At 71.5% G+C, this 55909-nt stretch carries 50 protein-coding genes, 7 tRNA genes and 3 pseudogenes (2 of these 60 running past the window's edge); 36 read left to right on the forward strand and 24 right to left on the reverse strand.

What is annotated here, in order from left to right:
- The 5 genes and pseudogenes from ACFY4A_RS05900 to ACFY4A_RS05920 form a co-directional block, all read right to left on the reverse strand.
- A protein-coding gene (locus tag ACFY4A_RS05900; protein WP_390828156.1) for an FAD:protein FMN transferase crosses the window boundary here: on the reverse strand, nucleotides 1-302 show its 5' portion. 436 nt of this gene lie to the left of the window's left edge; 302 of the gene's 738 nt are visible here — the first part of the coding sequence; its start codon is at nucleotides 300-302; its stop codon lies off the left edge, out of view.
- Between the two features lie 55 nt (nucleotides 303-357).
- Nucleotides 358-1161: an FMN-binding protein gene (locus ACFY4A_RS05905; RefSeq protein WP_390828157.1), complete on the reverse strand. Its 804-nt coding sequence runs from the start codon at nucleotides 1159-1161 to the stop codon at nucleotides 358-360.
- Nucleotides 1162-1235: 74 nt separating this feature from the next.
- Nucleotides 1236-2618 carry a ferric reductase-like transmembrane domain-containing protein gene (locus tag ACFY4A_RS05910; protein ID WP_390828158.1) on the reverse strand — a complete coding sequence of 461 codons (1383 nt, stop codon included), beginning with the start codon at nucleotides 2616-2618 and terminating at the stop codon, nucleotides 1236-1238.
- A 94-nt stretch (nucleotides 2619-2712) separates the two neighbouring features.
- Nucleotides 2713-3099, reverse strand: a complete 387-nt coding sequence (locus tag ACFY4A_RS05915; RefSeq protein WP_390828271.1) for an FMN-binding protein — start codon at nucleotides 3097-3099, stop codon at nucleotides 2713-2715.
- Nucleotides 3006-3197, reverse strand: a pseudogene (locus ACFY4A_RS05920) (ferric reductase); the annotation flags it as partial. The gene ACFY4A_RS05915 and the pseudogene ACFY4A_RS05920, both read right to left, overlap by 94 nt.
- A gap of 197 nt (nucleotides 3198-3394) precedes the next feature.
- On the opposite strand from ACFY4A_RS05920, the gene ACFY4A_RS05925 reads away from it, so the two are divergent.
- Together ACFY4A_RS05925 and ACFY4A_RS05930 are read left to right on the forward strand one after the other, a co-directional pair.
- Nucleotides 3395-4144, forward strand: a complete 750-nt coding sequence (locus ACFY4A_RS05925; protein ID WP_390828159.1) for a response regulator transcription factor — start codon at nucleotides 3395-3397, stop codon at nucleotides 4142-4144.
- Nucleotides 4145-4167: 23 nt separating this feature from the next.
- Nucleotides 4168-5700, forward strand: coding sequence for a sensor histidine kinase (locus tag ACFY4A_RS05930; protein WP_390828272.1), 1533 nt, complete (start codon nucleotides 4168-4170; stop codon nucleotides 5698-5700).
- On the opposite strand, the gene ACFY4A_RS05935 is transcribed toward ACFY4A_RS05930, so the two are convergent.
- Nucleotides 5687-6385, reverse strand: coding sequence for a L,D-transpeptidase (locus ACFY4A_RS05935; protein WP_390828160.1), 699 nt, complete (start codon nucleotides 6383-6385; stop codon nucleotides 5687-5689). The genes ACFY4A_RS05930 and ACFY4A_RS05935 overlap by 14 nt on opposite strands.
- Nucleotides 6386-6388: 3 nt before the next feature.
- Entirely contained in the window at nucleotides 6389-6976 is a 588-nt protein-coding gene (locus ACFY4A_RS05940; protein WP_390828161.1) for a pyridoxamine 5'-phosphate oxidase family protein, read from the reverse strand.
- 352 nt (nucleotides 6977-7328) lie between these two features.
- On the opposite strand from ACFY4A_RS05940, the gene ACFY4A_RS05945 reads away from it, so the two are divergent.
- The 5 genes from ACFY4A_RS05945 (at nucleotide 7329) to ACFY4A_RS05965 (ending at nucleotide 13298) form a co-directional block, all read left to right on the forward strand.
- Nucleotides 7329-8522 carry an argininosuccinate synthase gene (locus ACFY4A_RS05945; RefSeq protein ID WP_384175445.1) on the forward strand — a complete coding sequence of 398 codons (1194 nt, stop codon included), beginning with the start codon at nucleotides 7329-7331 and terminating at the stop codon, nucleotides 8520-8522.
- Nucleotides 8523-8660: 138 nt separating this feature from the next.
- On the forward strand, nucleotides 8661-10088 hold the full coding sequence (argH, locus tag ACFY4A_RS05950; protein WP_390828162.1) for an argininosuccinate lyase: 1428 nt from the start codon (nucleotides 8661-8663) through the stop codon (nucleotides 10086-10088).
- A 72-nt stretch (nucleotides 10089-10160) separates the two neighbouring features.
- Nucleotides 10161-11132 (forward strand): aldo/keto reductase, encoded by a 972-nt coding sequence (locus ACFY4A_RS05955; protein WP_390828163.1) that lies wholly within the window; start codon nucleotides 10161-10163, stop codon nucleotides 11130-11132.
- Between the two features lie 91 nt (nucleotides 11133-11223).
- Nucleotides 11224-11790 (forward strand): TetR/AcrR family transcriptional regulator, encoded by a 567-nt coding sequence (locus ACFY4A_RS05960; RefSeq protein ID WP_390828164.1) that lies wholly within the window; start codon nucleotides 11224-11226, stop codon nucleotides 11788-11790.
- On the forward strand, nucleotides 11787-13298 hold the full coding sequence (locus ACFY4A_RS05965) for an MFS transporter (protein WP_390828165.1): 1512 nt from the start codon (nucleotides 11787-11789) through the stop codon (nucleotides 13296-13298). The genes ACFY4A_RS05960 and ACFY4A_RS05965 overlap by 4 nt, the downstream gene beginning before the upstream one ends.
- A gap of 111 nt (nucleotides 13299-13409) precedes the next feature.
- Here ACFY4A_RS05965 and ACFY4A_RS05970 read toward each other — a convergent pair whose 3' ends face one another.
- Nucleotides 13410-14081 carry a lysophospholipid acyltransferase family protein gene (locus tag ACFY4A_RS05970; protein WP_390828166.1) on the reverse strand — a complete coding sequence of 224 codons (672 nt, stop codon included), beginning with the start codon at nucleotides 14079-14081 and terminating at the stop codon, nucleotides 13410-13412.
- Between the two features lie 213 nt (nucleotides 14082-14294).
- Between ACFY4A_RS05970 and ACFY4A_RS05975 the strand changes: the two genes are divergently transcribed.
- From ACFY4A_RS05975 to ACFY4A_RS05990, 4 genes and pseudogenes are all read left to right on the forward strand, one after another.
- Entirely contained in the window at nucleotides 14295-14510 is a 216-nt protein-coding gene (locus ACFY4A_RS05975; RefSeq protein WP_390828167.1) for a hypothetical protein, read from the forward strand.
- Nucleotides 14511-14698: 188 nt separating this feature from the next.
- Nucleotides 14699-15889, forward strand: a complete 1191-nt coding sequence (locus ACFY4A_RS05980; protein ID WP_390828168.1) for a glycerophosphodiester phosphodiesterase — start codon at nucleotides 14699-14701, stop codon at nucleotides 15887-15889.
- Between the two features lie 88 nt (nucleotides 15890-15977).
- A pseudogene (locus tag ACFY4A_RS05985) lies at nucleotides 15978-16118 on the forward strand (sigma-70 family RNA polymerase sigma factor); the annotation flags it as partial.
- A gap of 45 nt (nucleotides 16119-16163) precedes the next feature.
- A complete protein-coding gene (locus ACFY4A_RS05990) occupies nucleotides 16164-16661 on the forward strand; it encodes a GNAT family N-acetyltransferase (RefSeq protein WP_390828169.1) in 498 nt (165 codons plus the stop codon).
- Nucleotides 16662-16678: 17 nt separating this feature from the next.
- Here ACFY4A_RS05990 and ACFY4A_RS05995 read toward each other — a convergent pair whose 3' ends face one another.
- Both ACFY4A_RS05995 and ACFY4A_RS06000 read right to left on the reverse strand, forming a co-directional pair.
- Nucleotides 16679-17110 (reverse strand): hypothetical protein, encoded by a 432-nt coding sequence (locus ACFY4A_RS05995; RefSeq protein WP_390828273.1) that lies wholly within the window; start codon nucleotides 17108-17110, stop codon nucleotides 16679-16681.
- Between the two features lies 1 nt (nucleotide 17111).
- Complete coding sequence (locus tag ACFY4A_RS06000) at nucleotides 17112-17471, reverse strand: hypothetical protein (RefSeq protein ID WP_390828170.1); 360 nt, start codon at nucleotides 17469-17471, stop codon at nucleotides 17112-17114.
- Between the two features lie 596 nt (nucleotides 17472-18067).
- Between ACFY4A_RS06000 and ACFY4A_RS06005 the strand changes: the two genes are divergently transcribed.
- The 8 genes from ACFY4A_RS06005 (at nucleotide 18068) to ACFY4A_RS06040 (ending at nucleotide 29801) form a co-directional block, all read left to right on the forward strand.
- Nucleotides 18068-19114 (forward strand): methionine ABC transporter ATP-binding protein, encoded by a 1047-nt coding sequence (locus ACFY4A_RS06005; protein ID WP_390828171.1) that lies wholly within the window; start codon nucleotides 18068-18070, stop codon nucleotides 19112-19114.
- Entirely contained in the window at nucleotides 19111-19848 is a 738-nt protein-coding gene (locus ACFY4A_RS06010; protein ID WP_390828172.1) for a methionine ABC transporter permease, read from the forward strand. The genes ACFY4A_RS06005 and ACFY4A_RS06010 overlap by 4 nt, the downstream gene beginning before the upstream one ends.
- Nucleotides 19849-19908: 60 nt before the next feature.
- Complete coding sequence (locus ACFY4A_RS06015; protein WP_390828173.1) at nucleotides 19909-20751, forward strand: MetQ/NlpA family ABC transporter substrate-binding protein; 843 nt, start codon at nucleotides 19909-19911, stop codon at nucleotides 20749-20751.
- 175 nt (nucleotides 20752-20926) lie between these two features.
- The gene (locus ACFY4A_RS06020; protein WP_390828174.1) at nucleotides 20927-21565 is read left to right on the forward strand and encodes a GNAT family N-acetyltransferase; all 639 of its coding nucleotides are present in this window, start codon (nucleotides 20927-20929) and stop codon (nucleotides 21563-21565) included.
- Nucleotides 21566-21694: 129 nt separating this feature from the next.
- Nucleotides 21695-22903 carry a precorrin-6y C5,15-methyltransferase (decarboxylating) subunit CbiE gene (gene cbiE, locus ACFY4A_RS06025; RefSeq protein WP_390828175.1) on the forward strand — a complete coding sequence of 403 codons (1209 nt, stop codon included), beginning with the start codon at nucleotides 21695-21697 and terminating at the stop codon, nucleotides 22901-22903.
- Between the two features lie 346 nt (nucleotides 22904-23249).
- Nucleotides 23250-27416 carry a nicotinate-nucleotide--dimethylbenzimidazole phosphoribosyltransferase gene (gene cobT, locus ACFY4A_RS06030; RefSeq protein WP_390828176.1) on the forward strand — a complete coding sequence of 1389 codons (4167 nt, stop codon included), beginning with the start codon at nucleotides 23250-23252 and terminating at the stop codon, nucleotides 27414-27416.
- A 208-nt stretch (nucleotides 27417-27624) separates the two neighbouring features.
- Complete coding sequence (cobA, locus tag ACFY4A_RS06035; RefSeq protein ID WP_390828177.1) at nucleotides 27625-28857, forward strand: uroporphyrinogen-III C-methyltransferase; 1233 nt, start codon at nucleotides 27625-27627, stop codon at nucleotides 28855-28857.
- A 53-nt stretch (nucleotides 28858-28910) separates the two neighbouring features.
- On the forward strand, nucleotides 28911-29801 hold the full coding sequence (locus tag ACFY4A_RS06040) for a TrmH family RNA methyltransferase (protein WP_390828178.1): 891 nt from the start codon (nucleotides 28911-28913) through the stop codon (nucleotides 29799-29801).
- Between the two features lie 23 nt (nucleotides 29802-29824).
- On the opposite strand, the gene ACFY4A_RS06045 is transcribed toward ACFY4A_RS06040, so the two are convergent.
- On the reverse strand, nucleotides 29825-30466 hold the full coding sequence (locus tag ACFY4A_RS06045) for a hypothetical protein (protein ID WP_390828179.1): 642 nt from the start codon (nucleotides 30464-30466) through the stop codon (nucleotides 29825-29827).
- A 452-nt stretch (nucleotides 30467-30918) separates the two neighbouring features.
- Here ACFY4A_RS06045 and ACFY4A_RS06050 point away from each other — a divergent pair, with 452 nt between their 5' ends.
- The gene (locus tag ACFY4A_RS06050; protein ID WP_390828180.1) at nucleotides 30919-34269 is read left to right on the forward strand and encodes a DNRLRE domain-containing protein; all 3351 of its coding nucleotides are present in this window, start codon (nucleotides 30919-30921) and stop codon (nucleotides 34267-34269) included.
- Nucleotides 34270-34335: 66 nt separating this feature from the next.
- On the opposite strand, the gene ACFY4A_RS06055 is transcribed toward ACFY4A_RS06050, so the two are convergent.
- Nucleotides 34336-35073: a hypothetical protein gene (locus ACFY4A_RS06055; protein WP_390828181.1), complete on the reverse strand. Its 738-nt coding sequence runs from the start codon at nucleotides 35071-35073 to the stop codon at nucleotides 34336-34338.
- 287 nt (nucleotides 35074-35360) lie between these two features.
- On the opposite strand from ACFY4A_RS06055, the pseudogene ACFY4A_RS06060 reads away from it, so the two are divergent.
- Nucleotides 35361-35577: pseudogene (locus ACFY4A_RS06060) on the forward strand (rRNA methyltransferase); the annotation flags it as partial.
- A 46-nt stretch (nucleotides 35578-35623) separates the two neighbouring features.
- On the opposite strand, the gene ACFY4A_RS06065 reads toward ACFY4A_RS06060, so the two are convergent.
- Nucleotides 35624-37003: a protein kinase gene (locus ACFY4A_RS06065; RefSeq protein WP_390828182.1), complete on the reverse strand. Its 1380-nt coding sequence runs from the start codon at nucleotides 37001-37003 to the stop codon at nucleotides 35624-35626.
- Nucleotides 37004-37572: 569 nt separating this feature from the next.
- Here ACFY4A_RS06065 and ACFY4A_RS06070 point away from each other — a divergent pair.
- Entirely contained in the window at nucleotides 37573-37767 is a 195-nt protein-coding gene (locus tag ACFY4A_RS06070) for a hypothetical protein (RefSeq protein ID WP_390828183.1), read from the forward strand.
- A gap of 203 nt (nucleotides 37768-37970) precedes the next feature.
- Here ACFY4A_RS06070 and ACFY4A_RS06075 read toward each other — a convergent pair.
- From ACFY4A_RS06075 to ACFY4A_RS06095, 5 genes are all read right to left on the reverse strand, one after another.
- Nucleotides 37971-38042, reverse strand: a tRNA-Val gene (locus tag ACFY4A_RS06075).
- 39 nt (nucleotides 38043-38081) lie between these two features.
- Nucleotides 38082-38153: transfer RNA gene (locus ACFY4A_RS06080), tRNA-Val, on the reverse strand.
- Nucleotides 38154-38178: 25 nt separating this feature from the next.
- Nucleotides 38179-38250, reverse strand: a tRNA-Val gene (locus ACFY4A_RS06085).
- A 1-nt stretch (nucleotide 38251) separates the two neighbouring features.
- Nucleotides 38252-38325: transfer RNA gene (locus tag ACFY4A_RS06090), tRNA-Cys, on the reverse strand.
- 37 nt (nucleotides 38326-38362) lie between these two features.
- Nucleotides 38363-38435 (reverse strand) — tRNA-Gly (locus ACFY4A_RS06095).
- Nucleotides 38436-38613: 178 nt separating this feature from the next.
- Here ACFY4A_RS06095 and ACFY4A_RS06100 point away from each other — a divergent pair.
- The 3 genes from ACFY4A_RS06100 (at nucleotide 38614) to ACFY4A_RS06110 (ending at nucleotide 41410) form a co-directional block, all read left to right on the forward strand.
- Nucleotides 38614-39669 (forward strand): chorismate-binding protein, encoded by a 1056-nt coding sequence (locus ACFY4A_RS06100; RefSeq protein WP_390828184.1) that lies wholly within the window; start codon nucleotides 38614-38616, stop codon nucleotides 39667-39669.
- Nucleotides 39666-40487: an aminotransferase class IV gene (locus ACFY4A_RS06105; protein ID WP_390828185.1), complete on the forward strand. Its 822-nt coding sequence runs from the start codon at nucleotides 39666-39668 to the stop codon at nucleotides 40485-40487. The genes ACFY4A_RS06100 and ACFY4A_RS06105 overlap by 4 nt, the downstream gene beginning before the upstream one ends.
- Nucleotides 40488-40585: 98 nt before the next feature.
- Nucleotides 40586-41410, forward strand: coding sequence for a GNAT family N-acetyltransferase (locus ACFY4A_RS06110; protein ID WP_390828186.1), 825 nt, complete (start codon nucleotides 40586-40588; stop codon nucleotides 41408-41410).
- Nucleotides 41411-41488: 78 nt separating this feature from the next.
- On the opposite strand, the gene ACFY4A_RS06115 is transcribed toward ACFY4A_RS06110, so the two are convergent.
- On the reverse strand, nucleotides 41489-42019 hold the full coding sequence (locus tag ACFY4A_RS06115) for a DsbA family protein (RefSeq protein WP_390828187.1): 531 nt from the start codon (nucleotides 42017-42019) through the stop codon (nucleotides 41489-41491).
- Nucleotides 42020-42210: 191 nt separating this feature from the next.
- On the opposite strand from ACFY4A_RS06115, the gene ACFY4A_RS06120 reads away from it, so the two are divergent.
- Nucleotides 42211-42657: a hypothetical protein gene (locus ACFY4A_RS06120; protein WP_390828188.1), complete on the forward strand. Its 447-nt coding sequence runs from the start codon at nucleotides 42211-42213 to the stop codon at nucleotides 42655-42657.
- Between the two features lie 138 nt (nucleotides 42658-42795).
- On the forward strand, nucleotides 42796-42948 hold the full coding sequence (locus ACFY4A_RS06125) for a hypothetical protein (protein WP_172633024.1): 153 nt from the start codon (nucleotides 42796-42798) through the stop codon (nucleotides 42946-42948).
- 102 nt (nucleotides 42949-43050) lie between these two features.
- Here the strand turns inward: ACFY4A_RS06125 and ACFY4A_RS06130 are convergent, their stop codons facing one another.
- Together ACFY4A_RS06130 and ACFY4A_RS06135 are read right to left on the reverse strand one after the other, a co-directional pair.
- The gene (locus ACFY4A_RS06130; RefSeq protein ID WP_390828189.1) at nucleotides 43051-43611 is read right to left on the reverse strand and encodes a CGNR zinc finger domain-containing protein; all 561 of its coding nucleotides are present in this window, start codon (nucleotides 43609-43611) and stop codon (nucleotides 43051-43053) included.
- A 229-nt stretch (nucleotides 43612-43840) separates the two neighbouring features.
- The gene (locus tag ACFY4A_RS06135) at nucleotides 43841-44254 is read right to left on the reverse strand and encodes an SsgA family sporulation/cell division regulator (RefSeq protein WP_004002642.1); all 414 of its coding nucleotides are present in this window, start codon (nucleotides 44252-44254) and stop codon (nucleotides 43841-43843) included.
- A 191-nt stretch (nucleotides 44255-44445) separates the two neighbouring features.
- On the opposite strand from ACFY4A_RS06135, the gene ACFY4A_RS06140 reads away from it, so the two are divergent.
- The 4 genes from ACFY4A_RS06140 (at nucleotide 44446) to ACFY4A_RS06155 (ending at nucleotide 45947) form a co-directional block, all read left to right on the forward strand.
- A complete protein-coding gene (locus tag ACFY4A_RS06140; protein WP_390828190.1) occupies nucleotides 44446-44910 on the forward strand; it encodes a TIGR02611 family protein in 465 nt (154 codons plus the stop codon).
- An 81-nt stretch (nucleotides 44911-44991) separates the two neighbouring features.
- Nucleotides 44992-45063 (forward strand) — tRNA-Val (locus ACFY4A_RS06145).
- A 326-nt stretch (nucleotides 45064-45389) separates the two neighbouring features.
- Complete coding sequence (locus ACFY4A_RS06150; protein WP_390828191.1) at nucleotides 45390-45836, forward strand: SRPBCC family protein; 447 nt, start codon at nucleotides 45390-45392, stop codon at nucleotides 45834-45836.
- A 39-nt stretch (nucleotides 45837-45875) separates the two neighbouring features.
- Nucleotides 45876-45947 (forward strand) — tRNA-Val (locus ACFY4A_RS06155).
- A gap of 45 nt (nucleotides 45948-45992) precedes the next feature.
- Here ACFY4A_RS06155 and ACFY4A_RS06160 read toward each other — a convergent pair.
- Entirely contained in the window at nucleotides 45993-46721 is a 729-nt protein-coding gene (locus tag ACFY4A_RS06160; protein ID WP_390828192.1) for a 3'-5' exonuclease, read from the reverse strand.
- 181 nt (nucleotides 46722-46902) lie between these two features.
- On the opposite strand from ACFY4A_RS06160, the gene ACFY4A_RS06165 reads away from it, so the two are divergent.
- From ACFY4A_RS06165 to ACFY4A_RS06180, 4 genes are all read left to right on the forward strand, one after another.
- Nucleotides 46903-47469 carry a DUF4365 domain-containing protein gene (locus ACFY4A_RS06165; protein WP_390828193.1) on the forward strand — a complete coding sequence of 189 codons (567 nt, stop codon included), beginning with the start codon at nucleotides 46903-46905 and terminating at the stop codon, nucleotides 47467-47469.
- Entirely contained in the window at nucleotides 47466-48692 is a 1227-nt protein-coding gene (locus ACFY4A_RS06170; RefSeq protein WP_390828194.1) for a hypothetical protein, read from the forward strand. The genes ACFY4A_RS06165 and ACFY4A_RS06170 overlap by 4 nt, the downstream gene beginning before the upstream one ends.
- A gap of 131 nt (nucleotides 48693-48823) precedes the next feature.
- Nucleotides 48824-50800, forward strand: a complete 1977-nt coding sequence (thrS, locus tag ACFY4A_RS06175; protein WP_390828195.1) for a threonine--tRNA ligase — start codon at nucleotides 48824-48826, stop codon at nucleotides 50798-50800.
- A gap of 90 nt (nucleotides 50801-50890) precedes the next feature.
- A complete protein-coding gene (locus ACFY4A_RS06180) occupies nucleotides 50891-51436 on the forward strand; it encodes an HIT family protein (protein ID WP_390828196.1) in 546 nt (181 codons plus the stop codon).
- A gap of 21 nt (nucleotides 51437-51457) precedes the next feature.
- Here the strand turns inward: ACFY4A_RS06180 and ACFY4A_RS06185 are convergent, their stop codons facing one another.
- Nucleotides 51458-53125, reverse strand: a complete 1668-nt coding sequence (locus ACFY4A_RS06185; RefSeq protein ID WP_390828197.1) for a hypothetical protein — start codon at nucleotides 53123-53125, stop codon at nucleotides 51458-51460.
- 169 nt (nucleotides 53126-53294) lie between these two features.
- Nucleotides 53295-55493 (reverse strand): elongation factor G-like protein EF-G2, encoded by a 2199-nt coding sequence (locus ACFY4A_RS06190; protein ID WP_390828198.1) that lies wholly within the window; start codon nucleotides 55491-55493, stop codon nucleotides 53295-53297.
- A 227-nt stretch (nucleotides 55494-55720) separates the two neighbouring features.
- Here ACFY4A_RS06190 and pgsA point away from each other — a divergent pair, with 227 nt between their 5' ends.
- Nucleotides 55721-55909: the start of a phosphatidylinositol phosphate synthase gene (gene pgsA, locus ACFY4A_RS06195; RefSeq protein WP_390828199.1), read on the forward strand. It continues 540 nt past the right edge of the window; only the first 189 of its 729 coding nucleotides appear in the window; the start codon lies at nucleotides 55721-55723; the stop codon falls past the right edge of the window.

Here is a 55909-nt window from a genome sequence, read left to right on the forward strand (position 1 = left end):
GCCCGTTCGGCGGCCCAGCCCTTGACGATCCCGGTCGGATCCAGGCTCCCCTGATAGCGCAGGCTGAACCAGCCCTCGCTGACCCGTTCGGCCTCGGCGCCCAGCTCGAGCACCTCGGCGACCTCGGGGTCGCACTGCGCCACGGTGAGCTCACCGCGCGCCAGGCGGGAGAGCTGGCTGTCGTCGCGGTAGGTGCTGAACACCTGGTCGACCCGGTGCAGTTCGGCGACCGCCTCGTCCAGTGCCGCCGCCACCGCCTCGGACCGACCGCCGCGGACGTCGAAGGAGAAGACGGTCCCCATGACCTCCTCCGCGTGACGCACCGCGGCGGGACCCCGCGCCGACCCGGACACGGCCTCAGCCACCGGCCTCGTCCAGCGCCGACTGGAGTGACTTCTTGTAGCCGCCGCTGGTGTACGTCGCTCCCGACACGGCGTCGATGTCCGCGCTCTGCGCCGCCACGGCCTCCTGGTTGAGCCGGGGCACGGCCAGGTCGCTCTTCTGGCCGCTGAGCCCGCCCTGCGGCGCCCGTACGGCCTCCGCCGCGGTGATCCTGCCGCCGCTGACCGTGACCCGGACCTGCACCGGACCGTACTGGGTCTGGGAGACCTCGCCCGTGACGGTACGGGTCCGCGCGGCTCCCGATCCGGTCCCCGAGGAGGAGGAACCGGAGGCCGGCCCCGACGGCGCACCGCTCGCCTTCGCCTTCGCCTCGTCCAGCGCCGACTGGAGTGACTTCTTGTAGCCGCCGCTGGTGTACGTCGCTCCCGACACGGCGTCGATGTCCGCGCTCTGCGCCGCCACGGCCTCCTGGTTGAGCCGGGGCACGGCCAGGTCGCTCTTCTGGCCGCTGAGCCCGCCCTGCGGCGCCCGTACGGCCTCCGCCGCGGTGATCCTGCCGCCGCTGACGGTCAGCCGGACCTGCACGTCGCCGTACTGGGTCCGGGCCACGTCGCCGGTGACGGACCGTGTGCCCGTCCGCCGCGCACCGCTGCCGCCCTGCGGCGACTCCTGCGCCGCCGCCGTCCGCTGCGGCGCCGCGCCGGCCGCCGAGGCGGAGGCGGGGTCGGAGGCCGGCTTCAGCGACAGCAGCAGCACGATGCCGGACACGGTCGCGGCGCCGGCCAGCACGGCACGTCGTATGGGGTGGCTCTTCCTCATCGCCGATGAGCTCCTGAATTCCCGTGAGTCCCGTAAGTCATGTGGTTTCCGCGGACGTTCCGCGTTCCCTTCGCTCACATCTCGAACGACTCGTGATGAATGCGGCGGGCGGGGACTCCCGCGCCGCGCAGTGCCTCGTACACCGACTGCGCGAAACCGGACGGGCCGCACATGAAGACGTCGTGGCGGTCGATGTCGGTGATCTTGCGGCGCAGTGACTCGGCGGAGATGTCGGGGCGGTCCCCGTCCGGGCTGTTCACCGCGTACATCAGCCGGGCGCCGCGCTCGTCGGCGATCTCCGTCAGTTCGTCCCACAGGGCCAGGTCCTGCGTGCTGTTGGCCCGGTACAGCAGCGTGATGTCACCGGCCGCGCCGGGCAGCGTCTCGAACAGCGCCCGCATCGGCGTGATGCCCACCCCACCCGCCACCAGCAGCACCTTGCCGCGGCTGCGCCGGGACGCGGTCAGCGCGCCGTACGGCCCCTCCGCCCACACCCGGGTGCCGGGGGTGAGTTCGCGCAGCCGGGCGCTGTGGTCGCCGATCGCCTTGACGGTGATGCGCAGCAGGTCCGGGCGGGGCGCCGCCGACAGCGAGTACGGGTGGGAGGAGAAGCGCATGCCCGGTGCCAGGAACCGCCAGCGGAAGAACTGCCCGGCCTCCGCGCCCATCTGGTGCAGCCTGCTGCCGCCGATCAGCACCGACACGATGCCCGGCGTCTCCTCGATCACCGCCTCCACCCGCATGCGGTGGCGCAGGTTCAGCCGGATCGGGGTGAGGATCCGGTACCAGATCACCAGCGCGGTCACCGCGCCGTACAGGCCGTACCAGAAGGTCCTTGCGGCCGGCTCCACGGCGAAGTCGTTGCCGGTGGTGATCTGGTGCCAGAACGTCAGGAACACCGCGGCATAGGTGAACAGGTGCACGTGGTACCACGTGTCGTACGGCATCCGGCGGCGCACCGGGCCGATCGAGACCAGTCCGACGGCCACCAGCAGACCGGTCCCGATCGCGGCCTTGCCCATGTCGGGCAGCCGCTCGACGGACTCCACGGTCTGCCCCACGATGTCGCCGAGCGACTTGCCGCCCTGGAGCGCGTAGCCCCACATGGTGAGGAAGACGTGCGCGAGGACCAGGCAGAGCGTGTACCGGCCGCTCATGGCGTGCCAGCGCGCGACCCGGTCGGAGCCCACCCGCCGCTCCAGGGTCGGCACGCGCGCCATCTGGAGCACGACCAGCGCCATCAGGTAGCCGGCGAGCAGGCCGGTGATCCGGCCTGCGTTCAGGACCTTCCCGCCGGTGCCGTCGATGGACGGGGTGTTCGTCCACCACAGCCAGACGACGCCCGCCGCGCCTGCCCAGACGGCGGTCAGCAGCGGGACGGCGGGGGAGCGGCGCGGCCGGATGCGGCGCATCGTCCGGCGCCGGGAGGCGCGGCCTCCTGCGAGTGTGGTGGTCACGGTTCCTCCGTGGACGGGGTCAAGGGGGGCCGCGTGGTCCCTTGGCCCTGGGATACGTGCCACGCCGGCCCTGCGTTCAGCTTTCGGGTGAGGTTCAGCGCCCGGCCGCGTCCAGCGCGGACTGGAGCGAGCGGCGGTATCCGTCACTGGTGTACGTCGCTCCCGAGACGGTGTCGATGCTCGCGCTCTGCGCGGCCAGCACCTCCCTGCGCAGCTGGGGGATGGCGTAGCCGCTGATCTCCCGGTCCCGAGAGTTGTCCGAGGGCCGCGCGAGCGCGGTCACGTCGGTGATCCGGCCGTCGACGAGCGTGACCCGCACCTGGACCGGACCCCAGCGGGTGCGCACCGTCTCACCGGTGACGGTCCTGGTGCCGGTGGATCCGCCGGTCCCACCGGAGCCGCCGGACGTGCCACCCGGTCCGAGCCGATCCGGCGCTCCAGCAGCGGGACCCGCGCCATCAGGCCCACCAGCACCGCGCAGGCGTACCCGCACAGCTGGCCCGCGATCCGCCCGGCGCCGGTCAGCCAGCCCGCCGCGCCCACGACGGAGGTGGTGTCGTACCACCACAGGAGGACCAAGTGGCACGGGCGGTGCCGCCTGCCGCTCGTACACCGTGGTCATCCGCTCTCCCGTCCCTTCGCCGGTCCAGGACACAACTGTGCGGGGCGAACCTCTGAGGGAGCTCTGAGCCGTGGGCCGTGTGGGCCCACTCACAGAAAACTCAGAGGGTCATCCCTCGCCGTCCGGGGCGGGGACCGGCGATGCTGGAGGGGCCATGGACACCTTCCGCCCGAGCCCTCCCGGGCTGCCGGCCCTCACCCGCCTCGACGGCACCCCCGTGCGCGTCCTCGTCGTCGACGACGACCCCGACCTCGCCGAAGTGCTCTGCGGAGCCCTGCGCTACCAGGGCTGGGAGGTGCGCGCCGCGGGCGACGGGGCCTCCGCCGTCGCCGCGGCCCGCGAGGTGCAGCCCGACGCCGTCGTCCTCGACGTGATGCTCCCGGACACCGACGGATTCGCCGTGCTGCGTGAGCTGCACGCCGTGCAGCCGGACGTCTGTGTGCTCTTCCTCACGGCGCGGGACGCGGTGGAGGACCGTATCGCGGGGATCACCGCGGGCGGCGACGACTACGTGACCAAGCCGTTCAGCCTGGAGGAGGTGGTCGCCCGGCTGCGCGGACTGCTGCGCCGCGCCGGCATGGCCCGGCAGCCGTCGGACGGCCCGCGGCTGACCGTGGGCGATCTGGTCATGGACGAGGACGCCCGGGAGGTGACCCGGGCGGGAGAGCTGATCGAGCTGTCCCCGACCGAGTTCGAGCTGCTGTGCTTCCTGATGCACAACCCGCGCCGGGTGCTGAGCAAGGCGCAGATCCTCGACCGTGTGTGGTCCTACGACTTCGGCGGCCAGGCCCATGTGGTGGAGCTGTACATCTCCTATCTGCGCAAGAAGGTGGACGCCGGACGCGCCCCCATGATCCACACGGTGCGCGGGGCCGGGTACGTGCTGAAGCCGGCGGTACGGTGACCCTGCTGCCGCGGCCGCGGGCGATGACACGGCGGATACGGCGGCTGCCCCGGCCGCGCACCCTGCGGGCCCGGCTCACCTTCGGCCTGGTGGTGCTGCTGGCCGTCGGCTGCGCCGCCGTCGGCGTGGCCGCGGTCCTCGAACTGGACGGCTTCCTCACCGGCCGGATCGACCAGCAGCTCCAGCAGACCGGGCCGGGCTTCCCGCAGAGCCTGGAGCACGGCACCGCCACGACCGCCACGCCCGCCAAGCCCTCCGACCACGACGGCGACGAGCGCGGCGACACCCGCCGCCAGGCCGCCGGTACCTTCGGCGCCCGGCTCCTCGGCGGCACGGTGACCCACGCGGCCGTGGTCCCCTCCCGGTCCCGTCCCGGCTTCGAGGTCACCCTCACCGGCGCCGACCGCAGCGCACTGGCCGCACTCCCGGTGGACCGCGGCGGGCACACGGTGCGCCTGTCCGACCTGGGCGAGTACCGGCTGGCGGCCTGGCCGGGCCGGGACGGCGACGTGCTGGTCACCGGGCTGCCGATGGCGCCGGTGCGGGCCGCGGTCCACCGGCTCGAACTGGTCGCGGGGACCGTCTCCGGGCTGGCCCTGGCCGTCGCCGGGGTCGCCGGCGCCCTGTGGGTGCGCTGGTCGCTGCGGCCGCTGACGCGGGTCGCGGAGACCGCCGCCCGGGTCAGCGAGCTGCCGCTCGCCAGCGGCGAGGTGGCGCTGCCGCCCCGCGCGCCGCGCGCCGACCCGCGCAGCGAGGTCGGGCGGGTCGGCACCGCCTTCAACCGGATGCTCCACCATGTCGAGGACGCGCTGACCAAACGGCACGCAAGTGAGGAGCGGCTGCGCGGCTTCGCCGCCGACGCCAGCCACGAGCTGCGCACCCCGGTCGCCACGGTGCGCGGCCACGCCGAGCTCGCCCTGCTGCACCCGGGGCCGGTGCCGCCCGAGGTCACCCGGGCACTGGAACGCATTGCCGCCGAGTCCGCGCGCATGGGGGAGATGGTCGACGAGATGCTGCTCCTGGCCCGGCTGGACGCCGGACGTCCCCTGGAACGCCGTCCGGTCGACCTCACCCGTCTGGTGCTGGACGCGGTGACGGACGCCCGGGCCGCGGGTCCGGAGCACCGCTGGACGCTGGAGCTGCCGGAGGAGCCCGTGACGGTGACCGGTGAGGCCCACCGGCTCCAGCAGGTGCTCGCCAACCTGTTGGCCAACGCGCGTGCGCACACACCCGCGGGCACCAAGGTGACGGTGTCCCTGGACCTGGACTCCGACCGGGAGGCGGACCCGGAGAGTGCCGCCACGGCCGTCCTGCGGGTGCACGACGACGGGCCCGGCGTGCCCGAGGAGGTCCAGCCCGGTGTCTTCGAGCGCTTCACCCGGGCCGACCGCCGTCGCGCCGACTCCTTCGGCGGCGCCGGGGCCGGTCTGGGCCTGTCGATCGTGGCGGCCGTGACGAAGGCCCACGGCGGTGTTGTCGGACTGGACAGCCGCCCCGGCTCCACGGCCTTCACCGTCCGGCTGCCGACGGGCGGCGCCGGGGTCAGTAGCGGCTGATCGCGGTCGCCCCGCCCGCCGTGCCGATCGCGATGTGCGGCCGGCGCGCGGGATCCGCCCACGCCAGGATCCGCCGCATGGCCTCCCGCGGCACCGACACACAGCCGGCCGTCGCCCCGCGCCCGTTGACGTGCAGGAAGATCCCCGCACCCCGGCCGCGCACCGGACGGGAGTAGTTGAAGCCGATGACGAGCGCGTGCGCGTACTGCCTCGGGTATGCCACCAGGTGCTCGGACTCGGCGGCCCGGCAGTCGGCGGGGCGCGGCTGGGTCCAGCGGTTGTAGGTGCGCGAGCCGTTGTCCTGGCACCACCACGAGTCCGGGCCCACCCGCCGGTACCGCAGCCGTGTCCCGCCCGGTGCGGGCTTGATGCCGAAGGCGAACGGCAGGTGGTACAGCCCGGTCGGCGTCGTGTACGTCCCCTGCCGCCGCGCCGTCCCCTCGACGAGGCCCTTCGCGCCGAACCGGGCCGGTGCCGAACCGGCCCGCACCCAGCGCCCGCCGCGCCGGTTCCACCAGGTGACCGTGCCCGACGTCGCGCCGGTGCGGGCCGCTTGAGCGGTGATCAGCTGGGTGCCGCCGCCGGTGTCCCGCATCCGCGCCGGCAGCGGCACCTCGCCCGCGGGCGCGGAGCCGAGCGTGAGGAGGGACAGGGCGGCGAGGATCGCGGCGACACCGGGGCGCATGACTCAGACCGTAGACGGCGGCAGCGGCAACGGCAGCCCGGGTAGTCCGTCCAGGCTGGTGGCCACGTGCTCCTTCCCGGTGAAGTAGTCGCTCAGCGAGGCGTCGTCCTCGCGCGCGAAGCGCCTGCCGTGCAGATCGCGGTCCGCCTCGTACGCCATGAAGGGCACTGCGTACCCGCAGGTGTCCCGCACGAGTTCGGCGTGCACGACGATGATGGCGCGAAGCCCGTGCGTGGCCGGGTCGATGTCGGGGAAACGGGTGAGGAGTTCGCCGAAGCGCGGGTCGTCGCGGAAGACGGGCTCGCCCCGGCCGTGGACGCGCACGATGGTGGGCGGGCCCTGGAAGGCGCACCACATCAGGGTGATCCGGCCGTTCTCGCGCAGGTGGGCGATCGTCTCCGCGTTGGACCCGGCGAAGTCCAGGTAGGCCACGGTGTGCTCGTCGAGCACCGTGAAGGAGCCCTTGAGGCCCTTGGGGGAGAGGTTGACCGTGCCGTCGCCGGAGAGCGGGGCGGTCGCGGTGAAGAAGAGGGGCTGCTGCTCGATGAACGTACGCAGCCTGCCGTCCATGCGCTCATACGTCTTTCCCATGTCCAACGATTATCGGGTGAAGTTCTTTCGGCTGTCGAAGGAATTTCGGCCTCCGTCCGGACCACCGTGGCCGCCCCGGCCGGCGCTTCCTCGGGGCGGCCACGGCTGCCTGTCACCTCACGGGGTGAGGTGCAGGCGGCCGGGGAGGCCGGCTCCCGGGGCTCGGCGGCCATGGCGCCTGCGTTCGCCGAGAGGTACGGGGAAGCGGTTGCAGTCGTTCAAGGAGTGACGGGCGAGTTCTGAAAACACCTTGCGCATCCCGGTGCCGCGACGCACCACGGACGAGATTGACGAACCATGCAGAGTTCTGCATACTCATGCATGTCAGCGAATGCAGTGTGAGGAGAATCCCGTGACCGAGCGCGTCGTACTCGCCTACTCGGGCGGTCTGGACACCTCCGTCGCCATCGGCTGGATCGCCGAGGAGACGGGCGCCGAGGTCATCGCCGTTGCGGTCGACGTCGGCCAGGGCGGCGAGGACCTGGACGTCATCCGCAAGCGCGCGCTCGCCTGCGGTGCCGTCGAGGCCGAGGTCGCCGACGCCAAGGACGAGTTCGCCGACGAGTACTGCCTCCCGGCGATCAAGGCCAACGCCCTCTACATGGACCGCTACCCGCTGGTCTCCGCGCTGTCGCGGCCGACGATCGTCAAGCACCTGGTCGCCGCCGCCCAGAAGCACGGCGCCGGCATCGTCGCCCACGGCTGCACCGGCAAGGGCAACGACCAGGTCCGCTTCGAGGCCGGCATCGTCGCCCTCGCCCCCGACCTGAAGTGCATCGCCCCGGTCCGCGACTACGCGATGACCCGGGACAAGGCCATCGCGTTCTGCGAGGAGAAGAACCTCCCGATCGCGACCACCAAGAAGTCCCCTTACTCCATCGACCAGAACGTCTTCGGCCGCGCCGTGGAGACCGGCTTCCTCGAGGACATCTGGAACGCGCCGATCGAGGACATCTACGAGTACACCCAGAACCCGGCCGTCGCCCGCGAGGCCGACGAAGTGATCATCACCTTCAAGGAGGGCGTCCCGGTCGCCATCGACGGCAAGCCCGTCTCCGTCCTCCAGGCCATCCAGCAGCTCAACGAGCGCGCCGGCGCCCAGGGCATCGGCCGGATCGACATGGTCGAGGACCGCCTCGTCGGCATCAAGTCCCGCGAGGTGTACGAGGCTCCGGGCGCGATCGCCCTGATCACCGCCCACCAGGAGCTGGAGAACGTCACCGTCGAGCGTGAACTCGCCCGCTACAAGCGGCAGGTCGAGCAGCGCTGGGGCGAACTGGTCTACGACGGCCAGTGGTTCTCCCCGCTCAAGCGCGCTCTGGACGGCTTCATCAACGAGGCCAACCAGCACGTCTCCGGCGATGTCCGCATGACCCTGCACGGCGGCCGCGCGGTCGTCACCGGCCGGCGCTCGCAGGAGTCGCTGTACGACTTCAACCTCGCCACCTACGACACCGGCGACACCTTCGACCAGTCCGCCGCCAAGGGCTTCATCGACATCTACAGCCTGTCGTCGAAGATCGCCGCGCGGCGCGATCTGGCCTAGGCCCCTACCGGGCCCGACCCGGCGCGGACCTCGCGCCACGGCGCCGGGTGGCCTCGCACGCACTAGCCTGACAACCGCCTCCTCACTCACGGGTGGGGAGGCGGTCGCGCACATCGCCATCTCCGAGGAGCAACGCAAGTGAGCAGCAACAGCGGTGACGTACGGCTCTGGGGCGGCCGTTTCGCCGACGGTCCCGCCGAGGCCCTGGCGAAGCTGTCCGCGTCCGTCCACTTCGACTGGCGCCTCGCGCCCTACGACATCGCAGGCTCCCGCGCCCACGCCCGTGTGCTGCACAAGGCAGGGCTGCTCACGGACGACGAACTGCGGCGCATGCTGGCCGGGCTGGACCGGCTGGAGGCGGACGTCGCCGACGGCTCCTTCACCGGAACCATCGCCGACGAGGACGTGCACACCGCCCTGGAGCGCGGCCTGCTGGAGCGCCTCGGCGCCGACCTCGGCGGCAAGCTGCGCGCCGGCCGGTCCCGCAACGACCAGGTCGCCACCCTCTTCCGCATGTACCTGCGCGACCACGCCCGGATCATCGGCGCTCTGATCGCCGACCTCCAGGACGCGCTCATCGGCCTGGCCGAGGCCCACCCGGACGTGGCCATGCCCGGCCGCACCCACCTCCAGCACGCCCAGCCCGTCCTGTTCGCCCACCACGTCCTCGCGCACGTCCAGTCCCTGTCGCGGGACGCCGAGCGGCTGCGCCAGTGGGACGAGCGGACGGCGGTGTCGCCGTACGGCTCCGGCGCCCTGGCCGGTTCCTCCCTCGGCCTGGACCCGGAGGCGGTGGCGCGGGACCTCGGCTTCGAGCGCGGCAGCGCCGGCAACTCCATCGACGGCACGGCCTCCCGGGACTTCGTCGCGGAGTTCGCCTTCGTCACCGCGATGATCGGTGTGAACCTCTCCCGGATCGCCGAGGAGGTCATCATCTGGAACACGAAGGAGTTCTCCTTCGTGACCCTGCACGACGCCTTCTCCACCGGCTCGTCGATCATGCCGCAGAAGAAGAACCCGGACATCGCCGAGCTGGCGCGCGGCAAGTCCGGCCGGCTGATCGGCAACCTGACCGGCCTGCTCGCCACCCTCAAGGCCCTGCCGCTGGCGTACAACCGCGACCTCCAGGAGGACAAGGAACCCGTTTTCGACTCCTGCGACCAGCTGGAGGTCCTGTTGCCGGCCTTCACCGGCATGATGGCCACCCTCACCGTGCACCGCGAGCGTATGGAGGAGCTCGCCCCGGCAGGCTTCTCGCTGGCCACCGACATCGCCGAGTGGCTGGTCAAGCAGGGCGTGCCGTTCCGGGTGGCGCACGAGGTCGCCGGCGAGTGCGTGAAGACCGCCGAGGCCGAGGGCAAGGAACTCGACGAGCTGACCGACGAGCAGTTCGCCAAGATCTCCGCCCACCTCACGCCCCAGGTGCGCACCGTCCTCAACGTCCCCGGCGCCCTCGCCTCCCGCAGCGGGCGCGGCGGCACCGCCCCGAGCGCGGTCGCCGTCCAGCTCGCCGAGGTCAAGGCGGACGTGGCGGCGCAGCACGAGTGGGCGGACGCCAGGAAGTAGTTCGCCCGCCTGCGGGGCCTCGCGGGTTACGTTGGTCCACAGCCGTAAGGAAGCGACCGAACGGAGCCCGCGATGCCCTTCGCCCGACTGGCCTCGGCCACGACCCCGACCTGCCACATCGGCCTGGGGCTGGCCGCCGTCGGGCGCCCCGGTTACATCAACCTCGGCCGGGACCGCGACCTCCCGGCCGACCGCACCGTCGACGCCCTGCGCGAGCGCACCCACGAACTCCTGGACGCCGCCTACGCGCAGGGCGTCCGCTACGTCGACGCCGCCCGCTCCTACGGCCGCGCCGAGGAGTTCCTCGCCGACTGGCTCAGGGCCCGCCCCGACGCCGACGACGTCGTCATCGGCAGCAAGTGGGGCTACACCTACACCGCGAACTGGACCACCGACGCCGACCGGCACGAGGTCAAGGACCACAGCCTCGCCACCTACGAGCGGCAGCGCGCCGAGACCGCCGAACTCCTCGGCGACCGGCTCGACCTCTACCAGATCCACTCGCTGACCCCGGACAGCCCGGCGCTCACCGACAAGGAACTGCACGCCAGGCTCGCCGAGGCGGCCGCCGGTGGCCTCACGATCGGCTTCTCCACCAGCGGGCCCACCCAGGCCGACACCGTCCGGGCCGCGCTCGGCGTGACGGTCGACGGCGCACCCCTCTTCCGTACCGTCCAGTCGACGTACAACGCCCTGGAGACGTCCGCCGGTCCCGCCCTCGCCGAGGCTCACGACGCGGGACTGACGGTGATCGTCAAGGAGGGCATGGCCAACGGGCGGCTCGCCGAGCCGTACGCCCCCGAGGCGCTCAAGGCGGTAGCCCGGGAGACGGGCCTGGGCTGCGACGCGGTCGCCCTCGCCCTGATCCTGCGCAGGCCGTGGGCCGGTGTGGTCCTCTCCGGCGCGGCCACCCCCGGCCAGCTCGCCTCCAACCTGCACGCCCCGGCCGTCGACCTCGACGAGGACCAGCTCGCCCGCCTCGACGCGCTGGTCGAGAACCCGCGGGCCTACTGGGAGCGGCGCGGGCAGCTGCCCTGGCACTGACCTCCCACGGCACCTCGCTTCCAGCATGAACCGTTGAGACGCGTACGCCTATTGTGAGACATCAATGTCTCATCAGAGGTACTGTTGTCTCATGGCTGTCGATCGTGACCACATGCTGCGCAGCGCGGCCACCCTGCTCACCCACAAGTCCACCGCCACCATGGACGAGGTCGCCAAGGCGGCCGGGATCAGCCGGGCCACGCTGCACCGCCACTTCGCCGGACGCGACTCGCTCGTCAGGGCGCTGGAGACGCTCGGCATCGCCGAGTGCGAGGCCGCTCTCGACGCGGCCCGCCTGGGGGAGGGGCCGGCCGGCGATGCCGTACGGCGCCTGGTCCGCGAGATCGAACCGGCGGCCGGGCTGCTCTCCTTCCTCTACACGGAGAACCAGCTGTTCGAGGGCGAGGAGCAGAACGAGGGCTGGGCCCGGCTCGACGAGCGCGTCTCCGAGGTCTTCCGGCGCGGCCAGCTGAGCGGCGAGTTCCGTATCGACCTCACCCCCGCCTGGCTCACCGAGGCACTCTTCGGCCTCATCGCCTCCGGCGCCTACGTCGTGCTGAGCGGCAAGGTCGCCCCCAAGGACTTCCACCACATGATCAGCGAGCTGCTGCTCGGCGGCGCACTGCGCACGGACACATCACGGAACGAGGAATCATGACCAGCACCCTGCAGCCGGCTCGCGCGGCGGAGGTGGAGCAGCGTCCGGGCCGCTGGCTCGCGCTCTCGGTCCTCGTGCTCGCCGTGCTGCTGGTGGCCGTCGACGCGACCGTCCTCGGTCTCGCGACCCCTTTCATCAGTGAGGACCTCAGGCCCTCGGGCACCCAGTTGCTGTGGATCGGCGACATCTACTCCTTCGTCATCGCCGGTCTGCTCGTCTCCATGGGCAGCCTCGGCGACCGCATCGGCCGCAAGCGCATCCTGCTCGGCGGTGCCACCGCGTTCGGCGCGGTCTCCGTGCTCAACGCCTACGCCGGCACACCGGAACTGATGATCCTGGCCCGGGCACTGCTCGGTGTCGCGGGCGCCACCCTGATGCCCGCCACGCTCGCCCTGATCCGCAACCTCTTCCACGACCCGCGCGAGCGCAGCCTCGCCGTCGGCATCTGGGGTGCCACCGCCTCCGGCGGCACGGCCGTCGGCCCGATCGTGGGCGGCCTGCTGCTCGAGCACTTCTGGTGGGGCTCGGTCTTCCTCATCAACCTGCCCGTGATGGCGGTCCTCGTCCTGGTCGGCGTCAAGACCCTGCCCGAGTCCCGCAACCCCGACCCGGGCCCGTGGGACCTGGCGAGCGTCGTGCTGTCGCTGGTCGGCGTGGTCGGCGTCGTCTACGCGGTCAAGGAGGCCGCGGCGCACGGGTTCACCTGGCCGGTCCTGGCCACGGGCCTGCTGGGCGCGGCCGCGCTGTACGGCTTCGTCCGCCGCCAGCTCACGCTGCCGAAGCCGTTGCTGGACATACGGCTCTTCCGCAGCCGGGGATTCTCCGGCGCCGTCCTCGCCGATCTGCTGACCGTGCTCGGCATGTCCGGCCTGGTGTTCTTCCTGTCCCAGTACCTGCAACTCGTCCAGGGCAGGCGGCCGTTCGAGGCAGGCCTGTTCGAACTGCCCGCCGCCGTGGGCGCGGTGGTGGCCGGACTGCTCGCCGGGCGGGCGGCCCGGCGCTTCTCGGTGCGGAACGTGGTCTCAGGCTCGTTGGCCGCCATCGGGCTGGGGCTGGCCGCGCTGACGACGCTCAGCGGGACCACCGGCTATCCGCTGCTGGGCACGGCCCTGCTGGTGGTCGGCGTCGGTGCCGGCTTCTCCTTCACGGTGACCGCCGACGTGATCCTCTCCAGTGTGCCCAAGGAGCAGGCGGGCGCCGCCTCGGCGGTCTCCGAGACGGCGTACGAACTGGGCGCGGCCCTCGGCATCGCCCTGCTGGGCTCCATCGTGACCGGCGTCTACCGCGGCTTCACCGGCCCGGCGGGCACACCGTCCGGCGCCCACGAGTCGCTGGGCGGCGCGGTCGAGGTGGCGGCGAGCCTGCCGGCGCACACCTCCGAGGCCCTGCTGCACGCGGCACGGGAGTCCTTCGTGCACGGCCTGCACCTGGCGTCGGGAGCGGGAGCGGCGGTACTGCTGGCAACGGCGCTGGCGGCGTGGTTCCTGCTGAAGGGCCAGGAGCTCTGAACCCCGGGCAGGGTACGGCGGGGGCGCGGGCCGTCGGCATACGGCTGCGCGGCGCGGTGGCGACCGGTCGCGGCGGACCCGCGGCCGGCACCCGGCCCGGCCGCCGGAGGCCTATGCGGCCTTCGCCTTGGTCGCGTACATGTCGACGTACTCCTGCCCGGACAGCCGCATGACCTCCGCCATCACCGAGTCGGTCACGGCCCGCAGGACGTAGCGGTCACGGTCCATGCCCTCGTACCGGGAGAACTCCATCGGCTCGCCGAAGCGGACGGTGACGCGGCCCGGCCGGGGCAGACCCGCGCCGCCCGGCTGGAGCTTGTCGGTGCCGATCATGGCGAACGGGACCACGGGCGCCCCGGTCATCAGTGTGAGCCGGGCGATACCGGTGCGGCCGCGGTAGAGGCGGCCGTCGGGGGAGCGGGTGCCCTCCGGGTAGATGCCGAACATCCTGCCCTCCTCCAGCACCCGGCGGCCGGTCATCAGCGCGGCCACACCGCCCCGGCCGCCGTCGCGGTCGACGGGGATCATGCCGACGCCGGTGAAGAACCAGGCCATCAGCCGGCCCTTGAAGCCCTTCCCGGTGACGTACTCGTCCTTGCCGATGAAGAAGACCTGACGATCGCAGACCAGCGGCAGGATCATCGAGTCGATGAAGGTCAGGTGGTTGCCGGCCAGGATCACCGGGCCGTCGCCCGGAATCCGCTCCGCGCCCTCCACCCGTGGGCGGAACATCAGGCGCATGATCGGGCCGAGCACTGCCTTGATGAGCGCGAAGCGGGACAACGGGCCCTCCGGTGTCTGGAGATGTCGAGGGATTGTTCATGAGTCTGTGCAGGTGAGGACGATACTCGCGGGCCGGGGCCGATTGCACATCGGGCTCACCGCCTCTTACACACTGTTGACATACGTTTACCTGCGACGGAGGTATGTTTCGGCCCGGTAACCCGAACGGAACGATGTGATGGAGGTCGCTCGCCTCCGGGAGGGGAGAACGGGATGTCCAACGTGGTCGCCTTCGTCGTGCTTCTCACGGTGCTGGCCGTGGCGGTCGTGGTCCGCAGGGACCGGCGGTGGTCCGCGGGCCTTGACACGCAGCGGCCGGAGGCGGCGGTGCCCGGACCGCGCGACGCGCGCGGCGGCGCCCGCGCGGTCCGCCACTTCGCCCCGTTCGGCGGATCGGTCGCGCCAAGGGACCGCGGCGCCCGCCACTGAGCCGTCTTCCCGGCCGGGACGGGGACATGCCGACGCGCCGTCACCCCTCCGGCTCCCGGCGTCTTGTGTCGCGTACGGCCTCCGACGACACCTGGCGTCACGCTGGTGTTCGCCACGCGGTCTCCCGTCCGTCATCGCGGCCCACCTACGATCGGCGCCCACGGACGACACGAGACCAGGAGGCGGTCATGGGTACGCGGGAGTCGGACGAGCAGGGGCGCCGGGCCGGACGCCGGGCCGTACTCGGGGCCGCGGTGCTGGGCGCGGGCGGAGCGGTCCTCGGACTGCCCGGTGCGGCCAGAGCCGTCCAGGGCGTGGCCGGCGGCTGGCAGGGCGGTGGGCTGGAGAACCTGCCCGTGCCGACGATCGTCGGCCACCGGGGCGCCAGCGGCTACCGGCCCGAGCACACCTTCGGCTCCTACGACCTGGCCCTCGACCTCGGCGCCCATGTCGTCGAGGCCGGTGACCTGGTGCCGACGAAGGACGGTCACCTCGTGTGCCGGCACGAGCCGGAGATCGGCGGCACCACGGACGTCGCCGACCACCCCGAGTTCGCCGCCCGCCGGACCACCAAGACCGTGGACGGGGTGCCCACCACCGGCTGGTTCACCGAGGACTTCACCCTCGCCGAGCTGAAGACGCTGCGCGCGGTCGAGCGCATCCCGGCCAACCGCCCCCACAACACCCTCTACACCGGACGCTGGGAGATCCCCACCTTCGAAGAGGTCCTGAAGTGGCAGGACGAGCAGACCCGCAAGCGCGGTCGGCAGGTGTGGATCTACCCCGAGACCAAGCACCCGACGTACTTCCGCAAGCTGGGCCTCGGCCTGGAGGAACGGGTCGCCGCGCTGCTGCGCAAGTACGGCAAGGACAAGGAGGACTCCCCGGTGATCCTCCAGTCCTTCGAGCCGACCAGCATCCAGCGGCTGGACCGGCTCGTCGGCAATCCGCTCGTGGTGCTGCTGTCGAACGCACGCAGCCGCCCCTGGGACTTCGTCGAGGCGGGCGATCAGCGCACGGTCGCCGACCTGATCACGCCCAAGGGCCTGAAGGAGATCGCCTCCTACGCCCAGGGCATCGGCCCGACCGTCGACCTGGTCATCCCCAAGGACGCGGAGGGCAACCTCACCGAGCCGAGCAGGCTCGTCCGGGACGCGCACGCCGCGGGTCTGATCCTGCACCCCTACACCGTCCGCAACGAAAACCCCTTCCTGCCGCCCAAGTTCCGCAAGGGCACCGCCGTCGACGCCTACGGTGACGTCTTCGGCGTGTTCCAGGCCTACTTCGCCACCGGCATCGACGGCATCTTCACCGACAACCCCGACACCGGACTGCTCGCCCGCGAGGACTTCCTGAGCGGCCGGCACGCCAACCGCTGAACCCCGCCGCCCCGTTCGGGGCGAACCACGGCCGTCCCGGCAGCCCGCGCCGGGACGGCCGCGTCATTCCGCTCGGCCGCCGCTGTAGCCGTGGGACCTCACCCACCGTGGGGTCGCGGGTGAGTTGGGTATCTCACAAGCCAGCAGGGGCCCGGAACCTTCCAGTTGTCCGGGATGTCCGCGACGATCGCCCGCACCGGAGGTTGCGGCCCGTGCGGCGCGGGGATAGGAGTGGGGGACGACCGGCGATCAAGTGAGCGGGAGGCATGCGCACATGGGCATGAGCGTGACCATCTCTGCGGCGGCCGAACAGGACGCGGAGCAGATCTTCAGGTTGCAGTACCTGTGCTTCCAGAGCGAGGCCGCGCTGTACGGCAACTACCGCATCGACCCGCTCGTCGAGAGCCTCGACTCGATCCGTCACGAGCTCGCCGAGGACTGCGTCTTCGTGGCGCGGCTCGGCGACGAGGTGGTCGGCTCGGTGCGCGGCCGGGTGACCGAGGACGGCGCGGCCCTCATCAGCAAGCTCTGCGTCCACCCGCGCCTCCAGGGGCACGGCATCGGCGCCCGGCTGCTGCGCGCGGCCGAGTCCGCGCTGGCCGAGGAGCGCGGCGCCACCAGGTTCCGGCTGCACACGGGTCATCGCAGCGAGGGCAATCTGCGCCTGTACCGGCGCGTGGGCTACCGGGCGGTCGGCACCTCCCAGGGTGCCGACGGCGTACCGATGATCATCCTGGAGAAGCCGGACGGCAGCTACGCGGCGACCGCGTAGCGCGGCTGCGGACCGGCTCAGGCCGCTTGCGGCTGCTGCTTCCGTGCCTTGCGCAGCCAGTACATGGCCGACAGCGGAAGCAGCACCGGGATGAAGATGTAGCCCCGGCCGTAGTCCGACCACACGGTCGTGTCCGGGAACGCGGACCGGTCGAGGAGCGTCCACGTACCGACCGTCAGCACACCCACTAGCTCGGCGACGCAGCACGCCAGCGCGGCCCTGCGGGCCTTCTCCCCGCCGCGCACCAGCGAGTACGTGATGAAGCCGTACACGACTCCGGCGACCGCGGACAGCGAGTAGGCGAGCGGCGCCCGGTCGAACTCCGTGGCGATCTGGTAGACCGAGCGCGACACGGCGCCGACGACCATCACGCCGTACAGCCAGACCAGCAGGATGCCCGGACCGCTGATGAGCCGCTCCCTGGCCGGCTTCTCCTCCACGGCGCTCATCTCACCTTCCCCAGATGTCATAGAGCCGCACCTCCAGGACGGCGAGGACCACTCCGCCCGCCGCGACCGTCACCGAACCCCAGCGCGTGCGCTCCGTCAGCGACATGAACCCGGCCGCCGGGACGCAGGCGAAGGCTCCCAGCAGATACGCGACGAAGATCGTCGTCCCCTGCGACGGCCTCTCGCCCCGCGCCAGCGCCACGACCCCGATCGCCAACTGGACCAGGGCGAGCAGCGACACCACCGCCATCCCGATGAAGTGCCAGTCCTTCGTCGGCTGGTCACGGTAGGCCGCCCAGCCGCACCAGGCGGCGAGCAGCAGCGCGGCGACGCCGGTCACCAGCGTCAGGGCATCAAGCATGCCGCCGACTTTATTACGGGGGGAACGTCCCGCCGCGCCCGGCCCGGCCCTGCGGAGCCGGTGCGGCTCCCCGGGTGCGGTGCCGTGGCGTTGGCCACAGTCCGGCGGTCCCCGCGCCCGCCCTCGACCGTCCGGACGGACGCCCGCGGGCCTTGTCCGCACTGGTCACAGGCGCGAAACCCCAGCTCCGTGCCGCATCGCCCAGGTGTCCACGTGTGTCCAGTATGTGGACAACCGTGGCCTTCCGGCCCCGGGGGTCTGGTTTACTGACCGCATGACCACGACGAGCGACCGCATCCCGGCGACCGAGGCGACTGTGCCGCCCGGTGCTCGTTGTATGTGTCCTGTACGTCGAATGTGCGCCTTCTAGAGGGCCCCTGCACCAGCTGAGCCTCGCGCCCCGAAGCGAGAGCCCGCTCATGTCCGCGCCCGTCCGGTCCGCCCGGCGTCCGCGGCCGAGCCACGCCCCCGCGCACACGTTTCTCCCGGTTTGAGCACCCCTGCGAGAGCCGTGCCGCGTTCTGGCGCTCCCCGACCATGAATGCCGTGCCCGGCGCCCACGACGCGCCGCGCACTCGACAGTGACGGAAACCCACGTGATCACCACATCGGGCCTCACCAAGGTCTACAGTTCGCGCGGTCGCGAGATCACCGCGCTCGACGGTGTCGACCTGCACGTCCGCGAAGGCGAGGTGTACGGCGTCATCGGCCAGTCCGGCGCCGGCAAGTCCTCGCTCATCCGCTGCGTGAACCTGCTGGAGCGCCCCACCTCCGGCACGGTCACCGTCGCCGGACAGGACCTCACCGCCCTGGCCGGCCGCGGTCACCGGGCGGGCAAGGAACTGCGGCGGGCGCGCAGCCGGATCGGCATGGTCTTCCAGCACTTCAACCTGCTGTCCTCGCGCACCGTCCAGGACAACGTCGAGCTGCCGCTGGAGATCCTCGGCACGTCCGGAAAGGAACGTTCCCGCAGGGCGCTCGAACTGCTCGACCTCGTCGGTCTCGCCGACAAGGCCCGGGCCTACCCCGCCCAGCTCTCCGGCGGTCAGAAGCAACGCGTCGGCATCGCCCGCGCCCTCGCCGGCGACCCCAAGGTGCTGCTGTCCGACGAGGCCACCAGTGCCCTCGACCCGGAGACCACCCGCTCCATCCTCCAGCTGCTGCGCGACCTGAACCGGCAGCTCGGCCTGACCGTCCTGCTCATCACGCACGAGATGGACGTCGTGAAGTCCGTCTGCGACTCGGCGGCGCTCATGGAGAACGGCCGCATCGTCGAGTCCGGAACGGTGAGCGAACTCCTCGCCACCCCGGGCTCCGAGCTGGCCGCCGCGCTCTTCCCGGTCGGCGGGGAGGCCTCCGCCGACGACCGGACCGTCATCGACGTCACCTTCCACGGCGAGAGCGCCACCCAGCCCGTCATCTCGCAGCTGTCCCGCACGTACAACATCGACATCTCGATCCTCGGCGCGGCCATCGACACGATCGGCGGCCTCCAGGTCGGCCGGATGCGCATCGAACTGCCCGGCCGCTACGAGGACAACGTGGTGCCCATCGGCTTCCTGCGCGAACAGGGGCTGCAGATCGACGTGGCCGACCACACCCCGGCCCGCTCGCCGGAGCTGGTGAAGGAAGGTGCCGAGTGACCTGGTCCGAGATGCAGCCGCTGCTGTCCCAGGCCAGTTGGGACACCCTCTACATGGTCGGCTGGTCCACGCTCGTCGCCGTCGTCGGCGGACTGCCCCTCGGCGTCCTGCTGGTCCTCACCGACCGGGGCGGGCTGCTCCAGAACGTCGTCGCCGGCAAGTTGATCGGGCAGGTCGTGAACATCACCCGCTCGATGCCGTTCATCATCCTGATGGTGGCCCTGATGGGCTTCACCCGCTTCGTCACCGGCACGACGATCGGCCGCGAGGCCGCCATCGTGCCGCTGGCCGTCGGAGCCATCCCCTTCTTCGCCCGGCTCGTCGAGACGTCCGTCCGCGAAGTGGACGGCGGGCTGGTCGAGGCCGTCCAGGCGATGGGCGGCAACACCTGGACCATCGTCCGCAAGGTTCTCGTTCCCGAGTCCCTGCCCTCGCTGATCGCCGGCACCACCACCACGATCGTCGCCCTCATCGGCTACTCCGCGATGGCCGGCACCGTCGGCGCCGGCGGTCTCGGCGACATCGCCATCCGCTACGGCTACCAGCGCTTCGACACCCAGCTGATGTGGGTCACCGTGGCCATCCTCGCCGTGGTCATCTCGGCCATCCAGTTCGCCGGCGACCTCGCGGCCCGCTCCCTGCACCGCCGCAGCGGCCGCTCCGGCCCGGCGCCGAAGCTGCGGCTGCTGAAGGCCGGGGAACCCGCGGTCACCGGCGTCGGCAAGGCCGCCTGAAGCCCTCCTCCCGAATCTCCCCGTACCAGGGGTCGCACCACCCAAGGAAAGGCACTTTTCGTGCGTAACGCCACCAAGATCACGGCCGCCGTCCTCGCCGCCGGAGCCCTCACCCTCGGGCTCACCGCCTGCGGCTCGGGATCGGGCTCCGGCTCCGGCAAGGCCGACGCGAACGCTCCGCTGACGGTCGCCGCCACCCCCACCCCGCAGGGCGAGATCCTCACCTACGTCAGGGACAACCTGGCGAAGAAGGCCGGCCTGAAGCTGGAGGTCAAGGAGTTCACCGACTACGTGACCCCGAACACGGCCGTCCAGCAGGGCCAGGTCGACGCCAACTACTTCCAGCACAAGCCGTACCTCGACGACTTCAACAAGAAGAACGGCACCGACATCGTGCCGGTCCCGGGCGGCACCGTGCACCTGGAGCCGCTCGGCGTGTACTCGAAGAGCGTCAAGAAGCTGGCCGGCCTGAAGAAGGGCGCCACCGTCGCGCTGCCCAACGACACCACCAACGAGGCCCGCGCCCTGAAGCTGCTGGAGGCCAACGGCGTCATCAAGCTGAAGGCCGGCGCCGGATACGACGCGACCCCCAAGGACGTCACCTCCAACCCCAGGAACCTCCAGTTCAAGGAGCTCGAGGCGGCCCAGCTGCCGCGCTCCCTCGGTGACGTCGACGCCGCGGTGATCAACGGCAACTACGCGCTGGAGGCCAAGCTCAGCCCGGCCAAGGACGCCATCGCCGCCGAGGCCGCCAAGGGCAACCCGTACGCCAACTTCCTCGCCGTGAAGAAGGGCAACGAGAACGACCCGCGGGTCAAGAAGCTCGCCGAGCTGCTCACCTCGCCCGAGGTGAAGAAGTTCATCGAGGACAAGTACGACGGCGCGGTCGTCCCGGCGTTCTGATCCGCACCACCGCCACCCGCGCGACGCACGGGGTCCGCCCCCTCACAGGGTGGGGGTACCCCCACGCCGTTCAGGCAGTGGGGGAGGACCCCGTGGTGCGGTTCAGTGCTTTCATGCTGCATGCTGGGCAGTTCAGCAGGCCCTGAAGGTTCTTCCGAAGGTTACGGAGCGGCGCATGAACAGCACCTTCCCCAACATCTCCATCAGCACGGAGCGGTTGGTGCTGCGTCCCCTCGAGGAGGACGACGTACCCGCCCTGGCCGAGATGATGAACGACGAACAGGTCGCGGCCTGGACCGACGTCCCCCAGCCCTTCACCGAGGAGGGGGCCCGGACCTGGATCACCGAGTACGCCCCCGCCGAGCGCACCGCCGGCCGGGGCCTGGACCTCGCGGTCACCGAGTTCCTCACCCAGCGGCTGGTCGGCATCGTCCAGCTGACCAAGGCCGACTGGCACGTGCGGTCCGCCGAGCTGTCGTACATCGTCGCACCCTGGGCGCGCGGCGAGGGGTACGCCGCCGAGGCCGCGCTCGCCACCGCGCAATGGCTCTTCGGGGACCAGAAGTTCGAACGCATCGAGCTGCGCACGGCCGCCGACAACACCGCCTCCCAGCAGGTCGCCCAGAAGATCGGCTGCATCAGCGAGGGCGTGCTGCGCAACGCCTGCATAGCGCACGTCCGCACCGAGGACGGCACGTGGACCGACATGCGCACCGACTTCATCGTGTGGAGCCTGCTGCCGGAGGACCTGGAGGGTGCGGGCGAGCAGCTCGCCGAGTCCGGCGGCTACACCTCCTTCTCGGAATGGAACTGAGGCGCCGGGACCCGCGGGCGCACCCGCCCCGCCCCGCCGCGCACCCGGCAGCTTCACCGGGTACGCTCGCGGAACACGCTCTTGGGCGTCCGTACCCTCACGACCTGCGCAATCTGGAGACTGACGACGATGGCCGACCGGGTCACGGTGATCGGCTGGGACGGTTCGCCGCTGACCGACGCGGCGCGCGGCGCCCTGGGCGCCGCCACCCTCGTGGCAGGCGCGGCCCACCACCTGGCGCTGCCCGAGGTACCGCGCACCGCCGAGCGCATCCGCCTCGGCAGTGTCGCCCTCGCCGCCCGCCGCATCGCCGCCCACCGCGGCACCGCGGTGGTGCTCGCCGACGGCGACCCGGGCTTCTTCGGGGTCGTACGGACCCTGCGCGCACCGGAGTTCGGCCTGGAGGTCGAGGTCGTCCCGGCCGTGTCGTCCGTGGCCGCCGCCTTCGCCCGTGCCGGGATGCCCTGGGACGACGCCCAAGTGGTCGTCGCACACAAGCGCACCCTGCGACGCGCGGTGAACGTGTGCCGCGCCCACGCCAAGGTCGCCGTGCTCACCGCCCCCGGCGCCGGACCCGCCGAACTCGGGCTGCTCCTGGACGGAGTCCACCGCACCTTCGTCATCTGCGAGGAGCTCGGCACCGAAGGCGAACAGGTCACCGTCGTCACCTCCGACAAGGCCGCCGACCACACCTGGCGCGACCCCAACGTCGTCATCGTCATCGGCGGCCGGGCCGGTGGTGAGGGCGGCGGCTGGATCGCCGGGCGCGACCCCGGCCACGGGCCGCGCGGCTGGACCCAGCCCGCCGAGGTCTACGGCGGCGGGCTCGGCGAAGGGGAAACGGATCTGCTCCGGGCCGCCCAACTCGCCCGTCTCGGGCCCCGCGTCGGTGACCTCGTGTGGGACATCGGCTGTGGCAGCGGCGCCTTCGCCACCGAGGCCGCGCGCGGCGGCGCCGCCGTCATCGCCGTCGACCGGGACCAGCGGGCCTGCGCCCGCACCGAGTCGGCCGCGCACCGCTTCGGCGTCCGGATGCAGGTGGTGCACGGCACCGCCCCGCACGTTCTGGAGAACCTGCCCGAACCGGACGTCGTCCGCGTCGGCGGCGGGGGAGTGGCCGTGGTCTCCGCGGTCGCCGACCGGCGCCCGCAGCGGATCGTCGCCCATGCCGCGACGCGGGACGCGGCCGAACTCGTCGGCCGCGACCTCACCGAGCACGGGTATCAAGTCGAGTGCGCCCTGCTCCAGTCCGTCGCGCTCGACACGCGCGCCTGGACGGAGACGGAGCGCAGCGTCGTGTTCCTGCTCAGCGCCGTGCTGCCCGAGCGCGCCCCGTGATCGGGTTGTCCTACCGCGCGCGGTAGGCTGGCCGATCGTTGCACCGCACCGGGTGGTCCGGAAGTTCGTTCGTCAATGTCCGGAAAACCCACCCGATTCAGGGCGGGTGTGGTACGGCAGACCCGGAGAACGCGCAACGTGGCGCAGTCCACAGCGGGCCGTCGCGGATCACGCTGCCGCGGAGGCCGGACGACCGCGAGAATGCCACTCAATGGCTTTGTCGCCTTTTCCGGGCGGGTTGTTCGTGCCGCACGGCGCGGACGCTCGTTCTTCACTGGGAGCGGTCGGTGCGCCGTTCCGGGTGAGCTGGTCGTAGGAGCACTAAACCGATGGGCGAGGGGTACGCATGACCGACACCGGCCAGGTCCCGGGCGAGGGACTGCCGGAGAGCGCAGGCATGGTGGAGCAGCCGGGCGTCCCCGCGCACGGTGCGTACGCCTACCTCTCCGAGACTCCCGCCGAGGACGAAGACCTGCTGCTGCCGGGCTCCCACGGAGCGTGGGGCAACGAGGTGTCCCCGCCTGCCCCGGAGCCGGTCCTCGAGGCCGTTCACGAGCCGGGCCCGCACGAGACGGCGGGCCGCGACACCGGCTCCGTCGACCTCGGCGGTGTGCGGCACCGCGACCAGGCGGCCACCCCGCCGGCCGGGGTCCCCGCGGCGGTGGCCGCGCGCCGGCCGCTGCACCTCGGTCCGCCGATCCCCGACGCCTCCGCGAGCCCGGTCCGCTCCCTGGCCGACCGCGGCCCCGCGGACGCACCGGTCCGCCGGCCCGGACCGCCCACGACCGGCCCCGAGTACCTCGACGTCCCGCAGCTGCGCGAGACGGCTCCGCAGGGCGCCGCGCCGTGGGGCGCCCAGCCCGCCGTGGCGACTCCTCCGGTGAGCGCCGGGGCGGGGACCGCGGAAACCGCCTTCCCGGGCCCGGGCCCGCAGCCGGTCGGCGCGGCCCAGGCCGCCGTCGCCCCGTACGGCCCGGACGCGAGCCACAGGCCGACGGACGGTCAGGAGCCCGTGCCCGGCGAGACCGTGACTGGTGACCAGACGCCCGCGGCGGCGCCGCAGCTGGTGGGTGCCGTTCCTGGTGTCCCTGTGCCGGGGGCCGGGGGTGAGCCCGGTGGTGGCTCCGATGGTGGGGCCCGGTCGGGGGGTGCTGTGGCCGGGGTTGCCTCGGGTGCGGGTCAGGTCCCGGCCGGTGGCCGGACGCCGGAGGCGGGGCCGCAGCCGGAGGGCGTTGTGGCCGGGGTTGCTCCGGACGAGGGTCAAGTGCCGGATGGTGGGCAGGTGTCCGAGGCCGGTCCGCGGTCGGCGGTTGCCGGTGTGGCTCCTGGTGTCCCTGTGCCGGGGGCCGGGGGTGAGCCCGGTGGTGGCTCCGATGGTGGGGCCCGGTCGGGGGGTGCTGTGGCCGGGGTTGGCCCGGGTGCGGGTCAGGTCCCGGCCGGTGGCCGGACGCCGGAGGCGGGGCCGCAGCCGGAGGGCGTTGTGGCCGGGGTTGCTCCGGACGCGGGTCAAGTACCGGATGGTGGGCAGGTGTCCGAGGCCGGTCCGCGGTCGGCGGGTGCCGGTGTTGCTCCGGGTGTCCCTGTGCCGGGGGCCGGGGGTGAGCCCGGTGGTGCCTCCGATGGTGGGGCCCGGTCGGGGGGTGCTGTGGCCGGGGTTGCCCCGGTTGCCGGTCAGGTGTCCGAGGCCGGTCCGCGGTCGGCGGGTGCCGGTGTCGTTCCCGGTGTTCCCGTGCCGGCGGCCGGGGGCGCGCCCGGCCGCGCTGCTGAGCCCGCGCACGCTTCGGACGCCGCGCAGGTTACGGATGGCGTGCAGGCGTCCCGGACCGGCGACGCTTCTGACGGTGCGGCCGAGGCCGCGCAGGCCGGCGAGCCCGCCGAGGCCGTGCCGGCGGGTGCATCCGCCGACGCCGTGGCCGCAGCCGAGACGGCGCACGCAACCGGAACCGGCCCTGAGGGCGCGCAGGCCGCGCCCGCCGCGGTCCACGCCCCTGAGGCGGGCCGGGCCCCGGAAGGGGCCGCTGAGCAGACCGCCCGGGCCGAAGCCGCACAGGTCCCGGGAGTCGTTCACCCCCCTCAGACCGGCGACACCGCCGAAGCCCCCGTGGCGGCAGGTGAACCGGCCGAGGCCGCTCAGCCGCAGGTTCAGGCCGCCGACACTTCCGAAGCCACGCCCGCACTCGCGGCTCCCGCCGAGGCCACCGCCAAGCCCGTCCCCGTTACGGAACACCCGGAGGCGCCCACGGCCGCGGAGGCCGGCCCGGAGGACGCGACCGATGGCGCCACCGAACCTCCCGCGGCTCACATCGCGGATCCCGCCGTCCAGGATCCGGACGCGCCCCAACCCGCCGACGCCGCCGTCCCTGCCGCCCCCGAAGCGGCCGGGCCCCAGCCCGCCGAGCCGGACGCGGCGACGCCGTCCACGGACCCGGCTCCAGGTGAGCAGCCCCCTGGCTCGCCCCTCCGCCCCGGCGTCCCCCTTCAGCCGCAGCCCGGCCAGACCCTCGGAGAGTTCGTGCCCGTCGAGGGCTCGGTGCCCACCACCCCGCACCTGGCCCCGACCCCGCCGCACCCCATCGTCGTCCCGGCGGACCGACTCGCCCCGGAGGAGCCCGCCGTCACGGTCCCCGCACCCCGCGACGGCGACGCACCCGCCGCGTCCGTCGAGGAGCCCGCGCCCGAGGCCGTCCAGTACCCGGACGACCTGGACACCCCCGGCGCCGACCCGGAGGAGACCCGGGAGGAGGACACGGCCGCGGAGGCGGAGGCACCGCGGCCCACCGGTCCGGCCGCGCCCGGCTACGACGACGCCGAGCGCGAGGCCGTGCTCAAGGTGATGCGCGAGCGCCGCGACATCCGCAACGGCTTCCGCGGCGACCCCATCCCGCACGAGGTGCTGCTCCGCGTCCTGGAGGCCGCTCACACGGCACCGTCCGTGGGTCACTCGCAGCCCTGGGACTTCGTCGTCATCCGCTCCGCCGAAACCAGGCAGGCGATGCACGAGTTGGCCGTGCGCCAGCGCGAGGCGTACGCCAAGTCGCTGCCCAAGGGCCGGGCGAAGCAGTTCAAGGAACTGAAGATCGAGGCCATCCTCGACACCCCGGTGAACATCGTCGTCACCGCCGACCCGACCCGCGGCGGCCGGCACACCCTGGGCCGCCACACCCAGCCGCAGATGGCGCCGTACTCCTCCGCGCTCGCGGTCGAGAACCTCTGGCTCGCGGCCCGCGCCGAGGGCCTCGGGGTCGGCTGGGTGAGCTTCTTCGACGAGCGCGAGATGGTCCGCGTCCTCGGCCTGCCCGAGCACCTGGAGGTCGTCGCCTACCTGTGCGTGGGCTACGTCGACGAGTTCCCGGACGAGCCCGAGCTGATGCAGGCCGGCTGGTCCAAGCGCCGCCCGCTGTCCTGGGTCGTGCACGAGGAGACGTACGGCCGTCGCGCCCTGCCCGGCGAGGACCCGCACGATCTGCTCGCCGAGACCGTCGCGCAGATCCGTCCGCTGGACGCCAAGGCGCTCGGCGAGGCCTGGGAGCGGCAGAAGCGGATGACCAAGCCGGCCGGCGCGCTCGGCATGCTGGAGATCATCTCCGCGCAACTGTGCGGCCTGTCCCGCCAGTGCCCGCCGCCGATCCCCGAGCCCGCGGTCGTCGCGGTCTTCGCCGGCGACCACGGGGTGCACGCCCAGGGCGTCACCCCCTGGCCGCAGGAGGTCACCGCCCAGATGGTGGCCAACTTCCTCGGCGGGGGAGCGGTCTGCAACGCCTTCGCCGGCCAGGTGGGGGCCGAGGTCTGCGTCGTCGACGTGGGCGTCGCCGCCGACCTCCCGGCCACGCCGGGCCTGCTGCCCCGCAAGGTCCGCGCGGGCACCTCCGACATGACCACCGGTCCCGCGATGACCCGCGAGGAGGCCAAGCAGGCCATCGAGGTCGGCATCGAGACCGCCCGCGACCTGGTGGCGGCCGGGAACAAGGTGCTGCTCACCGGTGAGATGGGCATCGCCAACACCACGTCGTCCGCCGCCCTCATCTCCGTCTTCACGGGCGCCGATCCCGCCGAGGTCACCGGCCGGGGCACGGGCATCAACGACGAGACCCTGGCCCGCAAGACCGACGTGGTCCGCCGCGCCCTCGAACTGCACCAGCCGGACCCGGCCGACCCCATCGGCGTGCTCGCCGCGATCGGCGGCTTCGAGCACGCGGCCATGGTCGGCCTGCTGCTGGGCGGCGCCTCCCTGCGCACGCCGGTCATCTTGGACGGCGTCAGCGCCGGCGCCGCCGCCCTCGTCGCCCGCGCCATCGCCCCCGAGGTCCTGGCGGCCTGCATCGCCGGCCACCGCAGCGCCGAACCGGGCCACGTCGCCGCCCTCAACAAGCTCGGCCTGCGCCCCCTGGTCGACCTCGACCTGCGCCTTGGCGAGGGCACGGGCGCGCTGCTCGCCCTGCCGCTGGTGCAGAGCACGGCCCGGGCGATGCACGAGGTGGCCACGTTCGACTCGGCGGGAGTGACGGAGAAGTAGCCGCAAGGAATCCCCGATTCCCCGGCGGCCGGCCGCGGTGGCGGGCGGACGGGACCCACGGTCCGTCCACCACGTGCCGCGGCGGTGCCCACGGCTCGCACCCGGCCATGCCGCCCGGCCACCGGACGCCCAGGCCGCCGCACTCCCCGACCGCGTAAAATTCGCACGTCAGGGCTATCGCACCGCCGCCGCAAGAGGAGCTCGCCCCATGGCCGAACACCCCGCCTACCCCGTAGGCCTCCGCCTGACCGGCCGCCGCGTGGTCGTCCTCGGCGGCGGGCAGGTCGCCCAGCGCCGCCTCCCGGCGCTCGTCGCGGCGGGCGCGGACGTCGTCCTCGTGTCGCCCGAGGCGACCCCCTCCGTGGAGGCGATGGCGGACGCGGGCGAGATCACCTGGAAGAAGCGGCCCTACGAGGACGGCGACCTCGCCGACGCCTGGTACGCCCTGATCGCCACCAGCGACCACGACGCCAACACACGGGCCTCGGCCGAGGCCGAGCGCCTGCGCGTGTGGTGCGTCCGCTCCGACGACGCCGACGCCGCGACCGCCTGGACCCCGGCCACCGGCCACAGCGAGGGCGTCACGGTCGCCGTGCTCACCACCAGCGCGCGCGGCCGCGACCCCCGGCACACCGCGGCCATCCGCGACGCGGTGGTGGAGGGCCTGCGCGACGGCACGCTGGTCGCCCCGCACCACCGCACCCGCACCCCCGGCGTCGCCCTGGTCGGCGGCGGCCCCGGCGACCCCGACCTGATCACGGTCCGCGGCCGCCGGCTGCTCGCCGAGGCCGACGTCGTCATAGCCGACCGGCTCGGCCCGCGCGACCTGCTTGCCGAACTCCCGCCGCACGTCGAGGTGATCGACGCGGCGAAGATCCCGTACGGCCGCTTCATGGCCCAGGAGGCCATCAACCAAGCCCTCGTCGAGCACGCCAAGCAGGGCAAGTCGGTGGTCCGGCTCAAGGGCGGCGACCCGTACGTCTTCGGCAGGGGCATGGAGGAGGTGCAGGCGCTCGCCGAGGCCGGCGTTCCCTGCACGGTCGTCCCCGGCATCTCCAGCTCGATCTCGGTCCCGGGAGCGGTCGGCATCCCGGTCACCCACCGGGGGGTCGCCCACGAGTTCACCGTGGTCAGCGGGCACGTGGCACCCGACGACGAGCGTTCCCTGGTCGACTGGCCGTCCCTGGCCAGGCTCACCGGCACCCTCGTCGTCCTGATGGGCGTCGACAAGATCGGCCGGATCGCCGAGACGCTCGTGGCCCACGGCAAGTCCCCCCACACCCCGGTCGCCCTCATCCAGGAGGGCACGACGGCCGCGCAGCGCCGGGTGGACGCGACCCTCGCGACGGTCGCCGAGACCGTACGCGCGCAGGACGTCAGGCCGCCGGCCGTCATCGTCATCGGCGAGGTCGTCGCGGTGGGCCCGCCGACCGAAGAGTGACCCCCGCCCACCCGAGCCGCCCGCACCGCAACCAGGACAAGGCAGTACCACCCGTGGCCGATCTCATCACCGTCGAGGACCCCGACGACCCGCGTCTGCGCGACTACACGGACCTGACCGACGTGGAGCTGCGCCGCAGGCGCGAACCCGCCGAGGGCCTGTTCATCGCCGAGGGCGAGAAGGTCATCCGCCGGGCCAGGGACGCCGGCTACGAGATGCGCTCGATGCTGCTGTCCGCGAAGTGGGTCGACGCCATGCGCGACGTCATCGACGAACTCACCGCACCCGTCCACGTGGTGAGCCCGGAACTCGCCGAACGGGTCACCGGCTACCACGTCCACCGCGGCGCCCTCGCCTCCATGCAGCGCAAGCCGCTGCCCACCGCGGCCGAACTGCTGCGGACGGCCCGCCGGGTCGCGGTCATGGAGTCCGTCAACGACCACACCGACATCGGCGCGATGTTGCCCTCGGGGCTACAAAAAGGTGCAGGTCAGCGCGTCGCCGTCTTCGAGGACATTGTTGATCACGCGAATCTGGGGGCTGCCTTCCGTAACGCGGCTGCTCTGGGCGTGGACGCTGTGTTCCTCACACCACGCTGCGCCGACCCGCTGTACCGGCGGGCCGTGAAGGTGTCAATGGGCGCTGTCTTCAACGTCCCCTGGACCCGGCTGACCTCTTGGCCGAAGGACGTCGAGCTGTTCCGTCAGCACGGCTTCGTGATGGCTGCCCTGTGCCTCTCGGAGAAGTCGATCACGATTGACGAACTAGCCGCCCGCCGGTACGAGAAGTTGGCCCTGATGTTCGGCACCGAAGGCGACGGACTGTCGATCGACGCCCTGCGCGCGGCCGATGAATGGGTCCGAATCCCCATGGCCGCGGGGGTGGACTCCCTCAACGTCGCCGCAGCCTCCGCCGTGGCCTTCTATGCGACGAGGTTCCGGTAAGCCCCAACAATGCAAACCACACCTCAAAGGATCGCCGGTGTTCGTGTCCTACGGATCGCGCTGCCAGCCGCCCGGCTGGCAGCGCATCGGCGTAAGTGTCCGGGCAGGTGCTTGGAGGGGAAGAGCGCGTGGTCGTTGATGACTGCGTACTCGTACCCGCGCACGTCCCGCACGGCTTTGTCCAGCTCCTGAGCCGTATCGGCGGATGGTGTCCCACCAAGTGCAACACCGTTGCGTTTAACAGCTGCCTCCGTCGTCAAGGCGCCTGTCCTTGATCCCCTGAGTCTTGAGCGTGTACGTCTGGACGGTGCGGGGATGTCGCCTCGTTCGAAGTCGTACTTGCTCGCTGTCTTGCGGAACCTCGTCTTCAGACGCTGGCGGTGCCCTTCGGGCAGGAGATGGTCCAGCACCGCCCGTCCGATGGTCCCGATCAGCGACACGGCGTCGGCCGTGCTCTGTCGGGCAGTGATGATCTGGTCGGCGGTGGCCTGGAACGGGACGGTGAAGTTCACCCGCTGCGCGGACAGGCCCGGTGTGGCGATCGTGATGTCTCCGGCGGTCCGGATCAGTGCTTGATACGCCGTCAGCAGCGCGGAGATCTCCTGCTCGAGGCCGCGAACGCTGCGCGAGCACAGTACCCGCCCGTCGAGGATCGTCGACTTCAACGAGAAATAACAGGTCGCCGCCTGCCACCTGCGGTGATAGAGCGCGATGAGCTCCTGGGCGGGGTAGCGGTCGCCGTCGAGCAGGTTGGTGAGCAGTCGCCACAGCTCAGTGCGCCGGGTGCCGTTGTAACACCCTTTCAGGGCCTGGCGACTTCTCCGCAAGGTCGATCTTCAGCCACAGTTGATCACGGGAGCCGTCCGTGTCGGCGCCATTTCGGCTCGCTGCGGTGCACCCCGCGGCCGGTCGCCCTGAGCGATCGCAGTGATCCATCCGACGTTTGGGCATGCACATTCCCCTGCCGTCAACGGCGCCGGTCCGTCGGAGAGTTGCACGTGATCCACGCGCCCTGAAATCGGCTCCATGGATGTTGATCTCCTGCCTAGAGTCCAGTCGTGCGTGCGCTTTTCGCGCAGGTATTCGAACCGACTTAGCGGGAAGGACACGGCACCTCGTGTATCCATCCACCCAACCCACCGCGCCAAGACGCAGAAGGCGCAACCGGCTCGCGGCAGCTGCGGCACTGTTACTGATCGCCGAGGTCGGCATCGCCGCCACCGGCCAGGCTGCCGCGGCTACCACCTCGGAGCGCAGCGCGGAGGCGACCAGCGAGCCGGCCAAGGCCTCCCGGCCCTCGAATTCGGAGATCCACAAGGCCAACACGCAAGAGGTAGCCCGGCACGCCAAGGGCTCGAAGGCGTGGGCGATCCGCGAGGCGGAGAATACCGGCAAGAAGGTCGTCGCCGACGACGAGACGACGGCCACCTCGTACACCGTAGCCAACCCCGACGGTACCCTCACCACCGAGCTGACCTCCGGGCCCGAGCGGGTCTGGCGGGCCGGCAGGTGGCGCAAGGTCGACGCCACCTTGACCAGGGCCGGCGACGGCACCGTGAAGGCCAAGGAGCACCCCAACGGGCTGCGCCTGGCCGGCAAGGGCGGCACCGCGCCGCGCTCGCTGGCCGCAGCACAGGGTGCCGCCCCGCGCGATCTCGTCACCCTCGGCAACGGCGACCAGGCGGTGACGCTGCAGTGGAAGGGCGGTCTTCCTGCGCCGGAGCTGGATGGCCCCACCGCCCGCTACCGGGAGGCCGTGCCCGGCGCCGACGTCATCGTCGAGGCCACGCGGACCGGCTTCGAGCAGTTCGTGGAGATCGACAAGAAGCCCTCCGGCGCCTACTCCTACACGCTGCCCGTCAAAGCCAAGGGGCTGAAGGCCAAGGCGAACAAGGACGGGTCGGTGACGTTCACCGACGCCGAGACTGGTGACCGGCGCGCGACAATGCCGGCGCCGGTCATGTGGGACGCCTCGGTCGACAAGCGGTCCGGCGAGCACACCCGCCGGGCCCGCGTCGACATGAAGGTCGTGAACAAGGGCACCGGCCGCATCGACCTGGTCGTCACGCCCAGCGCGGACTTCCTCGCCGATCCCAAGACCCAGTACCCGGTCACGGTCGACCCGTCGACCTCCGCTCTGGCCTCCACCTTCGACACCTACGTGCAGCGCGGCGAAACGGTCGACTGGTCTGCCGACACCGAACTCGACTTCGGCAACCCGGGCACCACCAACCCGGACGGCACCACCCGCCTGGCCCGGTCCTTCATCCACTGGAACACCACGCCCATCCAGGACGCGTTGATCCTTGACACGAACCTGGCACTGTGGAACTTCCACTCCGGCAACACCGACTGCACCAACCAGGAATGGACGATCTGGGACACCACCCAGGCATCCACCTCCTCCCGGTGGACCAACCAGCCCACGTGGAACCAGCAGTACCACTCCTCCACCCAGACCCGCGGCAATCCCAACTGCACTGGCACCCAGCCCGACGGGTGGATCAACGCCGACGTCGACACCCTCGTGCAGACCTGGGCCTCTGCCAAGGTCACCCGCGGCTACATGGGCCTGCGCGCGGCCACCGACGACACCCGCGCCTGGAAGCGCGTCAACTCCGGCAACAGCACGGCCAACCAGCCGAAGCTGACCGTGACCTACAACTACCGGCCCTCCGACGGAATGGCGCAGGAGGCGGGTCCGCCCTTCACGATCTACAACGATGTGTGGGGCGTCAACACCCTCACGCCGACGCTCAGGGACAAGTTCGCGGACGCGGACGGCGACAAGGTCAGCGGTAGCTTCCAGGTCTACGACGCGGAAACCAACACGCCGATCACCACGCCGGCCGGAGACGGTGTGCTCGTCTCCGAATTCGTCACGCCCGGCGAGTGGGCGTCCGTGCAGGTCCCGGCCGGGCAGCTCGTCGACGGCAAGATGTACAAGTTCCGCACCAACGCCTACGACGGCACGCACTACAACCTGGGCTGGTCCCCGTGGCGGACGTTCGTCGTGGAGACCGCCGCTGCCGGTGTCCCCACGACTCTTCAGCCCGGCGACACCTACACGATCAACGATCCGACGCTGATCGCCGATCCAGCCCGGGTCGAACAAGTCCTCAACACCGACGGCAATTTGGAAGCGCTCGGTATCACACCCCGCACCGGCCCAAGCGCTGCGCAGCCTGCCGCGACCATGGCGGCGCCTGGCACATCAACTGCGCCGACCTTCACGCCAATGGCTGCTTGGGAGCGCACATACACCGTTCCGAGCCAGAGATTCAACCGTGGCCGCAAGCCCGAGAACAACGGCCAGGATCCGTACGAATACATCGCCGACGTTGACGAATGCCACAACGCTGACGACTCGGACAACACGGCCGGGTGGATCAAGAACCGGTTCTCGTACTGCCAGGAGACCTTGACCGTCATGCCGGCGATCAGGTGCGGCCTGTGGCCCCCCGGCTGCTATCTGCAAGGCGTCTTCATCTCAACCAACACCCTTATCGGGCGAGGTCAGATAGGCGGCTTGAACGGCAGCACGCTGACCCGGTTCGCCGAATTCGACTTCAATGTGGACGTCTTTACGTCCAGCGGCGACTTCAACAAGGTCGGCGCCAAGCTTGAAGCGAAGCTGGAGTGTGAAGGAGACTGGGACATCGGGGTTCCGGGCAGCCCCACGGCAGAGGACGCCTGCCAGCCTGGACTCTCCACGGGCCGTACTGATTCCCCCAGCCAGTGGAAGTACAACGGCGACACAAAGTTCGACCTGTGGTCGCTGGCGCCCAAGCTGCCCGATGTCGCCAATGGCGATCAGATCGCCACGGGCCTGTTCACCCCGGTCCTCGAGTTCACGATCCCTGGCTACTCCCAGGTCATACCCTCCGACGGCGAGCAGGGGGAAATTCGCTTCGACAGCGCTGCCTACAACGTGCGAGCAAAGGCGGGTTCCGTCTTCCCCGATGCCACGCCCGCCCTGCGCTACGACCGGAGCGACACGTCCGATCCCGCCGCTCCCGTGGAGCCGTACTTCGGAGTGGCCGCGGTCGCGGACCACATCGGCGACGCTCTTGCCAACCCGGGCAGCACTTACCCGACGAAGAGCGACAAGACGCTGCCCGGCGGGAGCGCCTTGAACCCGATGCACCGCCTCGTACCGGGCTTCGGGCTGACCGAGCAGGCACGCTACGACGCCAACCGCTCTGTCGTCACCTCCACGTGCAACGACGCCGCCGTCCCGGGCCGACCCACGGCGGGAGAGCAGCGCGACTGCGACGAATTCCCCTTCGCCTCCAGTTACGAGGGGGCCGCGCGCTATCAGTACGAGGGGGACCAGTACCGCAACGACTTCTCCGTCCGCTACATCGACTCGGACGAGAATCAAGAAGCCGGGCGGCGTCTCGGCGCCTGGTACGACAATGACCGGATCCTGAGCCATGACCCGTTCATAATCGTCATCGGCGACTGACCGGGACACCTGGTCTGAGATGATCATCATGTGGGGCCGGTCCGCCAGACCGGCCCCACATTTCTTTCACTCAATCTCTTCGCCGACGGCTGTGCGCCAGATCTGAACCAGGCAGTATTGATCTGCGCCATTCAGTTCCTCATCATGGCCCGGCGGCATGGGCAAGGGTTCCCGGCGCCCCGCCAACGGAGAGGTGAAAGGCCCACCTGCACGATTGAATATCCACTGCCATCGCATCCGGTACGAGCCGGGCGAGGGCAGGATCAACGGGACTTCTTTCTGCCCCCCGTCGATAGTCTCCAACGCGAGGTCGCCTCCGGGAAGCTCCACCTCCACGTCCTCCGTACCAGACCACTGAGAATCGCTCGCAGGAGGGACGGTTGACCAACTCTCCAGCCGCACAGACGCCCGAATCACTTGGGGCGGCACCTGCAGATAGACCATGCCAGGGGCGGAAAGGAGCCAATTCGCGCGATCCGTATACGGTGAATACGTGTCGACGCTCGTGTCAACCAGCCCAAAAATGCGATAGCTTGGAGAAACCACGGTCTCGAAATAATCCAGCAGCCTGCTCAAGGACACCTCCCACGCCATCAGTTGAGTCGCGAACAGCATAATGCCCGCGGCTTCTGAACTTGATCGGGTGATGTCGGTGCCTTTGCCTGATGAGAGTCGGTCCTGGGGGTGGACGACCTCCACGTAATCGAAAATTTGTTCATTGGTTTGCGTGGAAGCCTTGCGGGGCCGTGCTTCGTACGGCACGCCATCGCGGCCGATTTCTGCCCACCGCCTCCAGGTGAACACCGACGGGACAGCCGGTCCGGCATCGAGGTGCCCGCCGTGTCCTGCTGCGGCTGCGCGAGGCCGTGATCAACGCCATCTCCCCGGCAGATGCGTTCGGCACTCGCCGCCACGGTCGGCACGTTCATCGATCTCATCGGCCTGGGCAGACACCCGAGGCGCGTTTCGCCAAGGCGATGGGCCGGCTCCAGCCCCTGCTCCTCAATTACGGAAATCGCGGGCGGGACATGGCACACCCCAGGAGCCATTGAGAAAGACGTGCTCGCCCGCAAGCCCGTGATCAAGGATGCCTCAACGAAGCGGCCCCGCACCTGATGGACCAGGTCGCGCTGATGCTATGCGCCGAGGGCGACGGCCTGTCCACGCCCTGGCGGCCGCCGGCGAGTGGGCCCGCATCGCCATGTCGCACGGCGTCGACTCACTCAACGTGGGCGCCGCTCACTCAACGTGCGCGCCGCGGCCGCGGTCGCCTTCTACGCGGTGAGGACGGGCCGCCCTCAGCCGTAGGGCCCGCCCGACGACCCGGGATCGTCCCCGGCGATCCCCGCCGGCCCTACGGCCGCCGCGGCGGGGATGCCTCCGCCGCCTGCGCGTGCCGCTGCTCCCGGACGCCGTGGCCGTCGCCGCCCAGCCCCCGAGCGGGACCCTGGCAGCCCTGCGCCGCCGCGATGCCGAGCGCGACCAGCAGCGTCACCACCACGAACACGATCAGGCGCTGCCGCAGCAGCCTCGGATTGGCGGGCCGCAGGCCGCTCGACGTGCCGCGCGGCCCCGTCCGCCCTGCGCGTTCGCGCCGCACCGGACGGCTGCCGCTGCCCGAGCGCGAACCGCCCCGGGACGCCGGCGTCGGGCGCGGACCGCCCGTACGGGAGGGAGCGCCGACCCGGGACGCGCCGCCCGCGCGGGACGACGTGCCGCCCCGTGACGGAGGGACGGTGCCCCGCGGGACGGGAGTGCCCGGGGAGGAGCCCGGCGGACGCCGCCGGGCCCGCGCCTGCTCGGTGTGACCGCCTCGCGGGCGTCCCGGATGGCTGTCGACCAGGGGACCGGTCGCCCCGTCCGCCTCCGCGGCACGCGGCGCGGGCGTCCGCGCCTCGCCCAGGTCCTGCGCCTCGCGCGCGGCGATCTCCTTCAGCCGCAGCGACAACTGCAGCGTGCTGGGCCGTTCCTCGGGGTCCTTCGCCAGACACGCCCGGACCAGCGGAGCGAGCGCGTCCGGTACGCCGTGCAGCTGCGGCTCCTCGTGCACCACGCGGTACAGCATCACCTCGGAACTGCCGTGCCCGAACGGCGAGTCGCCCGTCGACGCGTAGGCCAGGGTCGCCCCCAGAGAGAACACGTCGGTGGCCGGAGTGACCGCGGCGCCGCGCACCTGCTCCGGGGCGAGGAAACCCGGAGAGCCGACCGCGGTGCCGACGTGGGTGAGTGTGGAGGCGCCGGTCGCCCACGCGATGCCGAAGTCGATGATCCGCGGCCCCTTGGGGGACAGCAGGATGTTGGAGGGCTTGAGGTCCCGGTGCACCACCCCGGCCTCGTGCACGGCGACCAGCCCCTCGGACAGCGCGGCCCCGATCGCCGCCGTCTCCGCCGCGCCCAGGGCGCCCTCTTCGACCACCTTGTCGTGCAAGGAGGGCCCGGGCACGTACTGCGTGGCGAACCACGGCCGGTCCGCCTCGAGGTCCGCGGCCACCAGCCGGGCCGTGCACCCGCCCCGGATCCGCCGCGCCGCCGAGACCTCGCGCGCGAACCGCGAGCGGAACTCCTGGTCCTCCGCCAGATCCGGCCGGATGACCTTCAGCGCCACGCGCTGGCCCTTCCGGTCGGAGCCCAGGTAGACCACGCCCATCCCGCCCGCGCCGAGCCGTCGGTGAAGCCTGAACGAGCCGACGACGCGCGGGTCCTCGCGCCTCAGGCGCATCATCGCCATGTTCATCCCCGCTGCCCGGTCCCTGTGACGAGCCACAGCTTACGTATCCGGGACCGCTCGCGCGCAGAGGCCGCGCCTTCTCGACCCGATCGATTGTCCGCGCGAGAACCGGATTTGACACGCGGTCAACGGGCTTGCGGTGAGCCCGGCTTTGTACGTTCCAAGATCCCAACCGCCCGGTGGGGGACAGGGGTTGGACCTCTGCCGGGCAGCGGTGGGGGGAGGGGGCGGACGGGCCCCGCCATCGGGGGGAGCAGGCCTCGTGCGAGGACGCGGTCGAGGTGAGCGAAGTCACGCAAAGCGGGTGCGGCTCATCCGGTGGACCGGCGAGGTCGGGGGTGCCGCGGGCATCCCCTCCGGGAAGACCCCGAGGCCCGGAGCCGCGTCTCCACCCAGGGGTGTAGTCCCCGGCTCATGGCTCATCCTCCGGGAGGCCCCCCGATCGGTACGAGGGCATGACGCCCCGCATGCGCCGCGCACCTAGATTTGAGGTCAAGCGGTGGGTGCGGCACTCGTCCCCCGAGGTCAGGCACCCGCCGCTGCCAACGACAACCGAGACGGTCAGGAGAGGGACCATGGCCCTGACGGCACCGCGGACACTGCTCCGCACCCGGGCGCGCCTCGCGCGCCCCCGCCGTGCGGGCCGCCGCCACCCCCTGGTGGCGACGCTGATGGCCCTTCCCCTGGCGGCCCTGCTCCTGCTCGTCTTCGACGGCTGGAACACAGTGGCCACACAAGCGTCGTCCGTGGGTGTGATGCTGGGGCGCTGAGCGGCGACCCCAGGCCCGGAAGAGCGGTCCGGGCGGGGACATCCCACCCATGAAACCCCGTGGGGACGGGGGTGCGGCGGACGGCAGGATGCCGGCGCAGCTGGGGAGCTGCGCCGGCATTGTTCTGTGCACCGGCGGCCCGGCCGCCGCCCGGGACGACGAAGCCCCCGGCCGTACGCGACGGCCGGGGGCTTTCTGGCGTGTGGACGATACTGGGATTGAACCAGTGACCTCTTCCGTGTCAGGGAAGCGCTCTCCCGCTGAGCTAATCGTCCTCGGGGCCGTGATCATGGATAGGAATCACTGTCCCTGCGTGCGCGATACTGGGATTGAACCAGTGACCTCTTCCGTGTCAGGGAAGCGCTCTCCCGCTGAGCTAATCGCGCGGGTACGGATCTTCGGCAGATCCAGTGGACGATACTGGGATTGAACCAGTGACCTCTTCCGTGTCAGGGAAGCGCTCTCCCGCTGAGCTAATCGTCCTTGGAGGTGGAGACGGGATTTGAACCCGTGTAGACGGCTTTGCAGGCCGTTGCCTCGCCTCTCGGCCACTCCACCAGGAGTACAGGGGACCGGGAGATCCCCTCTTCCTTCGAGCGGACGACGAGGCTCGAACTCGCGACCTCAACCTTGGCAAGGTTGCGCTCTACCAACTGAGCTACGTCCGCCTGTCCTTTCGGTCCGCTTGCGCGGCCCGGCGACGTGTTGAACTCTAGCGGATTCCCGGGCCAGTACAAAAACGCGTTTGCGCAGCGTGCTGCGCTGCGTCCGCTCGGCGACCCGGTCGGGGGCCCGGAACGACACGCCCGGACGGTCCGGGGCGGCGCCCGCCATAGACTCGACGACGTGCTCGACCTGCCTCCTCTTGCCCGTTTCGCCGACCGCGTCGCCACCGGCCTGACCGATGTCACCAGCGATCCTGCGGCCCTGGACTCCAGCGGTTTCTGGGCCGTCGCCGCGGACTATGAGGGCCGGCTGACCTGCGCCCGCTTCCATGACGTGCGGGAGGAACCCGTACCCGCCCCCGTCCCGGGCCGGTGGCGCGGCCCGGCGGCCGGTGACTGGACCTCGTCCCTCGACCACGCCGCGTACACGGCGGGCGTGCGCCGCATCCGCGAGCACATCGCGACCGGCGCGGTCTACCAGGTGAACCTCTGCCGCGTGCTCGGCGCGCCGGTCGCCCCGGACGCCGACGTGGACGCCCTGACCGCCGTACTGGCCCGCGGCAACCCGGCGCCGTACGCGGGAACGATTCGCCTGCCCGGGCACGGGGTGGAGATCGCCACCGCGTCCCCCGAGCTGTTCCTGCGCCGCGACGGCCGGACGATCGAGTCCGGCCCGATCAAGGGCACCGCCCCCACCGAGGCGGAACTCCTGGCGAAGGACTACGCCGAGAACGTGATGATCGTGGACCTGGTCCGCAACGACATCGGGCGCGTGTGCGCCACCGGCAGCGTCACCGTTCCCGACCTGTGCGCCGTCGAGAAGCACCCCGGACTGGTCCACCTCGTCTCCACGGTCCGCGGCGAGCTGCGCGCCGGCGCGGGCTGGCCCGAACTGCTCGACGCCGCCTTCCCGGCCGGCTCGATCACCGGCGCCCCCAAGTCGAGCGCCCTGCGGATCATCGACGCCCTGGAGACCGCGCCCCGCGGCCCCTACTGCGGCGGCATCGGCTGGGTCGACGCCGACCGCGGGACGGGCGAGCTGGCCGTCGGCATACGCACCTTCTGGATCGACCGCGCCGTCGCCGACACGCCCGTCCTGCGCTTCGGCGCCGGCGCCGGCATCACCTGGGACTCCGACCCCGAGGGGGAGTGGCGGGAGACCGAGCTGAAGGCGGCCCGGCTGCTCGCGGTAGCGTCAGGCACGTACGAGGAAAGTGGAGAGGGACTGCAACGGTGAAGATCTGGCTCGACGGCGCGCTGCGGGACATCGAGTCCGCCCGTGTCTCCGCGCTCGACCACGGACTGACCGTGGGCGACGGCATCTTCGAGACGGTGAAGGCGGTCGACGGCAAGCCGTTCGCGCTCACCCGCCATCTGGACCGGCTCACCCGGTCCGCCCGCGGCCTCGGCCTGCCCGACCCCGACCACGACGAGGTGCGCCGCGCCTGCGCCGCCGTGCTCGAGGCCAACCCGATGCCGCTGGGCCGGCTGCGCATCACCTACACCGGAGGTCAGGGACCCCTCGGCTCCGACCGCGGGGACCAGGGCCCGACGCTGCTGGTCGCCCTCGGCGCGACCACCCGCCGCCCCGACTCCACGGCCGTCGTCACGGTGCCCTGGACCCGCAACGAACGGGGCGCGCTCACCGGCCTGAAGACCACCTCGTACGCCGAGAACGTCGTCGCGCTCGCCCGCGCCCACCAACACGGCGCCACCGAAGCCCTGTTCGGCAACACCGTCGGACAGCTCTGCGAGGGCACAGGTTCCAATGTCTTCGTCGTGCTCGACGGGGAGATCCACACACCGCCGCTCGCCTCCGGCTGCCTCGCCGGGATCACGCGCGCCCTCGCGATCGAGTGGACGGGCGCGAGGGAGACCGACCTGCCGCTGGACGTCCTGAGCCGGGCCGAGGAGATCTTCCTGACCTCCACCCTGCGCGACATCCAGGCCGTGCACCGCGTCGACGGCCGGGAACTGCCGGGCGCCCCGGGCCCGGTGACGGCGAAAGCCATGCGGGTCTTCGACGAACGCTCGGCCCACCGCCTGGACCCCTAGAACGGCCCTGGACCTGGACCTCTGGACACGGAGCGCCGGAACCGGAGGCGGAACATAATCTGCTGCAGCACCGCGTCGCAGCGGGTAGAACATCCCTGATGACCACGACCCTGCGGCCGACCGAGCCGCTGCAGCAGAACACCGACGGAACCCGTTCACGCCGCTACCAGGTGTGTGTGAACAGCCGCCCGGTCGGCGGGATACACCTCGCCACGCACCCCGTCTTCGGGCCCTCCGTCGCCAGGGTCCTCGACCTGCACATCGACGAACCGGACCGCCGCCGGGGCCGCGGCACGGTGGCCGCGCTCGCCGCCGAGGAGGTGGCGCGCGGCTGGGGATGCAAGCGGATCGAGGCCTCCGTACCCGCCGACGCCGAGGCCGCGGTCCGGCTGGTCACGGCGCTCGGCTACGTCGAACGCAACCGCGGCATGAAGAAACAACTCGGCGCCACCGCGCCCGAACTGCCCGTCGGCAGCCGGGGCAGGCCCATGACCCCGGCCGAGTACGGGCCGTGGCTCGAACACGGCAAGGCCACCTACGCCCAGAGCTGGATCGACCGCGGTGTGCCCGCCGACGAGGCATGGGCCAAGTCGGAGGAGGACCACGCCCGGCTGCTGCCCCAGGGCCTGGACACCCCGGGCGTGCTGCTCAGCGTCCTGGAGCACGAGGGCGCCCCGGTCGGCACCCTGTGGGTGGCGATCACCGAGGACCAGGCCTACGTCTACGACGTCGAGGCCGACGAGCGCTTCCGCGGCCGGGGCCACGGCCGCTCCCTGATGCTGCTGGCCGAGGCCCAGGCACTGGCCGCCGGCAGACGTGTCCTGGGCCTCAACGTCTTCGCGGGCAACACCCCGGCCGAGCGGCTGTACGAGTCTCTCGGCTACCGGCCCGTGCTGCGCGCCGTCTACAAGGAACTGCTCTGAGGAACCGCTTCAGCGCCCCGTGAGAACAGGGGCGACGGACGGGCCGGTCAGTCCCCCTGCCCGGCCTCGGCGGGCCGGTCAGTCCCCCTGCCCGGCCTCGGCCAGCAGCCGGTCCACGATCTCCTCGACGCGCTCGCGCAGCCCCTCCTGGCTCTTGCCGCCGTCGAGGCGCTCGCCCCCGATCACGTACGTCGGCGTGCCGGTCACGCCGATCGCCTTGCCCTCGGCCTGGTCGGCGTCGACGATCAGGATGTGCCGGCCGTCGATCAGCGCGGTGTCGAACTCCTCGGCGTCCAGGCCCAGTTCACGGGCCACCTCGATCAGGACGGGCTCGCCCTCGCGGGCCAGCCGCTCGACCCGGCCCAGCACCGCCTCCACGTACGGCCACCCCTGCCCCTGCTCGGCGGCCTCCTCCGCGGCCTGTGCTGCGGCGAAGGAGTGCTTGTGCTTCTCCAGCGGGAAGTGCCGCAGCCGCAGCTCCAGCCGGTCGCCGTACCGGGCGCGCAGGGCACGCAGGTCGTCCAGCGCGGTACGGCAGTCGGGGCACTGCAGCTCGCACCAGACGTCGAGGACCGGGACGGGGGTGCGCGCGGGGGAGGAGTCGCTCATGGGGACAGTCTCCCAGGCCCGTCGCGGGCGGCCCAACCGGGAGCACACGTCGTACGCCCCACCGGGACCCGCGGAGGAGACGACCCGGAGATCTCCCTGAAGTCCGCCCGGAACATGGCCTCCCCGGCGGTGGGCGGTGCAGGATGGAAGGGACGAACCACCCCGACCGGTGAGCCTGCCTGGAGGACCGGATGATCGCCGAGACCGTGTGTTCCGCCGTTTCCGCGGCCGGCCTGGGCATCGCCGCCGTCACGGCCTACCGGCGGCGCTTCCTCGCCGCGGCCCGTATCGCCGCCTACTCCCTGATCCCGGTCGCCCTGGCGATGACCGGCATCGTCGGCTGGCTGGCCGACACCGCCTTCAGCCCGACCGCCTGGGCGGGATTCGGCGTGCTCGGCGCCGCCTGGGTGCTCTTCGCGACGACCCGGGCGGTGGAGCGCCGCCGCGGCGGCACGCGCAAGGAGCGCAAGGAGACGGCCCGGGCGGCGGAGCGCGGAGCGGTGGCTCCGGCGGCTTCGGCGCCGTCCCTGGGACCGGCCGCCCGCACATCAGGCCGACCCGCCGCGAAGCCGGCGGCGTCCGGGAGCGAAGACGACTTCAGCGACATCGAGGCGATCCTGAAGAAGCACGGCATATGACGGTGATCATGGGTGCGCCCGTAAGTGATCACGGTCCGTGCCGAAGCGGACCGAAGATCACGGAATCCGGCTGACTCCCGCACATTCCTGGTGTGTTGATCGCGCCCCCCGTGGCGGCTGCGTCATCATCGCCCCGAGATGGTGGACACGACACAGAGCGAGTCCGCGCCGAAGCAGGACGAGCCGCGCGGATGTCTCTTCGCCCTATCCCAGCCGCCGCTGATGATCTTCCTTGCGGTGATCGGGTGTCTGCTGCTCATGGCTTCGTTGCACGACCTGCTGTTGCTGTGAGCCGTACCCGTGGGTCCTCGGCGCCACCCGCCGGGGACCACGACAACCATCGACACGGCACCGGGACGCCGGCCACGGCGGGCCCGCCACCCGGCCCTCCGCTCAGCCGGCCGCCTCCTTGCGGCGCGCCCGGTAGGCGGCCACATGCAGACGGTTGCCGCACGTACGGCTGTCGCAGTACCGCCGCGAGCGGTTGCGGGACAGATCGACGAAGGCACGCCGGCAGTCGGGAGCCTCGCAGCGCCGCAGCCGCTCCCGCTCCCCGGCCACCACGAAGAACGCGAGCGCCATCCCGCAGTCGGCGGCCAGATGATCGGCCACGGAGGCACCGGGCGCGAAGTAGTGGACGTGCCAGTCGTACCCGTCGTGGTCCGTCAGCCGGGGTGTGGTGCCCGCGGCGGCCACCAGCTCGTTGATCATGCCCGCGGCCGTCCGGCAGTCCGGGGCCGCGAAGATCCCCGCGAACCGGCCGCGGATCCTGCGCACCGCGCAGAGATCGGGCTCCGACAGCACCCCCACATCGCTCATCTTGTGGTTGCGCACGAAATCCTCGAGCGCCGCGACGTCCGCCAGCCCGTCCGGTGCCGCGTCGTCCTCCGGTGCGGTGTTCACCAGATCCACCACGGTGTCCAGCGCGCACCGGGTGTCGTGGGTGATCAGCACGTTTCGCTCCCTGGCCTGGGGATCGGGCACACGCCCGCCGATGCAGGCCGATGGTAGTGGCTCCACGCGCCCCCGAGCAGCTCACGGCGCCGCCGCCGCGGCCACGCGAGCACACCGGCACCAGCCCCCGCGGGAGACCGGTGCCGGTGTGCTCGCGTATGCGGTTGTCCTGGCCCGAGCCGTCTCCCCGAGTGGACGGCGACGGGCAGCTTGAAGGGCCTCGAGGGGCCTAACTCTCCGCGAGGATGTGCGACAGCTCCTGATCCAGATCGAAGTGCCGGTGTTCCGTGCCGGGGGGCACGGCCGCGTCCGTTCGCTTCAGGAAGGACTCCAGGGCCCGCGCCGGGGCCTCGAGCAGGGCCTCGCCCTCCGGAGAGCTCAGGGCGATGCACACGACGCCCTGACCATGGCTGCGCGAAGGCCAGACACGGACGTCTCCGGTACCCGTGGGTCGGTGAAGCCCCTCGGCGAGGAGGTCGCGGGCGAACACCCACTCGACGGTCTCCTCGGCTCCGGTGTGGAAGGTGGCGTGCACGGCGTAGGGGTCGGCCGTGTCGTACCGCAGGCCTGCGGGGACAGGCAGGGAGGACTCGCTCGATACAACGAGGCGCAGGTGCAGCTCGCAGCTGACCGTGGTGTTCATAAGCGCCAGGGCCTTTCGCTCAGTGTGCGCTCGGGGATTCGCACGTCGGCGAAATCGACATGCCACCTACGGTGCCGTTGTAAACCCCTCTGAGTGTTTTGCTTGGCTTTACGTAACTCTTCCGGCCGAGGGTGTGTTCGTGCGGTACGCCCATTGCGGTGACCGGTTTCTCGTCCGGTACGGTTGCACCGATGAATACGGGGAGTGACGAACCGGACGAGCCGGCCGAGGCGCCGGAACGAGCGAAGGCCGAGGCGGAGGCGGACGAGGCGCGGGGCCGGCGGGGGCTGGGCTCGCGGGCTCCCGCGTTCGTCCGGTCACGCCGCGTGCTGCACCTGAGCTGGCAGGTGGGGATCTTCCTCGCCGGACTCCTGGTCGTGATCGCCGGGATCGTCATGCTCCCGCTGCCCGGACCGGGCTGGGTGGTGATCTTCGGCGGCATGGCGATCTGGGCCACCGAGTTCGTCTGGGCCCAGCTCGTGCTGCGCTGGACCAAGCGCAAGGTCACCGAGGCGGCCCAGCAGGCCCTCGACCCCCGGGTGCGCCGCCGCAACATCACGCTGACCGTGATCGGCCTGGTGATCGTCGTCGCGCTGGCCGGGGTGTACGTCTGGAGGTTCGGCCTGGTGCCGCCCTGGGACGCCGGCGGCCGCTGAGCGGGGCGGGAGCGAGCCGGGTGCTCGCCGGCCCCTGGTCCCCGGCACCCCCTGACATGCGGTAACGTTCTCTCTGTGCCCGGGCGATTAGCTCAGTGGGAGAGCGCTTCGTTCACACCGAAGAGGTCACTGGTTCGAACCCAGTATCGCCCACCCGGAACCGGCGGCCCGTCTGTGATCACGCGGACGGGCCGTCGGCGTAGGCGCGGAGCAGGGAGGGCGCGGTGACGATCCGTTACTTCTGATCGGAGCGCCGGCGAACACACCGAGAAGTCGACCGGCCCATCCCGTCCTTCCCGATGAAGTATTCGAGGATCAAGACGAAGGTCGACTTCCGGGCCATGTCCCATTCCGGGAGAAGTTCCGGAAGCGGCCTTCGGAGGAAATCCCCGGACCTTTTTCCAAAACGCCGTCACCTTCCTTCACGGGTAAGGAAGGAGGGATCGCGAGCCGGCAGGCGTTCGGGCCAGACTCGTCCCATGGACCGGACCGACTACCGCTTCCGCACCCGGTGGACCCTGCCCGCGCCGCCCGACGCCGTCTACCGGGCGCTGGAGCGGGTCGAGGACTACCCGCGCTGGTGGCGGCAGGTGCGCGAGGTGACCCGGACCGGCCCGACGACCGGCGTCATCCGGATCCGCTCCCTCCTGCCCTACGACCTGACCTTCACCGCGCGCGAGGTGCGCCGCGACCCGGCCGCCGGAGTCCTGGAGGCCGTGCTCACCGGAGACGTCGACGGCTGGGCCCGCTGGACGCTCACCGCGCACGGCACCGGCACCCTCGTCCGCTACGACCAGGTCGTCGACGTGAACAAACCGCTGCTCAGGCGGTTCGCCGTGCCCGGCCGGCCCGTCTTCCGCGCCAACCACCGGCTGATGATGCGGGCCGGGCGGCGCGGACTGGCCGCCCACCTGGAAGCGGTTTGAACGAACGCCCCGCGGGCCTGTATGGTTCAGTGCGTTCCCGGGCGATTAGCTCAGTGGGAGAGCGCTTCGTTCACACCGAAGAGGTCACTGGTTCGAACCCAGTATCGCCCACCGGGTAAGGCCGGTCCGCGCAGGCGGACCGGCCTTTTCGCATCCCTACGCGGCCGCCGCGGGCAGGTCCGGACGCAGCGGCCACGACGGGTCCACCGTCTCCTCCGTCCCACTGCGCGCGAACCACGCCTGAAGACCGCGGGCCTGCGCCGCGTGCCATCCCGTCTGCAGCGTGTGCAGTTCCGCCGGGGTCAGCCGCTCCAGGCGGGCCGCGAAGCGGCGGCCGAGCGCGCGGACCACCTCCAGCGCGGCCAGGGCGTCCGCCGCCGCGTCGTGCGCGTCCTGCAAGGCCACGTCGTAGTGCGCGCACAGGTCGGTGAGGGTGCGCCTGCCCTTGCGGTAGCGGTCGAGATGCTTGTCCAGCACCCGCGGATCCAGCACCCGCAGCGGCGACGCCTCGAACCAGCGCTCCAGCGACGAGGCCCGATGGCGGCGCAACTCCCGGTCCAGCAGCGTCAGATCGAACGGCGCGTTCATCACCACCAGCGGGCGGCCCAGAGCGGCCTGCTCCGCCAGCTCCTCGGCCACCTCGTGCATCACCGGCGCCGGCCAGCGCCCGTTGCGCTGGAGATGCTCCTGCGTCAGCCCGTGCACCGCCGTCGCCGCCTCCGGCACCGGCACGCCCGGATTCACCAGCCAGCGGTGAACCCGCGGCCGGAAGCCGGGGGCGTCCTGGACGACGACGGCGGCCGACACGATGCGGTCGGTCTCGACGTCGACGCCCGTCGTCTCCGTGTCGAACGCGGCCAGAGGCCCCTCGTACCAGCACGTCATACGCCCACAACTCCTCGGTCCCCAAGGCAGCTGACGTACCGTCTCCTGACGGTCCACTTCTGCCCGTTTGGTGATACCCGGGCTGTTTGCGCCGTACGCCGGAAGGAGACAACAGGAGTACGGGTCTTTGCAGTTCACGGGCCCGCAGCGGGGATTCACCTAACGTGGAAGGCTGTTGGTCATGGTGATGGCGCAGCCCGAGCGGGGCGGGCTGCTGCCCGAGCGCGCGAGCGCCCCACGGGGCACACTCGCCGCCACCGCCTGCATGGAGACACTTCAGGTGGGCTATCTGCACGCGGTCGCCGCGGCGGCCGGCTGCTCGCTGTCCCAGCCCTTCCCCGACAACGGCATCGACTGGCACGTCAGCCACAGCGCCCCCGGACACACCGTCGACGACGAGGTGACCATCAAGGTGCAGCTGAAGTGCACCTACCAGGTACCGCCCAACCCCCCGGGCCGGTTCTTCTCCTTCACGCTCGACAACGCCCACCTGGCGAAACTCGCCCGCACCCCGGTCTCGGTGCACAAGATCCTCGTCGTGATGATCGTGCCCCGGTCGCAGGACCAGTGGCTGCGCGCCGGCCACGACCGGCTCGACCTCAGACACTGCTGCTACTGGGTCAACCTCGCCGGCCATCCCATCAGCGGCCGGCACCGCACCACCGTGCGGATCCCGACCTCGCGCATCTTCGACGACCGGGCCCTGTGCGAGATCATGACGCGGGTCGGGACGGGAGGCAGACCATGACGCACCGCCCCCTCGACGAGCCGCTGCGACCGGTACGGCCGCACCCCGTCGACGCTCACCGGAACCGCCTCCCCGCGCCCTCCGACGTCGACCCCGCCGTCCTAGGGGCACTGCTGCGCCGGCACGGCTGGCAGCGGCGCGGCGGCGCCGCCGGCCGCTACGGCCGCTGGACGCCGCCCGGCCCCGCCGGGGCCGGCACCAGCCTGCTCGTGCCCGAGAGCCGGGCCTTCCCCGACAGCGACGACCTGCTCGGCGAGGCGCTGGACGCCCTCGCCCGCAGCGGCACGCCCTCCGCGCGCGAGGTACTGATCGCCCTCACCCTGCCCAGCGACGAGATCCGCTGGTGGCGGGACGTGCCGGAGGGGCCGGCCGACGCCGCCGGCTGGACCGTCGAGGAACGGCTGCGCGGCGCCGCCCGGCAGATGCTGCTCGCCGCCGCGCTCGCCACGCGCGCGCGTGCCGGCTACCACGGCGCCCGCCACCGGCGCTCGGCCACCGCGTGCCTGGACCACGTCCTCGTCGGCTCCGCCGCCGACGGCCGCAGCCTGACCGCCTTCGTCCCCGTGGACCCCGGACGGCCGCTCGCCGTACGCCTGCACCAGGCCCTGTACGCCGTCCGCGAGGCCGTCGACTACCGGCGGGCCACCGGCGCCATGGACGCCTTCGACGGTGCCGTCCGCGCGGGCGCCAGCCGTGAACTGACCGAGGCCGTCGCCGCCCTCGTCCGCGGCACCGAGGGCGCGGGCATCGCCGTCGAATGGGCTCCCGCCGCGGGCGTCCCCGAGGACTGCGCGGCCACCGCCGAGGCCGTCGAGTTCTCGCCGGGCGACCTGCCCGTGCTGCGCGAGGCCGGCGACCGCTATCTGCGCGCCGAACCGCCGGTGCCGGCGCGGATCATCGGAACCGTGGTGCGGATGCGCAGATCGCAGCCGCGCGGCGAGGGCACGGTACGGCTGCGGGTGCTCGCGGGCGCCGAAGTGCCGTACGTGCGCGCGACCCTGGACGAGGAGGACTACCGCATCGCCGGGCACGCCCACCTCGTCGGACTGCCCGTGCGGGTGCTCGGGCGGCTGGAGAGCCGCGGCGGCTTCCGCCGGCTCACGGGCGCCTCCGGCGTCGTACCCGTGCAGGTGGACGACGAGGAGCGGGACCGGCTGATGAAGTCGTTGCAGGAGGACCTCGACTACTTCGAGGAGGCGTGCGGCGGGGACGACCGCGACTGACGGGAACGACTGCGACCGACGGTGGACCGTGCGTAATCGTTTCGCGGTCGGAGGCCCGGGGTCGGTACGATCCCAGTCATGCGCGCGCTCCAGGTATGGCGCCGCATCCCACCTGCAGTCAGGAGAGACCGGTGTCAGACGTCCGTGTGATCATCCAACGCGATTCCGAGCGGGAAGAGCGCACGGTGACGACGGGCACCACGGCCGCCGACATCTTCGCCGGCGAGCGCTCGATCGTCGCCGCGCGCGTCGGTGGCGAACTCAAGGACCTCGCCCACGAGGTCAAGGACGGCGAGACCGTCGAGGGTGTCGAGATCTCCTCCGAGGACGGCCTCAACATCCTGCGCCACTCCACCGCGCACGTCATGGCCCAGGCAGTGCAGGAGATCTTCCCCGAGGCCAGGCTGGGCATCGGCCCGCCCGTCCGGGACGGCTTCTACTACGACTTCGACGTCGAGAAGCCGTTCACGCCCGAAGATCTCAAGGCCATCGAGAAGAAGATGCAGGAGATCCAGAAGCGGGGGCAGAAGTTCTCCCGCCGTGTCGTCAGCGACGAGGCCGCCCGCGAGGAGCTGGCCGACGAGCCGTACAAGCTGGAGCTGATCGGCCTCAAGGGTTCCGCGTCGCACGACGACGGCGCGGACGTCGAGGTCGGCGCCGGCGAGCTGACGATCTACGACAACCTGGACGCCAAGACCGGCGAGCTGTGCTGGAAGGACCTCTGCCGCGGTCCCCACCTGCCCTCCACCCGGCTGATCCCGGCGTTCAAGCTGATGCGGAACGCCTCGGCGTACTGGCGCGGCAACGAGAAGAACAAGCAGCTCCAGCGCATCTACGGCACCGCCTGGCCGTCCAAGGACGAGCTGAAGACGTACCTCGACTTCCTCGCCGAGGCCGAGAAGCGCGACCACCGCAAGCTGGGCAACGAGCTGGACCTGTTCTCCATCCCCGAGCAGATCGGCTCCGGCCTCGCCGTCTTCCACCCCAAGGGCGGCATCATCCGCCGCGTGATGGAGGACTACTCGCGCCGCCGCCACGAGGAGGAGGGCTATGAGTTCGTCTACACCCCGCACGCGACCAAGGGGAAGCTCTTCGAGACCTCGGGCCACCTGGACTGGTACGCCGAGGGCATGTACCCGCCCATGCAGCTCGACGAGGGCGTGGACTACTACCTCAAGCCCATGAACTGCCCGATGCACAACCTGATCTTCGACGCGCGCGGGCGGTCGTACCGGGAACTGCCCCTGAGGCTCTTCGAGTTCGGCACGGTCTACCGCTACGAGAAGTCGGGTGTCGTGCACGGCCTGACCCGTGCCCGCGGCTTCACCCAGGACGACGCGCACATCTACTGCACCCGTGAGCAGATGGCCGACGAGCTCGACAAGACGCTCACCTTCGTGCTGAACCTGCTGCGCGACTACGGCCTGACCGACTTCTACCTGGAGCTTTCCACCAAAGATCCGGAAAAGTTCGTCGGCAGCGACGAGGCCTGGGAGGAGGCCACCGAGACCCTGCGCCAGGTCGCCGAGAAGCAGGGCCTGCCGCTGGTCCCGGACCCGGGTGGCGCGGCCTTCTACGGCCCGAAGATCTCCGTCCAGGCCCGCGACGCCATCGGCCGCACCTGGCAGATGTCGACGGTCCAGCTCGACTTCAACCTGCCCGAGCGCTTCGACCTGGAGTACACGGCCGCGGACGGCTCCAAGCAGCGCCCGGTCATGATCCACCGCGCGCTCTTCGGAAGCATCGAGCGGTTCTTCGCGGTGCTCCTCGAGCACTACGCGGGTGCCTTCCCGGCCTGGCTGGCGCCCGTGCAGGCGGTCGGTATCCCGGTGGGCGACGCCCACGTCGAGTACCTGCAGAAGTTCGCCGCGGACGCGAAGAAGAAGGGCCTGCGCGTCGAGGTGGACTCCTCCTCGGACCGCATGCAGAAGAAGATCAGGACGCATCAGAAGCTCAAGGTCCCGTTCATGATCATCGTCGGTGACGACGACATGAACGCGGGCACGGTGTCGTTCCGCTACCGCGACGGTTCGCAGGAGAACGGCATTCCGCGCGAGGAGGCGCTGGCGAAGCTCCTCGACGTGGTGGAGCGCCGCGTACAAGTGTGATGCGGCTGCCACCGACCTGGGCCTTCAGGCCCCCGGGGCATCCCCGGGGGCCTCTGCCTGCCCACAAGTCGTACGCCATATGCTGCACGCATGACGAGTGAGCCGGAGCAGCAGATCGGAGTGGGGACGCAGGACGCGTTCCAGCGCCTGTGGACGCCCCACCGGATGGCCTACATCCAGGGCGAGAACAAGCCGACTGGCCCCGGTGCCGGCGACGGCTGCCCCTTCTGCTCGATCCCGGCCAAGTCCGACGAGGACGGGCTGATCGTCCGGCGCGGCGAGTTGGTGTACGCGGTGCTGAATCTGTACCCCTACAACGGCGGCCACCTGATGACGGTGCCCTACCGGCACGTCGCCGACTACACCGACCTGACCGAGGCGGAGACCGCGGAGCTGGCGGAGCTGACCAAGCAGGCGATGCGGGCGCTGCGCGCCGCCTCCGGCGCCCATGGCTTCAACATCGGCATGAACCAGGGCACGGTCGCCGGCGCCGGTATCGCCGCCCATCTGCACCAGCACATCGTGCCCCGCTGGGGCGGCGACACCAACTTCATGCCGGTGGTCGGCCACACGAAGGTCCTGCCGCAGCTTCTCGCCGACACCCGCAAGATGCTCGCGGAGTCCTGGTCGGCGTAGGACGCTCGGCGGGCGTACGCCTCACGCGTCGTACGAGTCGGCCTTCTTCGGCGACACGTCCTGGACGGCGCCGCTGAGGACCGCGGAGCGGGAGCCGAACTTCTCGACGTCCACGCCGTTCTCCTTGAGGACCTTGAGTGCCGCGGCGTGCACCACCCGCAGGACCGGGGTGGCGGCGCGCAGCGCGTCGTCGGCCATGAAACGGTGCCGCCAGGGCTGGTCGGCCCAGGCGTGCCGCAGGCCGAACGGCTCGGGCAGGGTGAGGCTGCCGCCGAGCCAGTTCAGCAGGGGCGGGTACCAGGACAGGGGGGCACGGGCGGCGAGCCGTACCACTTCGTCGGCGTCGATCAGGGGCAGTTTCACCTTGCGCGTCTCCCAGAAGCGGAGCGCCTTCTGGACCTCCTTCTCCTTGGCCGCCGGTTTCTCGTTGAACAAGGGATGGACCGGTCCCAGGGCGTGGCCGGTGACCTCGATGCGCAGGGTGTCGTGCAGCACCGTCACGGTGACCAGCATGGTGATCACCAGGTGGCCGTCCCAGAGGGTCCACTGCACACCCAGGTAGTGGCGGTCGCCGCTGCCGAACTGCTGCTTGTTGCAGATGTCCTGTATGGCGTGCGTCTTGACCGTGTACGTCTCGACGTCGGTGCCGCTCGGCCGGGAGACCTCCTTGGCGTTCTCCCCGATCGGTGTGACGACCCAGTGGGTGACGGTCGGCTTGGGGAAGCCGCCCGTGTTGATGGAGGTGCGTTCGAGCATGGCCAGGCCGCCCTGGATCGCGGTGATGACGTCCCAGCTGCGGAAGGGGTGGAACTCCTTGCCCGGTTCGGCGGAGACCAGTTCCTCGGCCAACTGCCAGCTGCCCCAGCGCGTGCCCATGCCGAGTATGCCCTTGGGGCCGGCGTAGAAGACCGAGTTGGAGCGCTGTTCGGCGCTGAGCCGGGCGAGTTCCTTGCGTACTTGTTCGGCCGCGTCGCCGGGGTTGCCGGGTACGGCTTCGGGGATCTTGGCGCCCACGCCGCCGCCGGTCAGCAGGCCTTCCCAGCGCTCCCGCAGTTCGCGGGCCGAGCGTTCGCAGATCTGCTTGGCCCAGAACCAGCCGACCACGGGCAGGACGACCGCCGCGCGTGCGTACCACGCCCAGAAGTCGGTGAAGGGCATCTTGATCAGGAAGAGCACGGTGAGCGCGGCCACGGCGACCAGCAGGGTGTTGGCGAGGGCGCCGGCCCGTTTGTCCTCACGCTTGCCGACGGTGGCGCGCAGGGTGAACACCAGCAGCCACACGAGGAGGCCGGGCAGGAAGAGCAGCCCGCACAGCACGGTCACCGCCGTCAGCCAGTTGTCGCGGTCGCGGCGGATGCGGTGGGCCGCCAGGCAGTGCTCCACGACGACCTGGGGTTCGACGCCGAAGGACTGGATGAGCGGTTTGCGCCCGGCGCCCAGCATGCGGTCGATCACCGCGCGGGAGAAGGCCTCGCCGAACCTGGGGCGGAGGATCTTCGCCCAGGGGCGCGGCAGGCTGACCTTCGACTGGTGCCATTCGTTGTCCGCGGCCAGGATCTTGGTCACTTCGTCGTCCCGGTACGCGGCCGCGGCGAGCGCGTTGGTCGCCGCCGTCTGCCCCGCCGAGCCGGACAGGGGCACCTGAGCCCCGGGACTGAAATCGAATCCGTCCGTCACTTCCGCCCCCATTGCCGCCGCTCCTGCACCTGCGGCCTTCCCGACTTCCCTGCCCCGCACACCTGTTGATCAGGTCATCAGGGTATCGGCAGCCGAGCGCGCGGACAGGCGGACGGCCGGAGCCGCCCACCTGTCCGCAACGATGTGTTCCAGTGCCCCAGTTGTGCGCCGGGCGCGCCGACTATGAAGCTTCGCGCTCCTGTTGGCGCACCCGTTCGGCCACCTGGGGCGGCATCGGCTCGTGCCGCACGTACCGGCGGTCGAAGCGGGCCGTGCCGTGCGACAGGGAGCGCAGGTCGATCGCGTAGCGGCCGATCTCGATCTCGGGCACCTCGGCGCGTATCAGGGTGCGGCCGCTGCCCACCTGCTCGGTGCCCAGGACCCGGCCGCGCCGCCCGGACAGGTCGCTCATCACGGGGCCCACGTAGTCGTCGCCGACCAGCACGGTCACCTCGGCCACCGGCTCCAGCAGGTGGATCCTCGCGTCGGCCGCGGCCTCCCGCAGTGCGAGCGCGCCCGCCGTCTGGAACGCCGCGTCGGAGGAGTCCACCGAATGCGCCTTGCCGTCGAGCAGGGTGACCCGTACGTCGATCAGCGGGTAGCCGGCGGCGACGCCCCTGGCGGCCTGGGCGCGCACGCCCTTCTCCACCGAGGGGATGAACTGCCGTGGTACGGCTCCGCCGACGACCTTGTCCACGAACTCGATGCCCGAGCCGCCCGGCAGCGGTTCCACCCCGATCTCGCAGATGGCGTACTGGCCGTGCCCGCCGGACTGCTTGACGTGCCGTCCGCGCCCCGCGGACCGGTCCGCGAACGTCTCCCGCAGCGAGACCCGGTGCGGTACGACGTCGACCTGGACGCCGTAGCGGCTGCGCAGCCGCTCCAGGGCGACGTCGGCGTGGGCCTCTCCCAGGCACCACAGCACCACCTGGTGGGTGTCCTGGTTCTGTTCCAGGCGCATGGTCGGGTCCTCCGCGACCAGCCGGGCCAGGCCCTGGGAGAGCTTGTCCTCGTCCGGTTTGCTGTGTGCCCGGATGGCCAGCGGCAGCAGCGGGTCGGGCATCTGCCACGGCTCCATCAGCAGCGGGTCGTCCTTGGCGGAGAGCGTGTCGCCGGTCTCCGCGCGGCCCAGTTTCGCCACGCACGCGAGGTCGCCGGCGATGACGTGCGTCACCGGGCGCTGCTGCTTGCCGAAGGGGGTGGACAGGGCACCGACCCGCTCGTCGACGTCGTGGTCCTCGTGACCGCGGTCGGCCAGGCCGTGCCCGGAGACGTGCACCGTCTCGTCGGGGCGCAGGGTGCCGGAGAATACGCGGACCAGGGAGACCCGGCCGACGTACGGGTCGGAGGAGGTCTTCACGACCTCGGCGACCAGCGGCCCGCTCGGGTCGCACGGCCGCAGTTCGCGCGGGCTGCCGTCGATGGTGGTGACCGTGGGCGCCTCGTGTTCCAGCGGGGTGGGGAAGCCGCGGGTGATCAGCTCCAGGAGTTCCACCGTGCCGATGCCCTGTTTGGCGCCCTCGGCGGCGGGTGCGGCGGCCAGGACGGGGAAGAACGCCCCGCGTGCGACGGCACGTTCCAGGTCCTCGATGAGCGTCTTGACGTCGACCTGCTCGCCGCCGAGGTAGCGGTCCATGAGGGTCTCGTCCTCGCTCTCGGCGATGATGCCCTCGATCAGCCGGTTGCGGGCCTCCTCCAGCCGGGGCAGCTGGTCCTCGCCCGGCTCGGACTCCTTGCGCTCGCCGGAGGAGTAGTCGAACAGCTTCTGCGTGAGCAGTCCGACCAGACCGGTCACGGGCGCGTGCCCGTCGGGTCCCTGCGGGCCGCGCAACGGCAGGTAGAGCGGCAGTACGGCGTCGGGGTCGTCCGCGCCGAACGCCTCCGCGCACACCCGTGTCATCTCCTCGAAGTCCGCGCGGGCGGCCTCCAGATGTGTGATCACGATGGCGCGGGGCATGCCGACGGCCGCGCACTCCTCCCAGACCATGCGGGTCGAGCCGTCCACGCCGTCGGAGGCCGAGACGACGAACAGGGCCGCGTCCGCGGCGCGCAGACCGGCCCTGAGCTCTCCGACGAAGTCGGCGTAGCCGGGGGTATCCAGCATGTTGATCTTGATGCCGTCCCATTCGACGGGCACCAGGGAGAGCTGCACCGAGCGCTGCTGCCGGTGCTCGATCTCGTCGTAGTCCGAGATGCTGCCGCCGTCCTCCACGCGGCCCGCACGGTTCACCGCTCCCGCGGTCAGCGCGAGGGCCTCCACCAGAGTCGTCTTGCCCGATCCGGAGTGGCCGACCAGCACCACATTGCGTACGGATGCGGGATGGTCGGCCGCCACTGCCCTGCCGGCGGCTCCGGGGTGGGTCTGCGTCTTGTCGCCCATGATCCTGCCTCCCGTTGACGGTGAGGTCACTGTGGGCGCGGACACGCGGCACCGCGTGCACTGGCGGCTCCTGCGACGCCCGCGGTTCTTCGAGCTTTCCACTCCCGTCACGCTGCGTCCATACGAAGGACCGGATCCCGCCGTCCACCAGCGCTTGCGCACGGGTGGCCGCCGGTGCTCGCGGAGGTCGGGCGCCCGGCCGCCGCGCACGGGCGTGCGTGGCTACGATGGGCCAGCCGGTGGCCAGCAGGGGCCGCCCGGCGACACCGACCCTCGGGAAGGCCATGCTGAACAAGTACGCGCGTGCATTCTTCACGCGTGTCCTCACACCGTTCGCCGCGTTTCTCATCCGCCGGGGCGTGAGCCCGGACACGGTCACGCTCATCGGGACCGCCGGAGTGGTCGCGGGCGCGCTG

Source organism: Streptomyces sp. NPDC001292 (assembly GCF_042896465.1).
GTDB lineage: Bacteria > Actinomycetota > Actinomycetes > Streptomycetales > Streptomycetaceae > Streptomyces.

Bases quoted from the DNA above. Each gene is read 5' to 3' on its own strand.
- ACFY4A_RS05975 (WP_390828167.1), top strand. From the start codon at position 14,295: ATGTCCAACGTGGTCGCCTTCGTCGTGCTTCTCACGGTGCTGGCCGTG.
- ACFY4A_RS05905 (WP_390828157.1), bottom strand. From the start codon at position 1,161: ATGAGGAAGAGCCACCCCATACGACGTGCCGTGCTGGCCGGCGCCGCG.
- ACFY4A_RS06135 (WP_004002642.1), bottom strand. From the start codon at position 44,254: ATGAACACCACGGTCAGCTGCGAGCTGCACCTGCGCCTCGTTGTATCG.
- ACFY4A_RS06120 (WP_390828188.1), top strand. From the start codon at position 42,211: ATGATCGCCGAGACCGTGTGTTCCGCCGTTTCCGCGGCCGGCCTGGGC.
- ACFY4A_RS05930 (WP_390828272.1), top strand. From the start codon at position 4,168: ATGACACGGCGGATACGGCGGCTGCCCCGGCCGCGCACCCTGCGGGCC.
- ACFY4A_RS06165 (WP_390828193.1), top strand. From the start codon at position 46,903: ATGGTGATGGCGCAGCCCGAGCGGGGCGGGCTGCTGCCCGAGCGCGCG.
- ACFY4A_RS06070 (WP_390828183.1), top strand. From the start codon at position 37,573: ATGGCCCTGACGGCACCGCGGACACTGCTCCGCACCCGGGCGCGCCTC.
- cobA (WP_390828177.1), top strand. From the start codon at position 27,625: ATGGCCGAACACCCCGCCTACCCCGTAGGCCTCCGCCTGACCGGCCGC.
- ACFY4A_RS06125 (WP_172633024.1), top strand. From the start codon at position 42,796: ATGGTGGACACGACACAGAGCGAGTCCGCGCCGAAGCAGGACGAGCCG.
- cobT (WP_390828176.1), top strand. From the start codon at position 23,250: ATGACCGACACCGGCCAGGTCCCGGGCGAGGGACTGCCGGAGAGCGCA.
- ACFY4A_RS06000 (WP_390828170.1), bottom strand. From the start codon at position 17,471: ATGCTTGATGCCCTGACGCTGGTGACCGGCGTCGCCGCGCTGCTGCTC.
- ACFY4A_RS06185 (WP_390828197.1), bottom strand. From the start codon at position 53,125: ATGGGGGCGGAAGTGACGGACGGATTCGATTTCAGTCCCGGGGCTCAG.
- ACFY4A_RS06160 (WP_390828192.1), bottom strand. From the start codon at position 46,721: ATGACGTGCTGGTACGAGGGGCCTCTGGCCGCGTTCGACACGGAGACG.
- ACFY4A_RS05990 (WP_390828169.1), top strand. From the start codon at position 16,164: ATGGGCATGAGCGTGACCATCTCTGCGGCGGCCGAACAGGACGCGGAG.
- ACFY4A_RS06180 (WP_390828196.1), top strand. From the start codon at position 50,891: ATGACGAGTGAGCCGGAGCAGCAGATCGGAGTGGGGACGCAGGACGCG.
- ACFY4A_RS05980 (WP_390828168.1), top strand. From the start codon at position 14,699: ATGGGTACGCGGGAGTCGGACGAGCAGGGGCGCCGGGCCGGACGCCGG.
- ACFY4A_RS05995 (WP_390828273.1), bottom strand. From the start codon at position 17,110: ATGAGCGCCGTGGAGGAGAAGCCGGCCAGGGAGCGGCTCATCAGCGGT.
- ACFY4A_RS05960 (WP_390828164.1), top strand. From the start codon at position 11,224: ATGGCTGTCGATCGTGACCACATGCTGCGCAGCGCGGCCACCCTGCTC.
- ACFY4A_RS06020 (WP_390828174.1), top strand. From the start codon at position 20,927: ATGAACAGCACCTTCCCCAACATCTCCATCAGCACGGAGCGGTTGGTG.
- cbiE (WP_390828175.1), top strand. From the start codon at position 21,695: ATGGCCGACCGGGTCACGGTGATCGGCTGGGACGGTTCGCCGCTGACC.
- ACFY4A_RS06190 (WP_390828198.1), bottom strand. From the start codon at position 55,493: ATGGGCGACAAGACGCAGACCCACCCCGGAGCCGCCGGCAGGGCAGTG.
- ACFY4A_RS05955 (WP_390828163.1), top strand. From the start codon at position 10,161: ATGCCCTTCGCCCGACTGGCCTCGGCCACGACCCCGACCTGCCACATC.
- ACFY4A_RS06110 (WP_390828186.1), top strand. From the start codon at position 40,586: ATGACCACGACCCTGCGGCCGACCGAGCCGCTGCAGCAGAACACCGAC.
- ACFY4A_RS06140 (WP_390828190.1), top strand. From the start codon at position 44,446: ATGAATACGGGGAGTGACGAACCGGACGAGCCGGCCGAGGCGCCGGAA.
- ACFY4A_RS06115 (WP_390828187.1), bottom strand. From the start codon at position 42,019: ATGAGCGACTCCTCCCCCGCGCGCACCCCCGTCCCGGTCCTCGACGTC.
- ACFY4A_RS06170 (WP_390828194.1), top strand. From the start codon at position 47,466: ATGACGCACCGCCCCCTCGACGAGCCGCTGCGACCGGTACGGCCGCAC.
- ACFY4A_RS05935 (WP_390828160.1), bottom strand. From the start codon at position 6,385: ATGCGCCCCGGTGTCGCCGCGATCCTCGCCGCCCTGTCCCTCCTCACG.
- ACFY4A_RS05925 (WP_390828159.1), top strand. From the start codon at position 3,395: ATGGACACCTTCCGCCCGAGCCCTCCCGGGCTGCCGGCCCTCACCCGC.
- ACFY4A_RS06065 (WP_390828182.1), bottom strand. From the start codon at position 37,003: ATGAACATGGCGATGATGCGCCTGAGGCGCGAGGACCCGCGCGTCGTC.
- ACFY4A_RS05965 (WP_390828165.1), top strand. From the start codon at position 11,787: ATGACCAGCACCCTGCAGCCGGCTCGCGCGGCGGAGGTGGAGCAGCGT.
- ACFY4A_RS05940 (WP_390828161.1), bottom strand. From the start codon at position 6,976: ATGGGAAAGACGTATGAGCGCATGGACGGCAGGCTGCGTACGTTCATC.
- ACFY4A_RS06150 (WP_390828191.1), top strand. From the start codon at position 45,390: ATGGACCGGACCGACTACCGCTTCCGCACCCGGTGGACCCTGCCCGCG.